Source organism: Anoxybacillus flavithermus (genome assembly GCF_002742685.1).
In the GTDB taxonomy this organism is placed as follows: Bacteria; Bacillota; Bacilli; order Bacillales; family Anoxybacillaceae; genus Anoxybacillus; species Anoxybacillus flavithermus_E.
On record NZ_PEDM01000025.1, the window covers coordinates 1 to 42,632 of the forward strand.

Genomic DNA, 42,632 nt, shown 5'->3' on the forward strand with positions numbered 1-42,632 from the left:
CAGGCGAAACGACGTTTGGAGGCTTGGATTCACCGATATGTATGTTGTCCTTGTTCGGCTGTACGTGCCATCGCAAAATCGCTTGTCAGACGAACAGATGAAATCATATCGTGCATATTGTCACCTTATTCGAATGGAAAAATAGAGGGAACGAATAACAAGATCAAGCTAATCAAACGTCGGGGGTACGGATACAGAAATATCCAGCGTTTTGCCTTGCGGGTTCGTCTAGAAACAGCTAACATACTTTAATGGTAGGTTCAAGTACATCTTTTGGTGATGAACCATAAAGGAGGGAATTCATATGCTTGATATTCAACAAATTCAACAAATTATTCCACATCGCTATCCGTTTTTACTCGTTGATCGCATTGTGGAAGTGGAAGAAGGAAAGCGCGCCGTCGGCATAAAAAACGTGAGCGCAAACGAACAATTTTTCGCCGGTCATTTTCCTGAATATCCGGTCATGCCAGGCGTATTAATTGTCGAAGCACTTGCGCAAGTTGGAGCTGTCGCCATGTTAATGAAAGAAGAAAACCGCGGTCGCCTCGCCTTTTTTACAGGGATTGACAACTGCCGATTTAAAAAACAAGTGAAACCAGGCGATCAACTTCGTTTAGAAGTCGAAATGATTCGCTTTAAAGGAGCAATTGGCAAAGGAAGAGGAGTCGCTACCGTCGATGGTGAGCTTGTATGCGAAACAGAAATCATGTTTGCGCTCGGTGAAAAATAATGCATAACCGTCTCCTTTCTGGGCATGTTATAGGTGATTACATATAAGACAGAAAGGAGACAAACGATGAAAACGAAATGGCTACTCAAACTACTTAGCGCGCTCATCGCCATTATGGTCGTAACGGGCTGCAATAACGATGATACAGACAACGAGGTAAATAACCAAGAAGAAATGCAGCCAGGTGAAGATACAAATGAAGGTGTCGGCGACGATGAAAACGACGCTGTGCCAGATGAAGAAGATGCAGTCGAAGATGCAGAAGATATGAATGATGCTGACAATACGGACGAATAAACGTAAGAGGTTTCCTCTTGCGTTTTTTTATTGCTATACTTCCTATAACACCTAGCAAAGTTATAAAAAAACTTTGTCAATCCGCGTTTCTTTATGATACATTAACGGTTGACGATTATCATATGGAGGGTTTTATATATGTTAAAGCAGCTTTCTCATCGTATGAAGATGAATATGACTTTATCAATTAAGAAAGTGTTTGAACGATATATGGCAAGCATCGGCTGGGACGAGACAAAATATGATGCCGCAACATTGATGGAACAATGGCGCCATTATTTGTACAATGAAGCGACATGGTTTGCAGAATTAGACGATGCGATAAAAACAAACCCGCAATTTCATGAACAGCTTGCCGCACGCATTAACGAAATTATTGATCAACTCGTCAACGAACCTCCAACAGACGACCAAATCGCAGAAATTAACCGTCTCGTTGAACGGCTTGGCATCGACGATTTCCCTTACGGCTGTCGATTAGAAGCAAAATATCATATTGAACGTTTGCAACACGATTTAAAAAAAAAGAAAAGCTAACGAAACAAGCGAGTGAAAAGCAACGAAAACTGGCAGAAATCTTATATTACCAAGCATATGACCGCTCGCTACCAGATCGCGATTATACCGTTGCGGAAATAAACAATATTATTGCACAGGCAAAACAAATGATTGCACAAGAAGAAACAGAAGAAGGGACTGTTCACTAACCGGCAGTAAATAGAACTGCTGGTTTTCTTTTTTGTGGGAGAAAATTGACAAAAAGGGTAGAGAAACGAAGGAATTTGCCGATATAATGAATGTAGTGAATGTTTTTGTCGAAAATATGTGTATGATATTTTACCGGTATCAATGAAGGTCATTGGTCGTGCTGTGAATGGGGAGGATGACGATCTGATCGCCTCTCAGACGCTTGTCGTCGATGATGCGAATGGGTTAGATACCCAATGCTAACCTTGTTTTTGTTTATGTCTCTTTTTGGCCGTGTTATAATGAAAGAAACGGACAAAGGGGGGGATACAAATGAACCAAGAGCTAAAAGATGTGTTTCGCTCTGTGTTAAAGGAAGAATTGCAGCCGATTCATGGGCAATTGGAGCGTGTTGAACAAATACAACAAGAGTTACAACGTGGCCAAAAAGTATTAGAAGAGAGTGTCGCTCAAATTCAGCAAGATGTAGCACAACTACAAGCAGGCCAGCAGGCGTTGCAGCAAGATGTAGCACAACTACAAGCAGGCCAGCAGGCGTTGCAGCAAGATGTAGCGCAACTGCAAGCGGGTCAACAGACGTTGCAGCAAGATGTAGCGCAACTGCAAGCGGGTCAACAGGCGTTGCAGCAAGATGTAGCGCAACTGCAAGCGGGTCAACAGGCGTTGCAGCAAGATGTAGCGCAATTACACGTAGGTCAACAAAAATTAGAACATGAGATGGGCGAAATGAAACTGTCACTTGGAAATATGGAACAGACGCAAGAACAGATTCTCGAAGAGTTACGCATATCAAAAAACAACCAAGCATTAGTGCTAAATGATTTGACAAGCATAAAAAAATCAATGGATGTGACGGTTGCTTATTTGCAACGTAGATCCGACGTAATGTTTGATAAAATGATTGAACATGAAAAAGAAATTTTAAATTTAAAAACACGTCTACCAAATTAACTCCCAATGGGAGCTATTTTTTTATACATCGACGTATGTATTATGCATAACATGTACGTGGGTGTATAGTTTAGAAAGCGAGGGATATGTGTGAAAAAGGTGCGAAAAGCGATTATTCCAGCTGCAGGGCTTGGAACAAGATTTTTACCTGCGACAAAAGCGATGCCGAAGGAAATGCTTCCGATCGTCGACAAACCGACGATTCAATACATCGTTGAAGAAGCGATTGAATCAGGCATTGAAGATATTATTATCGTCACAGGAAAAGGAAAACGCGCCATCGAGGATCATTTTGATCATGCATTTGAACTAGAACAAGCGTTATTAAAAAGCAATAAACACGATCTACTAGAGAAAGTAAAAGAACCGTCCAAAGTGGATATTCATTACATTCGCCAAAAAGAGCCAAAAGGATTAGGTCATGCGGTCTGGTGCGCACGCAAATTTATAGGTGATGAGCCGTTTGCTGTGTTGCTTGGTGATGACATTGTCCAAGCAGAAACCCCTTGTTTAAAACAACTGATGAACGAATTCGAACAAACAAGAAGCTCTGTTATCGGAGTGAAAAAAGTCGCTGATGACGAAACGCATCGTTACGGCATTATCGACCCACTCGATAAAAAGGGACGAAGATACCAAGTGAAACAATTCGTCGAAAAACCAGCACCAGGCACCGCACCGTCGAACTTGGCAATTATGGGACGGTATATTTTAACACCAGAAATTTTTATGTTTCTCGACAAGCAAGGAGCAGGGGCAGGTGGAGAAATTCAGCTGACGGATGCGATTCAACAGTTAAATGAAATTCAGCGTGTTTTCGCATATGAGTTTGAAGGTAAGCGGTATGACGTTGGAGAGAAGTTAGGGTTTATCCAGACGACGGTGGAATTTGGACTGCAGAACGAAGAAATTAAAGATGATTTGTTGAAATTTATGAAAAAAATAATTGAACAATATGAGCGGCCATAAGCCTTATGCTTATGACTTTTTGTCTCTTATTTTAACCCAGGAAGGGAGTATACAACATTGGCTTATCGAACACGATTATGGACTCTTCTATTGTCTTATCATTTATATTACTGTAGGTGAGTATTTTTTACAATAATTTCCATTTATTAAGAGACAAACAGGGTACCCCTTAGGATAGAGAATCCGATTCGTCTTCAGCATCGTAATGACGTGGAACCCTTTTTTCAAGCAGGCTCCCACGAGGACTTTCGATGAATACCAAGAGTCCATGAGCACATAAACGAGTTGGCGTGTATCTAAAGAAGAAAGCGTCTCCATCGCGAGTTCTCCTTTGCTTTTCCCCACCTTCTTGTCATAGAGGCGAAAGGCAAAAGGAAACGCTTGCGTCATCGTGTGAACCATGAGCCAGACGAGTGAATGCCCTCAAATCGTTTTTTTCTCCGCATGGGAATAATGCCAATCACACCCTTGAATGGCGTGTGTTGCCCGTGACGAGGGCTTCGTCTTTTGGCAAATCGTATCATCGATCGAAACAAAAAGAGGTGGATTCTTCTGTTTAGCCATGCGTTCGACACGATGAAGCATCCATTGCTGGAGTTTGCGAAGCAACGTCTCTTCCTCCCAAGGGCTTTTCGTGAAAAAATGGCTGAGTGTCGTGCGATGGTTCGGATGAAAGCTCCCATGATGAAGATCAATCAATGTTCCCGAAAAGCCTTTCTTAATCATGGCGTCGACGACATGAACGAAATGTTTCATGACCGATTTCGAGAAATAAAGTGCTAACCCCAACATCGTCAAAAACTTGTGAATTCCTTGATGATGTGCTAGTCTATTCATGAGACATGAACCTCCTTGTGGGTAGTTGGTAGCACATCTATTCTAATCAAGGAATCGGGTTCATGTCTTCTTTTTTGTTTGGTTGTAAATTTATGTTAGTGGATTTGCTCATCTACAGTTTAAAATAAAATGAGGATGCAAACGTTTGCATTAAAACATAAACGCGTTTGAAGTTATTATAATGATGAATGTTAACGCTTACAATACTATTTTTTATTTTTATACATTTCACCAAATTTGAAAGCTGTGCAGTTATTTTATGTGGAGGAATGTATAAAGGACCGCCTTTCTTCGGCAGTCCTCTCGCATTTTCGCGCTACTTGAAGCGAATGGTCGCAAGTCGTCGGTTTACTTCTTCGATATCAAAGCGCTCTGGATCAAAGTCGTCTCCGTACCATTCGTCATACCATTCTAAAAACTCTTGACGCTCTTGTTTTCGCGTATCGTCCTTCATCATGTCGATTGCATCTTGGTAGCCCCAAACGCCACCGACATCTTCTGGTGGGCATGCTCGTGATCCTTTGATGCAAACAGGATGTGTTAACGGTTCGATTCGTTTTTCGATTTTCTCCAATGTAATGATATGATCCCAGTTGTCCCCGAAGTCATACGTATACAGCACTTTTTGTTTCTCTTTACTTAAATATTTTTTAATCGGTGTTTTTTGTGAATCGAGCTTGTCCTTCCAAAGAGTCATAAAACGATCATCTGGATGCGGGACGTCAATGATCGCATCACTTGTTTCAAACTGATACAAATGGTAATTTCCCCAGCCCATCGCCTCTTGAATGATGAGATGGAGCTGATCGAATGTTATGTCGCTTGGGACGAGCACACGTCGCCAAATCGGTGGACGAATACCGCGCAACTGAATTTTTAATTGATAAATTGTTTCAGCTTTCTTGACTTGTTCTAAAGTTTGTTCAATCTCGTGGCGGAGCGAAGCGGGTAATGTCTCGTAATCTGATAACTTTGTAATCTTTTTTAATGTTTCCCATGCAGTTGGCATATGCTATTCCTCCTCTGTCCTTTTACTATAATCATAGACAAATGTTCACTTTCTTATAAGTGAAATGGTTTATTTTTTGAAAAATATTTTTCAGAATAGCTGTACCGTGCAAAAGTGTTCGTATTTGTGTAAACTGAAAAAAAACGTGCACGGAGGTTGGTTATGAACATTGTCGTTGTCGGAACAGGATATGTTGGTTTAGTGACTGGTGTAACGCTTGCGCATATTGGTCACCGAGTCGTATGCGTGGATGTCGATGAACAAAAAGTCGAACAGATGAGACAAGGCATTGCACCGATTTATGAGCCGGGCATTGAGCTATTAATGAAAGAAAATATGGAAGCAAATCGGTTGTTTTTTACAACAGATGGGGCGCGTGCATATCGAGAAGCGGATGTCATTTACATCGCGGTCGGCACGCCTGAAAATGAAGATGGTTCGGCGAATTTGACGTATTTGAAACAAGCGGTAAAAGACATTGCTTCAGCGGTGACGAAAGACGTGATCGTCGTCACGAAAAGTACGGTGCCGGTTGGTACGAATCATGAAATAAAACGTATGTTTGAGTATTTGGCTCCGCATGTGCGCATCGATGTCGTGTCGAATCCGGAATTTTTACGTGAAGGTTCAGCGATTTATGATACGTTTCATGGTGATCGCATTGTGATCGGGGCGGATGATGAACGAGCGGCAGCTGTGGTCGCACACATTCATCGTCCATTTGGCATTCCGATTTTTCAAACGGATATTCGGAGCGCAGAAATGATTAAATACGCCTCAAATGCCTTTTTAGCAACGAAAATTAGTTTTATTAACGAAATTGCGAACATATGTGAAAAAGTTGGCGCAGACATTGAACAAGTGGCAGCGGGAATGGGAATGGATGAACGTATCGGCTCATCGTTTTTACGTGCCGGTATCGGTTACGGTGGCTCTTGTTTTCCGAAAGATACGAAAGCGTTAGCGAAAATTGCAGCAAATATAGATCATGATTTCGAGTTGTTGAAGGCAGTCATTGAAGTAAACAATAAACAACAACGAAAGCTCGTTGAAAAAGCAAAAAAACGTTTTGGACATATTCAAGGCAAAAAAATTGCCCTTCTCGGTTTGTCGTTTAAGCCAAATACAGACGATATGCGAGAAGCGGCATCGCTTGTTATCGCACGTGAACTCGTTGCTGAACAGGCGATCGTTGTTGCTTACGATCCGATTGCGATGAATAAAGCAAAAGCGGTATTGCCGAAAGAAGTGATATATGCAAGCCATGTCGAAGAAGCGCTCAAAGATGCGGATGCGGCGATGATTTTAACAGAGTGGGATGAGTTTCGACAACTCGACTTATCTGTATACGTCAAGCAAATGAAAACGCCGATTATTTTTGATGGGCGTAATTGTTATGCCCTTGAAGATGTCAAAAAGTATGCCATCGAATATTATTCAATTGGAAGAAGAGCGATCAAATAAGGAAGAAATGATGCTCGATTTTTCCATATCTGTATAGTAATATGGTCATATATCGGGTTGAAAGGAGTTTCTGTATGATTTTAGTCGTTGGTGGAGCGGGATACATCGGCAGCCACGTCGTCAAACATTTAGTGGAAACAAACTCGGTCGTTGTGCTTGATAATTTATCGACAGGGCATCGGTATTTAGTCGATAAACGAGCGGTGTTTGTGCATGGCGATTTAGGGGATCGGGCAACGCTTGTACGCATTTTTGAAAAATATCCGATTGATGCGGTCATGCACTTTGCGGCAAATAGTTTAGTAGGCGAGTCGGTTGCAGAACCGATGAAATATTATAAAAACAACGTCGCTGCGACATTAACGTTATTAGAAACGATGATGGCATATGGAGTGAAGCGGTTCATCTTTTCATCGACAGCGGCTGTGTACGGTATTCCAAACGTTGATATTATTACGGAACAATGTCCGACGCTTCCAATTAATCCGTACGGCCGTTCGAAACTGATGATTGAGCATATGCTTTCTGATTTTGCATCAGCGTATGATTTACGCTACGTCGTCTTGCGCTATTTTAATGCGGCAGGTGCGCATGAAAGCGGTGAAATCGGGGAAGATCATCACCCAGAAACGCACTTAATTCCGCTCATTTTGCAACATTTGCTTGAATTGCGCGATAAAATTTCAGTGTTTGGCACAGATTACGATACACCAGATGGCACATGTATTCGCGATTACATTCATGTGATGGATTTAGCAGAGGCGCACATTCTCGCTTTGCATGCCCTTCTTGCTGATCAGAAAAAGACGGCTGTATACAACCTTGGCAACGGTCTCGGCTATTCGGTGAAAGAAGTGATCGACATGTGCGAGCGCGTGACAGGGAAAAAAGCAACGATTGAATATACAGCGCGTCGTCCGGGAGATCCGGCTCGCCTTGTTGCTTCATCCGAAAAAATTGCCCGCGAACTCGGCTGGCAAGCGACACGTTCGTTAGAGGACATCATTAAAACCGCTTGGAATTGGCATAGTAAGCAAAGAGGTTGAATACGTTTCAGCCTCTTTTTTCGTTTGTTCCCAAATTTGACAATGGATTTATGTGTTCGTTACTCTATCATTAGAACAAACATGGGGGGAGATATAATGGGCATTAGCCATTTTTCGATTCGGCGTCCTGTGCTGACATTTGTGTCGATGATTATCGTCATTCTTTTAGGGGCGGTATCGTTATTAAATATTCCGATGAAGTTAATTCCCGATATTCAGCCACCTGTTGGGGTTGTTGTGGCGACGTATCCGGGGGCAGGGCCAACGGAAGTGCTTGAAAAAGTGACGAAGCCGTTAGAAAGCAGTTTAGCGACGTTGCCGGGGTTAAAGTCGATGACGTCAACATCCCAAGAAGGCTCGACGCTCATTTTATTGCAATTTTCATGGGCGACCGTCATTGATGACATGCAAAATGATGTCATGCAGCGCATTGATCAAGCGCCACTTCCAGATGATGTGCAAAAGCCGCGATTTTTGAAGTTTGATCCGTCGCAGTTTCCAGTCATTCAATTGACGCTAACGAGCCAAAAAGGAACTGAGGAGTTAAAAACGTTAGCGCAACAGTTAAAAGCAGAGCTTGCGAAAACAGAAGGTGTAGCGAGCGTGAACGTATCCGGCACGTTAACAAAGCGCGTACGCGTGCTCGTGGATCAAAATAAACTGCGCACGTATCGGCTTTCCCAACAAGACATTGCGAACTTTATTTCAGCCAATAACGTGTCGCTGCCGGGTGAAACGGTTGTCATCGATGAGCGGCAATTATCGACGCGCATTTTAAGTACTGTACAATCTGTTGATGAATTAAAAAAACTTGTTGTGACAATCGATCCGCTGACAAAAAAGCGTATTCGTCTACAAGATGTAGCGAAAGTCGAACTCGTTTCAGACGAACAACAAACCATAACAAGAACGAATGAACAGCTGTCTGTGTTGATGAGCGTACTGCAAAAAGCGGATGCGAATACGGCGGAAGTGTCAAAAGCGTTTCAAAAGCAGCTAGACAAGCTATTGAAAAAAGAGCAATTTCAACACGTCCGTGCTGATATATTATTTGACCAAGGGGAGTTTATTGAACGGACGATTCGAAATATCGCCCAGTCGCTCGTGTTAGGTGGGGCGTTTGCGATGGCGGTGTTGTTTATCTTTTTACGGAACATCAAAAGTCCAATCATTATTGGCATCGCCATTCCGTATTCGGTCGTTGTGACGTTTGTGTTAATGTATTTTTCCGATTTTACGTTAAACATTATGACGCTTGGCGGATTAGCACTCGGAATCGGTATGCTTGTCGACAACTCGATCGTCGTCATCGAAAATATTTCGCGCCATTTAGCGATGGGGAAAGAGCCGAAAGAAGCGGCAAAAGACGGGGTAAGCGAAGTCGGAAGTGCCATCGTCGCTTCCACGTTAACGAGCGTTGCCGTATTTATCCCTGTGCTATTTATTACCGGATTAATCGGTGATTTATTTACCGAATTTGCGCTGACGATTGCGTTTAGTTTGCTTGCTTCGTTGTTTGTCGCGTTAACGGTTGTGCCGATGCTTGCGAGCCGTTGGTTGCGCCCGCGCAGACGTTATCGCGAAGAAGCGCGGTTATCTTCTGCCCCGATGCGCGTGCTCGAACGAAGCTTACGTTGGTCATTGCGCCACCGTTTCGTTGTGTTGTTGCTGGTGGTTAGTTTGCTTGGTGTTGGTGTTGTCGGGTTAACAAACGTCGGAATGCAGTTTTTGCCGAATACAGATGAAGGGTTTTTCTCGATTCGTGTGCAAACGGAGGACGGTTATTCTTTACAAGCGACAGAGCGTGTCGTTCAAGCGATTGAACATGAGTTAAAGCAGGTCGATGAGATTGAAACGTACGTCAGTCTCATCGGTTCAACGCAAGAACAGTCGTTTCGTGGAACGACACAAAGCAACGTAGCGGAAATATATGTGAAAATGAAGCCGAAAGATAAGCGTGAGCGCTCGGTGTTCGTCATCGTTGACGAGTTAAAATCACCTGTGCAACAAGCGGTGAAAAAAGTGAACAAAACCGCGGAAGTGTCGTTTAACTTGCAAGCATCGACAGGAAGTGCGCCAAATACGTTAACATTTAGTGTAAAAGATACGGATGAGAAGCGGTTGAAACAAGTCGTCAGTAAAATTGAAAAACGAGTGAAGGCGTTAAAAGAAGTAAAAGAAGTGACAACAGATGTATCAGAAACAGTTGATGAAATTCAAGTTAAAATCGATCGGGAAAAAGCGTTGCAACATGGGCTCACCCCAGCGCAAGTCGCCATCGTTGCCGAACAAATGACGCGCGGAACGACAGCGACGCGCATCATTGACGCATCTGCGAACGTGTACGATGTGACGGTCGAATACGATGAAAACGTGAAAAATTCTGTATCCGACTTAAAGCAGTTGCTTGTGAAAAAGCCGGACGGTTCGTTTGTGAAACTTGGCGACATTGCATCCGTTTCGATCGGCAAAAGCCGCGTCCAAATTCAGCGCGTAAATGAGCAAAGCGCTGTTCAGTTTACGGTGAAATATAAAAATTCCGTGACACTTGGCGACATATCGGCGCTTGTCGATCGCGAAATCGAAAAGCTCGATCTTCCGTCAGAAACAGATATCGTCTTTAGTGGCGATCGGGAGTTGCTTGAGTCGTCCATTGACGATTTAGCATTAGCGTTTGCGTTGGCGGTGACGTTCGTCTATCTTGTTATGGCAGCGCAGTTTGAATCGTTTAAACATCCGTTTATTATTATGTTTACGATTCCGCTTATGATCATCGGCATTACAGCTGGCTTATGGTTTACGCAAACACCGATGAGCGTCATGGTCATTATCGGTGGCATCGTCCTTGCGGGCATTGTTGTAAACAATGCGATTGTGCTTGTGGACTACATGAACCAGATGCGTGCGCGCGGAGAGCGGGATATTATTGTCACAACGGTGAAACTTCGCCTTCGTCCGATTTTAATGACGGCGTTAACGACGATTTTAGGTTTGTTGCCGCTCGCCTTTGGCATTGGTGATGGGGCAGAGCTCAATCAGCCGATGGCGATTACCGTTATCGGCGGACTAATTAGCAGTACCTTTTTAACGTTATTTGTCATTCCGATTGTGTATAGCTTTACGTTACCAAGAAAGTTTTACATTCAAAAATAAACAGCCGATCGTGCCGGCTGTTTATTTTTTTCGCTTTTCTAGCTTTTTTGTCATTTGTTCAAGCAGTTTTTCCCATAACGTTTGTTGCTTCGTTCCTTTTTTCTTTGCCATGTTTCACCTCATGAAAGCGTAAATAGTTCACGCAATTGTTCGTTCGACAGTTCGGTAATCCACGTTTCGCTTTGGATAAGCTGTTCATTGAGCGCTTGCTTTTTCTCGAGCATATCATCAATTTTTTCTTCAATCGTACCCGTTGTAATGAGTTTATGCACGTGGACGAATTTCGTTTGCCCGATGCGATACGCTCGGTCTGTCGCTTGGTTTTCAACAGCAGGATTCCACCAACGGTCAAAATGAATGACGTGGTTGGCAGCTGTTAAGTTAAGACCTGTGCCGCCTGCTTTGAGCGATAAAATGAATATATGAAACTGTCCGTTTTGAAATTGTTCGATCATCTCATCGCGCGTTTGTTTCGGTGTGCTTCCGTTTAAAAAGACGACCGTTTCTTTCAAATGCGTAGAAAGAAGATGTTGGATCATCTCGCCCATTTGAATGTATTGCGTAAAAATTAAACAGCTTTCTTTGTTGTCGCGAATTTGCTCGACAAGCTCAAGCAACTTTTCTACTTTATGCGACCGTTCAACAATTTGTTTCGGATGTTTTTCTTTTAAATAAAGGGCAGGATGGTTACATAGTTGTTTTAAGTTATTTAGCATTTGTAAAATGATGCCGCGCCGTGCAAAGCCGTCCGCTTGTTCGAGTTTTTCAAGCGACTGTTGCACAATTTGTTCATATAATGACGCTTGTTCGATGGTGAGCGGACAATATTCTTTTTGTTCGAGTTTGTCTGGCAAGTCGAGCGCAATTCGTTCATCTGTTTTTGTTCGGCGCAGTAAAAATGGACGAATCAATTTTTGCAGTTTTTCCGTTGCTTGTGCGTCTCCATTTTTCTCAATCGGCGTCGCAAAGCGGCGTTGAAACTCCGTCTGTGAGCCTAAGTAGCCTGGGTTTAAAAAGTGGAAGATGCTCCAAAGTTCGTTTAGTCGATTTTCAATCGGTGTACCGGTAAGCGCAATTTTATGGCGTCCTTTTAGTTTACGAATGGCACGCGCTTGTTTCGTTTGGGCATTTTTAATGTTTTGCGCTTCGTCTAAACAAATGACGTCCCAATCGATGCTTGCGAGGTCATCGAAATCTAAATGTGCCAAGCTGTATGATGTAATGACAAGGTCACAGCTTTTTGCTTTTTCGACAAATGTGTCACTGTGTTCACGATTTGACCCGTGATGAACGTAGACGGTTAAAGACGGTGCGAACTGCTGACATTCTTTTTGCCAGTTGCCGATGACGCTCGTTGGGCAAATGAGCAAGGCAGGTCCGTTTCGCTTTTCGTTTTCTTTTACGTATGTAAGATATGCAAGCATTTGTACGGTTTTTCCAAGCCCCATATCGTCTGCTAAACAGCCGCCAAAGCCGAGCTGGCGTAAAAAGACGAGCCAATCAACGCCACGTTGTTGATACGGGCGTAGCGTCCCTTGAAATGTTTTCGGAACGGCGATAGTCGGAATATGGTCGATATTTTTCATTTTTTTCACAAGCGACGTGAATGAACGGTTTAGTTCAATATCAATTGGTTCATCGTCTTCATGTTGTTCGTTTGTTTTCTCAGCGAGTGTTTGTATGAGTACGTCGCGAATCGATAAACCTTCTTGCTTTGCTTGTTTCATCAGTTTTTGTACGTGTTGAATGACGGCAGGGTCAAGCTGCACCCATTGGTCGCGAATGCGTACGAGGCGACGCTTTTGTTCAACGAGTTGGGCGAATTGTTGTTCTGTCAGTTCGATGCCGTTTGTAGCGATGCGCCAATCGAAATCGACGAGTGCATCTAGTCCGAATACAGATGTTGCCGATGATTTCACGCGTGCTTTTACCCGAAGGCGCGTTTGTTTCACGACTTCCCACCATTCTGGCACAATGACGCGAACACCTGCTTCAGTTAGTTCCATTGTCGCTTCCACTAAAAAGCGCCACGCCTCTTCTTCGGTTAGTTGCGTGCGCAAAGCGCCATTGTCGCTCAGCCATGGAACGATCGTTTGCCATCGTTGTTTTGCTCGTTCAATATGGTTAGCGTATGCTTGCCAAGCTTTCGGCATATTCGGATAAACGGTGATGTCGTTTGTTGCTGTGTCGATGAGCACCGTTTCAAGCGACCATGCACCACCATCTTCCTCAGGTTCGTTTAAACGAATGGCGACGATAAACGGCAGACGGTTTTTATCCCAGCCGATTTCAGTGAGCCAGTCATGCTCGTCCATGAATGAAGCGCTGTCGCTTGTGAGAAGTGGATACGTTTTCACGATTTGTTCCCACGTTTCTTTTAGTTCTATGTCAGATTGAATCCAGTCGTTTATCGCTTCTGAGCGCCACATAGCAACGAACGGATGGTCTTCTTCTATTCCTTTCCAACCGAAACGTCCTTGTTTCCATGCTGCAAAGTCAGGCATGAATTGTTTTTGTTCGATGCCTGCTACGATTTGTTTTGCCCATGTTTGAAATTGCTTGCTTTGTTCGTCCCATATGATATGAATCAATCGATTGGACGATGGATAAGCAAAAAACGTAAGCGCCTCCCAAGGCGAAAGAAGGACGCCGATATGTGTTCCAATCGTTTCGACAGGGGCAAATGTGCCATAAAACGTTTCTTCATGCCAACAAAAGACGAGCTCTTTCCATTGATCGGGGTGCGCATCATCACTATAAATGAAAAACTGTTTTTGTTCATCAAGCCAGCGGCTTTTTAGTTCAAGTTGCATCATATGAATTTCCCTTTCCGTAATAAATCTTGAAAGGCACGTAATCGTTTTGTTTGTTCAACTAATTTTGCGATATACGCTTCCCAGCGGGGCATTTGTTTTAATGCTCGGTAATGTGCCCGCAGTTTTCGTAAATGTTTTATTGCTTGTTCATATGCGCTGCGATTTTTTTGTTCGATGTAATGCATAATCGTTTGGTGATACAAAGGAAGAACGAGCAAACGATCTGCTTGTTCGACTGCTTTTAAATGGAGCGGGTGAATCATATCGACAGTTGCTTTTTCAAGCATATATAATTCAATGAGCTCTTTCCATTTTTGTTCATCAAATAAGTAGTCGATGTACGTATAGAAACTGTACGGAAGCAGTTTTTGAAGAAGCTGTTCATATCGTTCGGTTTGTTCGTTTTTTGTAGCGATACTATATTGGACATAGGCAGATAATACATGTTGAACAAACCACTCACGGTCGCCTATATGAAGCGAATACAAGTATGTCTCCACATTTTGTTCGAGGCGATGAAACCACTCTGCTCCACGTTGAATTTGTTTTTTTGCAAATGACATATGCATGAAACGGACGATATGTTCCGTTGCTAAGTATGGAAACGGTTCAATGAGCTGATAGGCACGATGATCGTCTTCAAGCAAAAACGATACGTACGAAGCTGCGCCGATAAATGGAATTTTTTCTTCTACGGTTTGTTTTTTGTTTAACTGTTCAATCGCCCACTTACATTCTTCTTGACGATATGTTTCGTCGGTCAATACAGTTGTCCATATGATTTCGTATACATCTAATATTTGGCTAAAGTACGTTAATTCGCCTGACAATACGTTTCTTACGTACGGGATGGTAGCGTATAAAAGTTGTTCATGTGCTTTTGTGCGCGGTTTTTTCACTAAATTTGTGAGCGCTTGTTGTACGGTTGAAGAAAATTGTTCTACATGTCGCTCTTGCATGATCGCGAAGTAGCCCCATGATTGTTGCGGAATATGAATGAGTTTAATAAATGTAAATAAGGCAGCATGAACATAATATAAATGATCTAAAAACGGCGCTTTTGACTTCGGTGGCTCGAAAGTTGGGAAAAACGATTGAACGAGCCTACGCATATGTTCTTCTTCCGTTACATTGTATAGCGGAATGCGACGATATTTCTCCTCAAACGATTGCCACCACGCGTCAATGATATTTGCGCTGTTTGGCGCGTTGCTTTCATCTTTCTCGTTTGGTTTCTGTTGCTGAACGGTTTGTTGTTTTACTTGTATGTCTTTTCGCTTTTCATCGTTTACTGCTTTTTTTTGTTTTGTCACTGGCTCTTTCCATGTTCGAATTAAATTCCCAACGGCATCAATTTGGTTGTACGCATATAAAAATAACGCAATATTGTGTGGACATAGACCTACGGCTGTGCAAGTGCATGATGAGCCCGCCGCCTGCTTTAATCGAAAAGACGGCTCATATGTATGTCCTCGGTCTGACACTTTCCCTTTCAGCACATCGTCCTCAATCGTCACGTTATATACATGCCCGGTGCGATACAACTGCCACGCACGTTTAATCAAATCGCTATGTTTTTTGTACGGCAGCAGCTTCATGACACGTTGAGCCGCTTTCGTCATCAACTCTTGCGGCAACATCGTCTGTAACATTACAGCATCTCCTTCTCTTAAATTTGTCCTCATTTTAGCATGATCGCCGTTTGTTTACAAATGGAATAAATCAGTCGTACAACAGGGATAAAAGTGGTAAAATGATTTGTAGATTTCTATTAGGTAGAAAGGACTTAAATAATGATACAAACTAATCGCTTTATGTGGTGGGGGCTTGTCGTTGCATGGTGTGCGTTGATTTACTATTTTACCGAGTCCCCGCTATTTACTGGAGAGCAAACCGCGCAATGGATACGCCAGTGGTTAAATTATTTTGGAATTGAAACGAATCGTCCTGTAAGCGACGGATTATTTTCATGGAATTTTATCGTTCGGAAATGTGCGCATATGACGGTATTTGGAACGTTTTCGTTTTTTGCGTGGAAAGCGACGGGTTCATACCGTGTTGCTTGGTTATTGACGCTTTTTTGCGCTATGTTCGATGAATGGCATCAATCGTTTCAACCGAATCGAACAGCGTTGTTTTCTGACGTCATCATCGATATGATCGGGGCGACGATTGTGTTATGGATTGTTTGGAAGGCGAATAAGCGAGCATAGGCGCTCGCTTATTTATCAGCAGGAAATACAATGCCGGTTTGTTTTCTTGCTTTGTCCATAATTTTCATTGTCGCAAGTGAACGAGTGTGTGAATTGATTGTTGATTCCTTTTCTCCTCGTTCGATGAGCGTCATAAATTCAAGCGCTTCATAGTACATCGGTTCGTACGGTTGTGGAACGGTAATGTCTTCGATGCGCCCGTCGCGGTAATGAATATGAACGCGTGTTGGGGTATGAATCGCATCGATGACGATCGTTCCTTCTTCCCCTTGAATTTCGGCAGGAGTATACGAGTTTGCGATTTTTGAATACATAACAACCGCATCCATCTCACCGTAATCGAGTATAATGCTCCCTTCGCCATCCACTCCAGACGACAAGCGAACGCTATGAGCTTGAATGGCTTTCGGCTCGCCAAATAAAACAACGAGCGGATATAAACAATACACGCCAAGATCCATTAACGCTCCGCTTGAAAAGGCAGGGTGAAAGGCGTTGGCGATCGTTCCTTGTTTAAACGCATCGTAGCGCGAAGAATATTGGCAATAACTTGCGACGTAACGACGAATGCGTCCGATTTTCGGCAAATGATGTTGAATGGTTTGAAAGTTTGGTAAACACGTTGTTTTCATCGCTTCCATCAACACGACATCGTTTTTCCTTGCTGTTTCGATCATCGCTTCTATTTCTTTGACGTTAGATGCAAGCGGCTTTTCACAAATGACATGTTTGCCGTGATTCATGAGCATCATCGCTTGTTCGGCATGAAAAGCGTTTGGACTTGCGATATATACAGCATCAATATCATCGCATGCGGCAAGCTCGTGTAAATTGGTGAACGTTTGTGTGGCGCCTGTTTTTTCGGCGAAAGTATGTGCCGTTTCTTTTTGGCGAGAATAGACTGCTTGTAAATGAAATGACGGGACTTGTTTGGCGGCGCGAATAAACGCCTCTGTAATCCAGTTTGTTCCGATTGTTGCAAAACGAATCATTCGTTTTCTCTCCCTTTGATATATGTCCAACCGTCTTGTTGGTACACTTTTTCTTCTTTCATTAATCGTCCGAGCGCGCGTTTAAATGCGGCTTTGCTCATATGAAAACGAGTCTGAATGTCTTCTGGATCGCTTTTGTCGCTATACGGCATCGCACCGCCACGGCTTTCAAGATAGTTGTAAATCGTTTCAGCATCTGTTTGTAAACTTTCTTGTTTTCGCGGAAGTAGTGATACGTTGATCGTTCCGTCTTCTTTTACAGCGATGACGCGTCCTTCGACGAGTTCGCCAAGGCGTGGTTCTCGTCTTCTTTGTGATTCGTGAATAAACCCGACATAGCCAACGTCTGTAATGAGAAACGATCCCGCTTTAATCAAACGATAAATGCGACCGCGCACGTTTGTGTTAAACGCAGAAGGTGGCGCAGGAACGCTTATTTGTTTCATCGTTTCTTCATCCGCAAGTTTAGCGAGCAGTCTCCCCCGTTTGTCCACTTGGAGTGAACAGTACAATTCATCTCCTTTTTCCGGCCAAAGCGTCGGAAGCGAAGGTAAGTCGTCAATCGATAATAACATATCTTTTTCAATCCCAATATGAACGAAAACGCCTAATTGCGGCACAACGTCGACCACTTCTACCCAACCGTATGATGATGTTGTAATGAGCGGTTTTTTCATCGTCGCGCGCATGCGTCCGTCGTGATCATGATATAAAAATACATGTACATCTTCCCCAATGTGTAATTCGCCTTCATATTGACTGTCATGAAGCAAGGCGCTTTCTTTTCCGTTTGTGACGATATAGCCGAACGGTTTTTGTTCTTTTACTTTCCATGTAACCATTTGTCCAATCATGTATCTCTTCCTTTTTTGTAAGTAGTTTATCCATTATTGTACATGATTAAAATGAAAGAGACAAAGGATGTATCTTGTTTCAGTTTGGCGTGATACAATGAAGAAAAAGAGATTGAGGTGAGAACGATGAATAAAGTAGCACGAAATGCGTTATGTCCGTGCGGAAGCGGGAAAAAGTATAAACATTGTTGTGGGAACAATGTCGTTTCTATTCATAAACTTATCGATCAAGAAGTGGAACAGCATATGCACGATTTCATTCGCTATGCCGCTTTCGAACACGAGTCTTTTTTATATCAACATACAAAATTATACATAGATCAAAAAGAACGAGATGAAGATGTGCTCATGATTTTTCGGTTTTTCATTAGCACATGGGTCATGTTTTTTAAAAAAGATATACGCGGTATGACGATTCTCGATTACTACTTAAGCACGATTCGGAAACATCACGTCCGCCCATCCGTGCTGTCTATTTTGACATCTTGGAAAGAAGCGTTCCCGTCATTTGTACAAATCGATCATATGGACGGTTCGTTTGCGTTCGGAACAGATCTCGTCACAGGGGAAACGAAACAAATCAAATTTTTAGATGAAAATATTGATTACGATCTCGAATTGGGACACGTGATAACAGGCATTTTCGTTCCACATGGGCAATATACAACTTGTTTTTCAACATTTTTCCCCATGCCGATCGTGTTATCGAACGCTGTAAGACATTTTGTACAAGAGCATTGGGAGCAATGTAACAAAGACCGTCAACAATGGATCGAGCAATATCCATATATTTTTCAACAGTCGCTATCGATTTCATTAATTGACACGGACGAGTTGTCGCCGAAGCAGCAAGAAGTGTTAAACGTTCTTGAACAAAAAGCAAATATGGACGACGTGAGTGCGATGGATACGGCACGTATCGTCTGGCGCCAATATTGTCGCATGAAAAATCCGAGCATTCGCAAGCCAGAAGTGTATGCGGCTGCTTTGCATTACCTTCTTATAGAAACCGTTTTGCAAGAAGAATGGATGTCGCAAAAACAGCTGGCGGAAATGTACGGCATATCAGCAAGTACGCTTTCCAAACGAATTGATGATTTATATATGGCGCTTGGAGATTTGGCATTAGATTTGGGAGATCATCTGGATGAACTAGCCGAAGCGCTCGGAATAGATGAAGGATGGGACGACTATGATGATGTTTGGGACGACTGGGACGATGACGATTGGGACGATGAAGACATCTTTGAAGTATGTGAAGATTGCGATGAAGAGGAGTAAAGGGAGCGTGTGGCTCCCTTTTTTAAAAGATAAGAAAGTATAAAATTTCGAATTGATGTCTAGCTCCAAGCGCCTATCGGCTCGAGTCGCTCCGCCCCACACTGCGGCGGCGACAGCCTCCTCGGTGGGGCTTGTGCGCTCTTCGCCGATAGGCGGGCGCTTTGCGCTTTTCTTATATGAGTTCAATGTCTTCTAAAATCATGCTTGCAAAAAAGCCACTAATATGATGCAACGCTTCAAGCACCGCTTTTGGATCGGCGTCAAAAAAGTCTTTCATCATCGGTTGATTTTGTTCGTGAATGAAGGCGAAAATAAAATCCGTTTTGATGCGATTGCTTAATAAGACAGGGCAATAGCTTAGCTCAAGCTTCCGTTTTATATTTTCTTCATCGCTAAAATGCTTTCGATACACATCACGCAACGTTGGCAGTTGTTCTTGAATTTTTTCATGCGCATCTGTTAGCCAAGCTTGCACAGCTTCGGCAGGTGGGAATTGTTTATTTAATAAAATAAGCTCAAATATTTTGTTTAATGCAAAGCTTGATTCTGTCGCAAAAGCGACGTTCGTTAAAAGCAACGAAACATACTCGTCCTCCGTTTTCGTTTCTAAGCGCATATTCATGAAAATTTCTAATATTTCCGAGTGTACCTTCGTTTTCGTCCAGTCTTTTGTCAGTTGTTGTACGAGTGCCATCACTGTTCGATTCACCGTGTCTTTTGTCCATTCCATCGTGTATGCAGCCCTTTCTTTTACGTATATGTATACCATTAGTTTACCAATGTTATCACGAAGAAGAAATAGTCAATGTCATATTCATGTGATATCATTAATAATGTTGTCGAACAATTGAATTGAAGGAGCGTTTTGTATGTCGTTTCAAACGGTTCATATACTTGGAGTCCCGTTTGTGCGCGCAACGATGGATGACATGGTTGCCGTCGTTCATGAGCGCGTCAAACAACAAAAGCCTTGCTTTATCGTCACGGCCAATCCTGAAATTGTGATGAAAGCAAAAGAAGAAGCGTCATATATGGCAACGATTCGACAAGCAGATTATGTCGTTGCGGATGGGATTGGAGTTGTCAAAGCGGCTGAACTGCTTGGCACACCTTTACCTGAGCGTGTCGCTGGCTACGATTTATTATGCCGATGCTTGCAGCTTGCAAATGAACACGAATATCGCGTATACATGATTGGCGCAAAAGAAGAAGTTGTACAAGCCGCCGCACAGCATATTCGAAATCACTATCCAAATGTTCATGTAGTCGGGGTACGCAACGGTTACTTTGATTGGAATGACAAAACAATTGTTGAAGAAGTGAAACGAGCACAGCCAGATTTCGTTTTTGTTGCATTAGGAATGGGAAAACAAGAGCAATGGATTGCGGAACATATAGAGACGGTAGGACGAGGTGTATGGATGGGGGTTGGCGGAAGCTTTGACGTGCTTGCTGGGGTGGTTAAGCGAGCACCTGAACTATGGATTCGTCTAAATCTCGAATGGTTGTATCGCTTAGTAAAGCAGCCGACGCGAGCAAAACGTATGTTGGCATTGCCGCGCTTTGCGTGGACGATTTTAAAGCAAAAGGTTGTCGGAAAATGAGCCGATCATTTGTTAAAGGAACGATCATTTTAACGATCGGAACGATCATTTCAAAAGTGCTTGGCAGCATTTTTCGCATTCCATTACAAAACATTGCAGGAGACAAAGTACTTGGTATTTTTAGTCTCGTTTATCCGCTTTATATGGTTGCGTTAATTTTATCGGTTGCTGGAATTCCGATTGCTGTATCAAAATTAATTTCGGAAGCGCGTGCCCAGCAAAAAGAAGATGAAGTCGCACGTCTTGTGCAAACCGCAAGCATATTGGCATTTAGTTTCGGGATGCTCAGTTTTTCACTTCTTGCAGGCGGTTCGTCATCGATTGCGAAAGCGCTAGGTGGTACGGAAGCGAAATTTGCGATCATTGTCGTAGCGACGACGCTACTTATCTCACCATATATGGCCGTATATCGTGGATTTTTTCAAGGGCTTGAGGACATGAAGCCGACTGCCACGTCACAAGTGCTCGAGCAATTTGTGCGCGTCGCTTTTATTTTACTTGTTGCTTTTTATATGGTTAAAGCCGCATATCCCGATGATGTCATCGCTGGAGGAATTATGATCGGATCACCGCTTGGTGCGCTTGCTAGTCTCGTATACTTGCGGGTGTTGTATGCCCGCTCTCCTTATCGTCCGATACGCGTGAAGCTTTCGCGCGCGCAATGGATACAAACGAGCAAAACGATTTTAGCGTTATCGATCCCGATTGCACTCGGTGCGCTTGCGATGCCATTTTTAAATTTAGTCGATTCGCTTTCCGTCCCGCTTGCTCTTCGTTGGCATGGGACAGAAGCGAGCGAAACGAGTTATTTATTCGGATTATATAGCCGCGGAACAGCCCTTGTGCAAATAGCGACGGTGTTTTCATCTTCGCTCGTGCTTCCGCTTATTCCTCTATTAAGTAAACAAATGGCCAAAGGGGAAACAATACAAGCACAACAAACGATTCAAAAATCGTTTGAGCTATCGCACTTTTTATCGTGGCCGATTGCGGCAGGATTAGCGGCTGTAACCGTTCCGTTAAATATCGCTTTATTTACAAATAACGAAGGAAGCTTGACGATGGCTGTCGTTTTAGCAAGCTCCGTATTCACATCGTTTGCCTTGCTTGGAACAGGGATTTTACAAGGGATTGGACAGTCAAAACGTGCCGCAGGAATTATTTTAATCGGCTGTTTCGTGAAATGGGGAACAAATATGTTGTTCATTTCTTGGTATGGCTTAGTCGGTGCTGGCATGTCAACGCTTGTCACATATGCTTTTATTACATGGGCGAACCATGTTGCGATTCGCCAACGCATGACGCTTTCGTTTTGGAATCGGAAGGCCATCATTTATTTATTTGCCTCGCTCGTAATGGGAGTAAGTGTATTTTTCATCTCCCCGACGTGGGGAAGAATGGCTTCGCTTGGTTACGTAGTCATAGCGACAATCGGAGGCGGTTTGTTTTATGTTGGAATCGTCATCGCACTCGGCGGGGTGACAATTCAAGAGTTTCGTCAATGGTTCAATCAAACGAAGAAGGGATGAAGCGTGTGAAAAAATGGTTGTTGTTCGTCATTGCCATTTCGCTTATGCTCATTGCCCCAGCACTCGTGAACCGGCATGGAGCAGAGTGGAACAATCGAACGTACGAAATGATTATGCCATACGATGAAATTGAAGTATGGTTGCAAGAAGAAAATGAAGAAGATGTATGGAAGCAACTGAAAGAGGCAGGTTTAACAACAGTTAGCGTGGAAGCAGAAACGCTCGATTCGCTTGAAAAATCAGGACATGTCCTGCTGTTAAAGATGGATGAATTGAAACATACACTCGTTTTATTGAATGAAACGGTCGATCATCTTCCATCGCGCGGGCTTGTCGTTTATCCACTTGATGATACGCCGATCGTTTCATTGCTACAAGAAACATTTGGTGATGATGTCAGAGCCGTACAAGTAAATGGAAAAACGTATTATATAATTGAAGGAAGTGCGAAAAAAATTGAACGCGTTCCACTCGGATACGACAAAACGAAAATTGCTCGTCTCATTGAACAAGGTTTCATGGTCGTGCTTCGTATTCCAGATGCACGCGAGATGAACGAAGCGAGTGTACGCGTACTTCAACAAGTAGAAACGTTAAAAAATGAACATATATTTAAACTGCTTCCGACAGGAGAAGAAGTGGCTGGGTATCCAGCGGATGTCGAAAAATGGGGGGAAAGATGGAAGGAAGCAGGATATGTTTTGTTGTCAACTGAGTTTTATGAAGCAAAAGGATTGACAACATTGGCGAAAGCGATGGCTGTGCGTGTTGTTCGCTTGCATAGCCTAAATTTAGAACAACGGAAGCCGGATGAAGCGGTCGATGTCGCTATTCGTGCCATTAAAGAGCGAAATATACGCGCGTTATTTATTCGTCCATATACATCTGCAGAGACAGTACAAAATATTGAGAAAACCGTAACAGTGATGAAGCAAATCGTTCAACATATGCCAAGCCATTACGCGCTCGGACAAGGTGAACCGTTCGCGCCAATTGAACGCTCGAATATGGCAACGATCGGATTTATTGTTGGGGCGACAGCTTTCGTTTTTCTCGCTGTTCGTTCGCTCGTATCACCGCTATTTGCATTTGTTGCCGCAGGAGGCGCATTCGTTCTTGGGCTCGCTGGCACGGTGTTAGCAATCGATTTAGCGTTGAAAGCACTAGCCTTGCTTGTAGCGATTGTCACGCCCGTTTATGCCGCTAAACCTTCTTCCGTTCGGGAAGGATGGCGCGGTACCTTTATGGGATATGGTCGTGCCATTGCGATTTCGTTTGTCGGAATAAGTTGGATTGTGACGATGTTGTACGGAAATGAGTATATGGCTTATGTCGGTGAAGGGTTTCGTGGTGTCAAACTCGTTTACGTCGTTCCGCTTGTAGCGATGGTTATGCTCGTTTTACCTTCGATTATTCAAGAGCCGCTTCTTCCGTTTATAAAGCGGCTATGGAAACACCCGATTACGATCGGACATGTTGTCCTAAGTTTCTTTGTTCTAGCCTTACTAGCGTACTACGTGTTACGTTCTGGCAATGCAGGAACGGCAAGTGCGTTTGAGTTAGCTGCGAGACAAAAGTTAGAAGAATGGTTGTACGTACGTCCGCGCACGAAAGAGTTTTTGCTCGGTTTTCCAGCGTACTTGCTTGCGTTATTTGTCATAAATAAGCAAAAAAAGCTGGGGGCTATTCTCCTTATCGTTGGAACGATCGGATGGCTATCTATGATCAATACATTTACACATTTGCACATCCCACTTTTTATTTCGTTCATTCGCACGATGTATAGTCTTGGCCTTGGGTTATTGATCGGTACCGCGCTTATTTACGTATATGAGTGGGTATGGAAAAAGGTGATACGATGAACGTTGTACTATCTGGATATTACGGTTTTCATAACGTTGGCGATGAAGCAATTTTATATGCGATTATTCAAGCTCTCCGTGCGCACGATCCAAATGTGCAAGTGACGGTGCTTTCCAACGATCCTGCCTTTACAGAAAAAACATATGGCGTTCATGCGGTGAACCGTTGGCGAATCGGCGACATCGTTCAAGCTCTTCGTCATAGTGACGGTTTAATTAGTGGCGGTGGGAGTTTGCTTCAAGATCAAACCGGATGGCGCAGCATTCCGTACTATACAGGAATTATGCAAGTCGCGAAATGGTTAGGCAAGCCAGTCATCGTTTATGCGCAAGGGATGGGACCTGTCAATAAAAAGCAAAACCAATGGCTCATGAAATGGACGTTAAATCGAGTTGATCGCCTAACGGTGCGCGATGAGCCATCTGCCGAGTTATTGAAAATGTTAGGTGTAAAAAAACCGATGACAGTCGTGCCTGATCCAGTGATGGGACTCGAGCCACCGACATCACCGACAGCTTGGTGGGAAGCACAATCGTTTACACGTCCTGTCATCGCTGTTTCAGTACGTGATTGGGCGCGCGGTCGAGATTTTGAAAGAAAAATAGCCGTTGCGCTTGATCGCTCTGTTCAAGCAGGTTTTGATGTCGTATTCATCCCTATGCACGGACATCACGATGATCAAACGTCCCGCCGCGTGTTGACCATGATGAAAGAACATGCTTTCGTTGCGCCTTACGATGCAAGCATACAAGAAAAGATGGCGATGATTGCAAGTTCGCATTTACTTGTCGGGATGCGGTTGCACGCTTTAATTTTCGCAGCGGTCGGCCATACGCCGTTTATTGCGCTATCATACGATCCGAAAATTGACGCGTTTTCTAGTCAAGCGAATCAACCTGTATTTGCACATGTCGAAGATGATCGCTGGGACGGTGAAGCACTATTTTCATATATCCAACAATGCATGGCAGGGAGAGAAGAGCAAAAAGAAGCGATGATTCGTGCTGTAGCATCACTAAAACGAACCGCCCAACAAACCGCTAAAGAAGCACTAGCGTTGTTTCGAAATAAAAATTAGGTCTAATGGCCTAATTTTTATTTTTTTTATATAATTTTTACGAATCGTCTGATAAAATAGAAAACAATACACACATCTTGTTTTCGTAAGGAGCGTGGATGAGGCAGTGTTTACGTTAGGAAAAAAATTACTGAATCGCTTGCCTTTTAGTAAAAAGTTCGTGTTGTTAGCAACGATTTTTATGTTTACATTGTTTGCAGTCAGCGTCTTATACGTTCGACTGTTGATACATAAAGAAACGTTTATTGAGAAAGAACAACAAGGCATCGCATACATCGCTCCGATGATTGATGCGATGTATGGCATACAAAAACATCGCGAATATACGACGACCGTTCTTCTTGGCCATGGGGATGAAGCGAACGTTGCCGAAGCACAAAAAATGATAAAAAAATCGATGGCGATGATGCAAACGGCTCATAAACAACAACAAGCGTCGTTTATTGAGGAAGAGCAATGGAAACAACTTTTGCAACAAATGAATGACATACAAGAAAATTGGAAAACGTTCACTGTATCTGAAGCGACGAAACGTCATAATGCGCTCATTTACGACTTGCAAAAAATGTTGCTCCACATTGCAGATCGTTCCAACGTATCGCTTGATAACGATATGAACAATCATTATTTAGCGCGTCTTGTAGTTGAACAAGTTCCGTTGCTTACGGAAATGATCGGAGGAGCACAATCGTTTGCGGCAGAGCTAACGTTAAAAAGCGAATTGTACGAAATCGAACGTTCGAAAATGACGTATTGGACGAACGTATTAGAAACAGCGATGCAAACCGTTAGCCGTTCGACCGCGCCGCTTTTTGTCGATGATGAACCGATGCGTAAAAAAGTGCAACAATACAACGACGTCATCTCGACAGATTTATTAAGCATGGTGAGCTTGTTTCAACGTGAATTTTTACAAACAAATCATATTTCGTTAACGTCCGTTCAGCTATATGAGAAAACGAACGATGCGTTTGAAAAATTACATGAGCTTTCTCGCTTTTCACTAGTTGCGTTCCAAAACCATTTACAACATGAATATGAGGCAGTCATGTTTGAAAAATGGGTAACAATTGGTGCGGGTTCACTTGCGGTGGCGGTTGTCATTTACTTATTTATCGCTTTTTATATGGCGGTGCGCGAACAAATTGCAACAATTGAACAAGCGAGCATGCAAGCGGCAAGCGGCGATTTAACGGTGCAATTGTCCGTTGCATCGAACGACGAATTTGCACACATTGCCCGCTCATTTCAATCGCTTATTGCTTCATTCCGTTCGATGATTGGCGCTAACCAACAATTGACGCAAGATGTGTCTGCATCAGCCCAAGAATTGACGGCAATTACAGAAGAAGCGGCACACGCAATGGAACAAGTCGGTGCAACGATGGAAGAAGTGGCTGCCGGATCGAGCAAGCAGCGCATGTGGGCGCAACAAAACGTCGAGGCTGTTCATACGCTTGTTGAGGATACAAATTACATTTTATCTCGCTCACAACAAGCAGCAGAAGCGGCGCGGGCGATGACGAGCGAAGCGGAAAAAGGAACGGCAGCGATGGATAAAATGATCGAACAAATGAAAACGATGAATGATTTCATTACGCAATCAAGCGAATGGATTCAAGCGTTGCATCAACGTTCCGCTGACATTGCCCAAATGGCGACGATGATTACAAATATTGCGGATCAAACGAATTTGCTCGCGTTAAATGCAGCGATCGAAGCGGCGCGCGCAGGTGAGCACGGACGCGGATTTGCCGTCGTGGCGGATGAAGTACGGAAGCTGGCGGAACAATCAGCGTTATCCGCTAAACAAATACGCGAATTGTTACAAGAAGTACAAACAGATACAGCACAATCGGTCGAGGCGATGCAACATGTGCGACATGAATCAGAAAAAAGTATGACATTAGCGCGTGAAGCAGATAAGACGTTCGACCGCATTCAACAAACGACAAGTGACGTCATGGTACAAATGGACGATGTCGCTCAAAAAATAGCAGTAATGACGGGCGCATTTGACGAGCTTGCCTTGACGATGAAAGAGACAGAAACGATCGCACAAGAAGCAGAACGACAAACACAAACGGCGGCAGCAGCCCACGAACAACTACTTTCTGCCGTTCAAGAAATTGCTGCAAATGTGCAAACATTAAGCGATAAAGCGCAACATTTAGCGGAAAAAGGGAAGCAATTTACTGTATAATCTCGGGGATTCTCCGAGATTTTTTGTTGTTAAAATTATGAAAATTCATTATAATAAAGGCGAACGTATATTTGTGAGGGGGAGTTTGGATGGAACGGATGGAAGAGTACATTATCATGGAAGAAACAGCTGCGCTTGTTCCACAATACGATTCATACGGTCGGCTTGGGACGATTGTTTATGAATTGTACAACACGTACAAGGTAGAGCAACCGCCGAAAGAAATTATGCAACAAAGCTGCCGCTACTACGGAAGTACATATGAAGGGAAAGTACATGCAGCAAAACATATTCTCGGCATTCGGCAAATGGTTCCAATCTCCGTTTGTGAAGCGCTTCGGCTCTACTTCTTTCCAACATGTTCTCCTGACAGCGACCGATGCATATGGATTGCACCATCCCACATCAAGACGATACAACCGTATGAAAAAAAGAAAACGAAAGTCATTTTAAAAAATAAACAAGAACTTATTGTCGATATACAAAAAGGAACGTTGGAAGGGAAAATGTATAAAACAGCGATGCTTATTTTTACTTTACAACAAAGAATGATGCATAACTATGAAAAGTAGTGTATAATATTTCGAGGACAGAAAGAAAAGAGGACGATCATGCGAACGTTGCGAGGACATCATTTATTATGCGTACACGGCTTTCAAGGTATGGGATATAGCGAATCATTCGTAGAAAAGATGACGGAAATCGTTGCGTTTATGCGTAATGATTATATAGATGGTCCGATTCGCGTCATCGCAGCTCTTGATGAAGCGTGTTATACGTGTCCCCATCATGGGGTAGATCGCTGTGAAGCAGATGAACAATCGAACGCTCATGTGTTGGCGATGGACCGACGTGTGCTCAAACATTTACAGCTCGAAGAAAACCGAGTATATATGAAATCTGAGTTAATTGAACGAACGAAGCAAGCGGTTGAACCGAGTGACTTAGATGTGCTTTGTGCAGGATGTTCGTGGCTATCGTACGGCGTTTGCAAAGAAGGAATACGGGAATTGAAAAATTTTTCTGACAAAAAAGATTAAAGATGTGCTATGATAATGAAATAAAATGAGAAAGAAAGGGTTATGGCATATGAAAGTAGCAAAATTCGGGGGAAGTTCTGTTGCCAATGCACAGCAATTTCAAAAAGTAGCAAACATCGTCACATCGGACGAAGCGCGCAAATTTGTCGTCGTCTCTGCGCCGGGAAAACGTTTTAAAAACGACACAAAAATGACGGATTTGTTAATTACATTAGCGAAAAAAGTCATTGAAGACGACTTGTATGAAGGGGTGCTTGCTCAAGTTGTCGCGCGCTATGACGAAATCGTGACCGATTTACATTTGTCGCGCGACATTTTAGACGTCATTTCGGCAAGTTTGCAACAAATTATTGATACGTATGACGATCAGCCCGAGCGTTTACTTGATGCGTTAAAAGCAAGCGGAGAAGATAACAACGCCAAATTAATGGCGCACTATCTTCGCCAGCTCGGTTATGAAGCGCATTATGTCAGTCCGAAAGATGCTGGCATTTTCGTGACGGATGAACCAGGCAATGCACAAATTTTGCCTGAATCATATGAACAACTGGCAAAATTAAAAGAAAGAAGCGGTATTTTAGTCATTCCGGGCTTTTTCGGCTATTCGCGTTCAGGACATATCGTTACATTCCCACGCGGCGGTTCGGATATTACCGGTTCGATCGTTGCCGCAGGTGTTGATGCTGAGCTGTATGAAAACTTTACGGATGTCGATTCTATTTACTGTGTCAACCCATCAATCGTCGAGCATCCGTGCCAGCTAAAAGAATTAACATATCGTGAAATGCGCGAATTGTCGTATGCTGGGTTTTCCGTCTTCCACGATGAAGCGCTTGAACCTGTATACCGCCGTGGCATTCCGGTATGCGTCAAAAACACGAACAACCCTGAAGCGAAAGGGACGATGATCGTTGCAACGAGAGATCATCGCGAGCGTCCTGTCGCAGGTATTGCCAGCGATACAGGCTTTTGTAGCATTAACGTCAGCAAATATTTAATGAACCGTGAAATCGGATTTGGGCGTCGCCTACTACAAATTTTAGAAGATGAAGGCATTTCATATGAACATACACCATCAGGCATCGATAACATGTCTGTCATTTTACGTGAAGAACAATTAGCTGGCGATGTGGAGCGCCGCGTATTAGACCGCATTGTAAAAGAATTGCGCGTCGATGAAGTGTCGATCGAACGGGATTTAGCGCTTATTATGGTTGTCGGGGAAGGAATGGAACGCAGCGTCGGTATTGCCGCTAAAGCAACAGCCGCTTTCGCTCGCGCAAACGTCAACATCGAAATGATTAACCAAGGCTCTTCGGAAGTAAGCATGATGTTTGGCGTCAAAGCTGATGCGGTTGAAAAAGCGGTGCGCGCCTTATACGAAGTATATTTCTAATCGTATAAAAATGGAATAATCGAACAAAATAACCATAGCACACATAAGGGAGGAAAATACATGCGCGTGCTATGGTTATTTATTTATTTGTTATGCGCAACACCTGTGCAAGCGGTCATTTCTGAAGAAGCATTGCGACAATACGTGCAAGACATCGGTTGGACGATGGACGATTTAACGCGCTATTTAGCGAAATGGAATATGACGATTAACGACTTTTCTTCGTTGGAAGCACTGAAAAAACAATTAGGCACTCCTATCACGCCTGATCGGCTTGATGCGTTGTTGCTGCAGTATGATATGACGCAAGAAGAAGCGGAAGCGCTTCTCGGGCAATTTGGCGAACAACTGCAACAGTATACGTTTATTGAAGATTTAGCGTATGCCTTATCGTTTTACCGCGACCGTTACGATGCGATGCAAGCGATGACCGACATTTTAGCGACAATTGGACTAACTGAAGATGAAATTCGTCGTTTAGTGGAACGGACGCCTCCGTCTGCGAAACAAACGCTTGAACGTCTCGATGAACAAATGCAAACGCTCGTATTGCGTGACCCATCCAAACCGTTAACAACGCAAGAACAAAAAACGATGATTAGCCTTTGGAACGAATGGCTGTCGCTTTATCGTCTGCAAGCGAAAGTGTATGAAGTGAACGAGCATGGACGAAAACCGATTTCATTTGAACAATTTCAAACCGCCACTGCGTCTGTTGTGATGGAATGGTATGATGATGACGGAACATTGGTGGCTGATTTATATATTCCGTATGAGCGAATTCATTCGAGTACGCTTATTGATGCAAGTGAACAGCTCGCGCATATCGGTAAGATGGCAATTGATTTAGAAAGCGGCTTGCTTGTTGCGCGCATGCCAAAAACCGCTTCTTCATACGGAATAAACATATTGATTGGTGTCGCATTACTTTTTATAAGCTTCGTGTTATGGAAGAAGGGAAAACGATGCGAGCCGTTGCGATAGTGCTCTTTCTTTTTAGTGCATCGTTCATTTGGGCGAATGTCTTCGGCTGGCATAAGGCGTATGAGGCGGTACAACGAAGCGACAAACCCACTGCCCAACAAGGCGATGCCATCGGTACGCTGTTTATGCCAAAACTAAACATAGCAATGCCTATTTATGAAGGGCTGCAACAGTTAAATAAAGGTGTAGCGTACGATGAACGAAGCGACCTTCCTGGTGAAGGAAACCATACGATTTTAGCAGGGCATCGTGATACAGTATTTCGCAAGCTCGTTGACATTCAATTAGGAGATGAGTTAGTCATTCGCATGAACGATCAAACATGGACGTATGTCGTTCAGCATATTCGTATCGTGAAGCCAGATGACAAAACGGTGTTCGTCCCGAAAGCACATCCGACGCTAACGTTAATTACATGTTATCCGTTTCGCTGGATAGGGGATGCGCCGAACCGATACGTTATTATTGCCAAACAAAAAAGAGGCTGAAACAATTAGCCTCTTTTCGTATGCATTTGTTCTTTAAATTGTTGCAGGAGCGTTTCACCGTGAAGCCCGCGTTGAACTAGGTCTTCTAACACGACTTCAGCTAAATTCGAACGTTTGATGATCACTGCGTCCATTAAGATGCTCATTCGTTCACCCATCATTGTTACGGAGCGAACGGTCGCACGCACATGAGCAGGATCATTCGTTTTGCGCGAAATGGTTACAAGCGCATCAAACGTCGTTCCGCTTTCTTTTAACGATGTAAATAGCTCGCGATACGTTTGCTCGACATACGCTTCGATCAGCCACCGTTTATTTTCATCTTCCTTATTAATCATTAACCCATCAATGAGCGGAATGTCTTGTTTTTGGTCATGCAATAGTGTGAGGGCAACGAGCTTAAATGTTTTCACCGCATCCACCTCGCAAAAGTAGTTGTCTCTATTATACCATACGAACAACAGGCAACAAAAAAAGAAAAGAAAAAGTGAAAATTGAATTTTTAGGCGCTTTTTTTGTCAAAAACGGCCGAAAAACGGCAAAAAAACAAAAAAATTGGCTTGAAAATTGAAAAATCGGAATTTTACATCATTTTTATATTTTTGTATGATATGAACCGAGGAGGTGATAAAAAGCAATTCCTCTCAACTTCCTTCCAAAATGTGTCCTCTTACTGCTCCCTCACAATTTGGCTAGCATCCTCTCCGCTAGCCTCTTTTTTCAATTGACCACCTACTGTAGGAGTGGTATGCTAGGGGTAAAATGAGTAGAAAGGGGTGAATGAAAAATGGAAAGCCAAGTTTTACAAGCGGTGAAAGAATTGCTTTATGAAGTACGTGAAATGCGTGGGGAAATAGAAAGCTTAAAACAAGAGATGAAAAGCTTCAAACAAGAAATGCGTGCAGAGATGGAAAGCTTCAAGCAAGAGATGCGTGCAGAGATGGAAAGCTTCAAGCAAGAGATGCGCGCAGAGATGGAAAGCTTCAAGCAAGAGATGCGTGCAGAAATGGAAAGTTTCAAGCAAGAAATACGTGAGGAAGTAAAAGAACTGCATGTGCGTATCGGAAAATTAGAAACAAAAGTGGACAAGCTGCATGATAAATTTGAACTGCACGCACAAAAGCAATGGCAGACAGAAGCAGATGTGTATCGGTTAAAAAAATTAATTGGAATTGAATAAAGGGCAAAAAACGCCCCTTTTTTTATTTCAATGCTTTAATCATTTCATCGATCATCTTTATGATCACTTCTTCTACCCGTTTCCGCTTATGTAAAGGTAACGACTGCAATGCATATAGCCGTTTCGCAAGCTCGCGCTGTTCATTCATGTAACGAATCACAGATAGCTGCTCATCGCTCATTTCATTCGTGCCATATGCTAATCGCACTTCTTGTAATAGCTGTTCATCTGTCGGATGTTTACCGAGCAAAAAATCAACACTCACACGAAATATATTACTCATATCGATAACCGATTGCAAATCAGGGAGCACCTCACCGTTTTCCCATTTGCTCACTTTAGAACGAGATACGTTTAATCGTTGTGCGAATTGCTCTTGCGTCCAATCGTGAGCGTTTCGCAAACGTCGAATTTGTTCACCAATATGTTGTAACATCATCTTCCACCAAATTCCCTTTTTCTTTTTACAATAGAAGAAGAAAGGGGATTTTTTCGTTCTTTTTTACGTATATCAAACAAAATGTTCGAAAATGGAACAAAAACTGATGATATATTTGTCGAAAAAAGTTGATTGAATATTCATAAAATGTAAAAATATACATTGGAAAAACTTGAAGGAGGGGATGAATAGTGAATATTTATTTTTCGAATTTCATTGTTCATCAAGCGAAGGGAGGGGGAAAAACGTGTGAAGTGCTTATTAAAGAGAAACCGTATCCTCCTTTTCACGAGTCCCGAACAATTGAACCGATTCACTTTTCTGATTCACTTCAGTTTATCTCACCGATCGAAAAGTTGCCGCTGGAACCAATTCGCTATCGCATGATTACATGTACAACAAAAGATGATGTATTTTTATTTTTTAAAACGATAGATGATCAACTAATGATTGTCGTGACGCTTTTGTTTGGAAAAGGGAAATTACAAGTATGTGTCAAACGTTGGAATGACCTCGAGAAGCGCTACATCCCCGCACCGATGAACGACCTCACAGCTGCTGAAGAACGAGCCATCCTATGTACAGTCCGCTCAGTTTCCATTCGTTCTGGGCAGAAAATTCGTTATTGTTTATTTTAGTTTCATGTAAGAGATGAAAGAGGAGGAAAAAAATCATACCAAAAAACAAAAAATATGTTTGTTAAACATAAAAAATGATGCTAAAATATAACTGTAGTACTATTTCCTTCTGTTTACGATAGAGAGCGGTTGGTGGCCAGAGGCAAAGAAAAAGAGCTGATGACAACATCAGCTCTTTTTCTTTTACTGTGGAATGTAGGCGCGCCATGTGGAAAAGTCAAATTCGTCTTTTTGTAAAAGTGATTTAGGAAAAATAAATGTCCACGGCTTACTTGTGTTTGCTTTTACTTCTAATTGTAACGTAAATGCTCCGCGTGCGATCACATCCCCCGATGCATCTTCGACGATTAACGGCATTTTCTCAAACGTAATGTTTTTATCACTACCGTTACGAATGAGTAGGGTGACGACTAAATTCCCTTCGTTGTTGATGAGTGCTTGTAATCCCATGACGTTTACCTCACCTTGATTCGGTGGAGTAAGGGAGCGTACGAGTTGCTCAAGTTTTTGCTTGTCTTCTTCTTTTAAATGCTGCTGCCAACTTTCTTCTAAATCTAGTCGATGTGGCTTTTTTAATTCAAACGCTAGCCTCCATCCCGTTTCTGGAACGTCTTCTGTATATAGGTCGTTCGTGGTGAATACAAACTGCCATGGACGGCTACTTTTTGGCGGAATGTCGCCAAGTTCATTCATCGGGAATATTTTTCTTCCGATGACTTTCCTGTCTGGTCCAATGAACAATAACGGCATATGGTCAAAACGAATAGGCTGATCCAAACTGTTGCGGATAAACGCTGTCACAATGTAACGATCTCCATCCTTTTTCCATTCTATCCCCGATAGTGATACTTGATTTTTTTTCAACGGTGGCAATTCGTTATTGATGTATTGAAAATAATATTTTTGTTCCGTCGTTAGTGACATGAGTGGGTGAATCGATAATGTTGTATGCACGTCTTCATCTTGTTGTTCAGCTGCTCCGTCAAATAATTGTTCGGCTTGTACCGTACTATCTTCCCCTTGTTTTTTCTTTTTGAAAAATGGAAACATTGTTCCATCTCCTTTCTTATTGTGAGATAAGCTGAGCAAGTTGTTGGGAAACATCTTTTTCTAATCGGTGATACATAGCTGTAAAGAGCTCCAACCCTTCTTTTGCATATTGGCGCATCGGATCTTCTTGCCCGTAATAGCGCAACCCAATTCCTTCTTTTAATAACTCCATCGCTTCTAAATGCTTTGTCCAGTGAAAATCGATAAGTGAAAGCATAGCACGTTTTAATGCCCATTGTTGTTCTTCAGTATATGCAAAGTCATGAACACGCTCTTTCCATGAAGTGATCGCTTGTTGGACGATCGCTTCTACTTCGTTTCGCTCGACAATACCAGTTACATCAATGTGTTCGTTTGTGACTGCTTGAACGGTTTCTACTAAACGTGCAATGTCCCATTCTTCTGGAATGACATCTTCTGGACATGTGTAAGCCACTTCCCATTCTAGAAACGATGGCACCATATGAACGACAATTGGAATCACATTGTCAGCTTCAAGAACCCGATTACGGAGCGTATAAATCGTTTGACGCTGTTCGTTTAGTACATCGTCCAACTTTAAGTTATATTCTCGCACAGAGAAATTGCTTCCTTCACAAATGCGTTGAACACGGTTCACAAATTCATGAACGTCTTTGTTTAATGCTTCGCCTTCATCGTTCACTTGTAGTGATTTTTTCATTTTTTCTAGTTCCTCTTTTGCGAAGCGACGGAACATGTCGTCTTCAAGCGAAATGAAAAATTGCGAGCGTCCCGGATCGCCTTGACGGCCAGCTCGTCCTTTTAATTGGTTGTCGATGCGGCGACTTTCATGTCGTTCTGTCCCTAACACGTACAAGCCGCCAAGCTCTGCCACTCCTTCACCGAGCATAATGTCTGTTCCGCGTCCTGCCATATTTGTCGCGATCGTAATTTGTCCTTTTTGACCAGCACGTGAAATGAGTTCAACTTCTTGTTCGACGCTTTTGGCGTTTAACAATTGAAACGGCAACCCTTCTTCTGCTAAATATTTCGCCACTTTTTCCGACTGTAAAATAGATGTTGTGCCGATGAGCATCGGTTGTCCAGTCGCATGAACACGTTTCGCTTCTTTGGCGACGGCTTTATATTTTGCATCGATTGTCGCAAAGACACGATCGGGCAAGTCTTGACGAATGACAGGGCGATTTGTTGGGATTTGGACGACATCCATGCCATACAACGTTTGAAATTCTTTTTCTTCTGTTTTCGCTGTTCCTGTCATTCCCGATAAAATCGGATAAAGGCGGAAATAGTTTTGAATCGTAATCGATGCTTGAATTTTATTTTCTTCCGTCAACTCTAATCCTTCTTTTGCTTCGATTGCTTGATGAAGCCCGTTGCTTAAACTGCGCCCTTCCATTGGACGACCGGTGAACATGTCGATTAACAACACTTTCCCGTCTTTCACGATATAGTCGACATCGCGCGTAAACATCACATATGCGCGCAACGCTTGAATGACGTAATGGTACAACACTTGATGTTCAAGGTCATATAAGTTATCAATGCCAAATCCTTTTTCAATTTTTTCAATGCCTTGTTCGGTTAAGTTCACTGTTTTCGTTTCTTCGTCGTATTCGTAATCTTCGTTGCGAACGAAATGTTTTACAATACGAGCACATAAGTAACTTAGCTCTGAGCTTACGCCTGTCTTACCAGCGATAATAAGAGGGGTTTTCGCTTCGTCAATTAATACGCTATCGACTTCATCAATAATCGCATAATGAAACGGGCGTTGGACACGATCAGCAACGCTGTAAGCCATATGATCGCGCAAATAGTCAAAGCCAAACTCGTTGCCGACGCCGTACGTAATATCGGCTTGATATGCCACTTTTTTCTCCTCTAGTGACATTTGCGGCAAATTTAAGCCGACGGTTAGCCCTAAAAATTCATGAATTTTTCCAATTAAATCACGGTCGCGTTTTGCTAAATAATCGTTAACGGTAATGACGTGCACCCCTTTTCCTTCAAGGGCACGCAAATAACTTGGGGCGGAAGCGACGAGCGTTTTTCCTTCGCCTGTCGCCATCTCTGCAATATTTCCTTCCGCAAGCACAAGTCCACCGATGAGCTGAACGTCAAAATGACGCATGCCGAGCACACGTTTTGACGCTTCTCGAACGGTCGCAAAAGCTTCAATTTGCACATCGAATACCGTTTCGCCTTGCGCGAGTCGTTGTTTAAACTCATTTGTTTTCGCACGCAATTCGTCATCTGTCAACGCTTCAAATGTCGGCTCAAGCTCATTAATGCGTGCAATGGTTTTATAATAGTTTTTTAATTTCCGTTCATCGCTGTTTACGAGTTTTTTTATGTAAGATAACATCGGGAACCTTCTCCTTCGTTGTAAATCAAATCGTTTCAACGTACAGTATACCATTGTTCCCAAAATGTTTCACGACCTCGGAAAATATTTCTTTACTTTTTTGTGCTTGGGTGATATTGTAAGATTGTTAGAAAAAATTATCAAAATATGAAACTTTTTTGTCTTTTTTTCGTTATAGTAGGTGTATTTGTCTTCTATGGCGAATACATATGTTACATTCTTTTTAAGGAGGATTTTTATGAAAAAATGGAAGAAGACCGCATTATCCGTTAGTTTAGCTTCCGCGCTCATCGTGCCGACGGTCGCCCAAGCGTCGACGGAACCGCCGATTGCCCAATGGAAAAAACAAGTGACAAAAGGGCAAGCCTCTCTTGCTTACAAACGGTTTGAAGAGGCGCAAAATCAAGTGAGCACCGATACATTGATCGTGAAGTACAATGAGGTCATTCCAGCTGCCGTGCATCGCAGTTTAGGAGCGACATTGAAGCAATCATTTCCGCAATTGGGCTATGACGTCGTCACTGTGCAAAAAGGAAAAGATATGCAGCAAGTGATAAAAAATTACGCAAAATTAAAAGCTGTCAAACGTGTAACACCAAGTTTTACATACAAACGGCTCGGTTTCGCTGATCCGAAAGCAGATCATATGTATTTATTATCGCTTTTAAATATGGATAAGGCGTTAAAACTTGCTGGGAAGTCTAGTGTCACTGTTGCTGTTATCGACACAGGAATGGATACAAAACACCCTGAGTTAAAAGGGCGCGTTCTCCCTGCTTACAATGCGATTAACCCAGCAGGTGCACCAATTAAAGACGTGCACGGCACGCACGTTGCTGGCATTATCGGAGCAAATGCAAACAACGGCATTGGTGCACATGGCGTCAATCCGAACGTTAAAATTTTACCAATTGACGTATTCGGTGGCGGTTGGGGGGCAAGCGACTATACGATCGCCCAAGGTATTTTATATGCGATTGAAAAAGGGGCAAAAGTCATTAATATGAGCCTCGGTGGCTATTTTAGCTCGCCAATTTTAGAAGAAGCCGTTCAAAAAGCGATTGACGCAGGGATTACTGTTGTTGCGGCGGCAGGAAACGAAGCGACCGATATGTATTCCATCCCAGCTTCATACGAAGGGGTTATTAGCGTTGGGGCGACCGACAGCAAAAATAAACTTGCGGAGTTTTCAAACTACGGTCCGTCTGTGGACATTGTGGCACCGGGGGTTGATGTATACAGCCCAATTTATGACTATACGAAAGGGTCTTCGTTTGCGGAGTTAAGTGGAACGTCGATGGCATCACCAGTTGTCGCTGGAATCGCGTCGCTTCTTTTATCGAAATATCCGAATTTGAAACCGTATCAAGTGGAATGGATTTTAGAACGTACGGCAACGGATTTAGGGGAAAAAGGGTACGATTTAACGTACGGCAACGGTTTAGTCAATCCAGTTGCGGCGCTACAATATAATATCAAAAACGTGCCGCAAAAAGAAAAATGGAACGATGAAACGATTTTAGCGAAAGCGCCAGTCATTGATGCGAAAGAACCGTACGTGAAAATAGGTTCGTTAACAAAACCAGAAGAAGTGCATTGGGTGAAAGTAAACGTTCAACAAGGTGAAAGCGTGCAAGCGCTACTTGAAGGAGCACAATCATACGACTATAAGCTCGTCTTCCGTTTCTACCCAGAAGGAAAAACGACGTCTGAAAAACCGATTCAAGTCAATGACGGTCGTGCAGGGGAGATGGAAGCAAAACTATTTACCGCCAAGCAATCTGGCGTGCTTGCGATCGGCGTTACAGATGCAAATGGCAACTACAACTTGCAAGGAAAGTCAACATATACATTAGCTGTACAGTCGTTTACAGAGCTTGCCGACGATGGCTTGACGAAAGAAAATCCAGCAACGATTGAACAATTGCCGTTTGTTGCAGAAAACTTAACGTTTGTGCCAGAAAAAGATGCGAAAGAAGGCGACCGCGACTATTTCTTGTTTACTGTCGCTGAGCCAACGATCGTGAAGTTTCAATTGTCGCCGGTTCCGGGCATTGATTCGTCATTAAACGTTTATTTAGCAGAAGAACTATATCGTCCAGTCGATCCAAACGCAAAATATAAGGAAATTCCGTTTCCAATCGCGTCAGGCAACAACAACGGCGTCGGTAAAGGAGAGACGGTGACGTTTGAAGCGCAGCCGAACGTACAATACGCGCTTGAAGTTTCAAGTGAACCAATGGGAGCATTTTATCCAATGTTGCTTGATTATGGAATGACAAACAATCAAGTGAAAGAAGTCGCTGGCTCGGCAATTCCATATCAGCTGAGCGCTGAAGCGATTACATTGCCGCAAGATGAAGATAACTTCCCGGCGCGTGAACCGATGCCATCGAGCGGTGGCGCTGTTGAACAAACAGAAAAAATAAAAGAACAAATGCGCAAGCCAAACGATATGATCATTATCGGTGATGATGGAAGTTGGAGCTATTTTGAAAAAGAGCAAATCGCACAAATTAAAGAAAATGCGCGCGTCTACAACATTGGCGACCGCATCGAAGCGTTTATCCAATTTAGTGGCGATCAAGACTTTTATCGTTTCACTGTTCCGCACACCGCTATATATCAGTTTTCATTTGCGACACCGGACGATATGACGCCGTCAGCGCTGTTGTTTGAATACGATGAGAAAAAAGACGATTTTGTGCCAGTCAACTCGTTCTACCCGTTCGATTGGATGACAGGGAAAAAACAATCTGACTGGACGTTAATTCTTGAAGAAGGAAAAACGTACTACATGTCGGTGCAAAACGATTATTATCAACCAGTCAGCAATCCGTATGTCATCACATCGAAAAAGCTCGTCGATGCACCGAAAGATGTTAACGAAAAAAATAACGAACCGCTTCAAGCGACAGTTGTGAATGTGAATGAAACGAAAACAGGAAACTTTGTCCTTCCGAACGATGTCGATTATTACTACTATAAACATCGGAAAGCGAACGAACTGTTGACGCTTTTTGCACAGCCAAGCAAACCGAACGAATCGCTGCCAAAACAATTGCGCGGCTCATTAATTCCAATCGTATCCGTTGTTGAAGATACGAACGGCAATATGGCGATCGATGAAGACGAATACAACAAAGCTGTCATGTTTTTCCCGAATGGCTGGAGCCCTTTATATGAGGTAAACGGTTCGTTCCAAGCGAAGAAAAATGTCGGATACTTCTTCGTCGTCAACTCGCTTATGTGGAATGGGCTATCGCTTCAGTCGTATAAATTTGGCATTCAATCGCTCAATAAAAAAGACGAAGATGCGTCATCTGTTGTGAAAAACAATGTGCCATCAAAACCGCTTTCTTTCAATAAAAAAGGAAATGTGTATGAAGCACGTGGCTACATGAACGTCGTTGACTACGGCGATAAAGATTATTACAAATTTGTCGTTGAAAAAGACGGCACATTTACATTCAAGCTCGATGTATCGGGCACGATGGATGGGGTCATGTCCATTTTCGATGCGCAAGGACGCCTCATTCAAACGTACGACCATTACGGCGACGGCGATGCGGAAATCGGCACGCTTTCGTTGAAAAAAGGAACGTACTATGTCGTCGTTGAAGAATCGCTTGCTCGGCCAAATGCTAACCTATATACGCTCTCTATAACGAAGAAATAAATATAAATACAAAGGCTGCCTATGCGTACAGGCAGCCTTCCTTATTTTTCTTTTCCATCGTCGCGTTTGACGTGTTAACATAAATGTAGATTGATAGATAACGAGGTGATTGACGTGCAACGCATGCGCTTCATTTGGCTTTCATTCATTTTTTTATTCTTTTTTCACGCGCCTGTCCACGCCCATGTCGTTGATTTAACGAAAAAAGCGCAGGCGCAAGCGTACGAAGATTATTATCCGCTCATTGCCCGCTATAAAGGAACGAGCGGGGTGACGTTTGAAAGTTATAGCGTATATTGGAATACAGCGAAGCTTGCTCAGCTTGAACAAGAACTATTAAAAAATAAACATGGTGCGGAGCTTTCTTTATTAGGAAGCGTAAAAATTTTCCCGGATTACCCGGCAGGACAAAACGTGCTCGGGCAATATTTTGCGCAATACCAACTGAGCCCAAAGCTTGCTTTATTGCCAAATCGGTATATTTATTTGTACGGCGGCAATGAATGGACGACGGTTGAAGAGATGGCGACGACGCTCGCACATGAGTATGGGCATCATTTCACATTTTATTACTTGTTAAATAAAGAACAGCGCCTTCCGAACGAATGGCTGCAGTCGCAGTATGCGGCGGCGCGCGAATTGTTTCGCTATCCGTCTGTTCACGCGGACGGGAGTGGGGCATACGAATGGCATATGCCTGAAATACTCGCCGAAGATTACGTGCAATTATTCGGTTCGCCAAGCGCATTAAAAGGACATATGCAAATGAACGTTCATTTGCCGACACCGTTTGAACTTCCGACTGTACAAACGTATTGGAAAAATCAGCTTGGGGCTCCGTACGAACCGACGTCTACGCTTCCACTACTGCTGACAAATTATACGGTGAAAAATAACGTGTATGCGCTAAAGCTTTACACATATGCCGATGCAACCGCATACGTAAACGCACAAGATGGAGAAGGGCGCTACGCCTCCATTTATATCGGAAGTGTGCCAAAAGGAGTCAATGAGACGGTATACGATGGGATGAAACTAAGTAGTCAAGTATCATGGCTGTTTCGAGCAACGTTTGTCGATACGGCATTATTCCGTGTCGTTCAGCCGACAACAAAAGGATTTAACCGCGGTTCAGCGACGTTGCGTGTATCTTATGGGGCGATCGATACGCATCTTTCTACTCCCCCGATTTTTCCAGATGTCGTCGGGGAGGAGTTACAAGAAGCAGCAAAATTATTATCGGAACGAGCGATTATTTCGGGATTTCCAGATGGAACATTTCGTCCAAACGAACGGCTCCTTCGCCGTCATGCTGCCCTTATGCTTATTCGTGAATTAAAGTTGACGTTGCCTGAAGGATATGTCATCAAGGCGAAAGATGTAAAACCGACGGATCCGTGGTATAAAGAGATGGCGATTGCGGAGGCGTATGGACTGCTGACGGGATATAACGGAAAGCTACATCCAAATGACTACATGACCCGCGCCCAAATGGCAGCAATTTTGACGAGAGTGTATGCTGATGTGTACGAACAACCGACAACGAATCAATTGTTTTTTGATGTGCCTTCTTCCCATTGGGCGTATGGACCGATCAATACGTTGTTTTATAATCAAATTACGATCAACAACCCATATCGTCCGAACGACGTTGTGACGCGTGGACAGTTTGCCCTCTTTTTAAAACGAACAATCGATAAAAAATAGCGAGGAAAGCTTGTCCTTCCTCGCTACAGCTTGTCGACAAAGTCGACAAGCTGTTTTAATATATAGGTACAAGGGTATTTT

At 43.1% G+C, this 42,632-nt stretch carries 35 protein-coding genes and 1 pseudogene; 25 read left to right on the forward strand and 11 right to left on the reverse strand.

Annotated elements, in window-relative coordinates:
- From CS060_RS10320 to galU, 6 genes are all read left to right on the forward strand, one after another.
- Positions 1-252: transposase (locus CS060_RS10320; protein WP_143269814.1), on the forward strand; the 252-nt coding region annotated here is incomplete at its 5' end.
- 52 nt (positions 253-304) lie between these two features.
- Positions 305-733: a 3-hydroxyacyl-ACP dehydratase FabZ gene (fabZ, locus tag CS060_RS10325; RefSeq protein WP_035049467.1), complete on the forward strand. Its 429-nt coding sequence runs from the start codon at positions 305-307 to the stop codon at positions 731-733.
- Between the two features lie 66 nt (positions 734-799).
- A complete protein-coding gene (locus tag CS060_RS10330; RefSeq protein WP_035049463.1) occupies positions 800-1,030 on the forward strand; it encodes a hypothetical protein in 231 nt (76 codons plus the stop codon).
- Between the two features lie 138 nt (positions 1,031-1,168).
- Complete coding sequence (locus CS060_RS10335) at positions 1,169-1,567, forward strand: hypothetical protein (protein WP_035049460.1); 399 nt, start codon at positions 1,169-1,171, stop codon at positions 1,565-1,567.
- Between the two features lie 483 nt (positions 1,568-2,050).
- On the forward strand, positions 2,051-2,689 hold the full coding sequence (locus CS060_RS10340) for a hypothetical protein (RefSeq protein ID WP_099668931.1): 639 nt from the start codon (positions 2,051-2,053) through the stop codon (positions 2,687-2,689).
- A 90-nt stretch (positions 2,690-2,779) separates the two neighbouring features.
- Entirely contained in the window at positions 2,780-3,658 is an 879-nt protein-coding gene (gene galU, locus CS060_RS10345) for a UTP--glucose-1-phosphate uridylyltransferase GalU (RefSeq protein WP_035049454.1), read from the forward strand.
- 156 nt (positions 3,659-3,814) lie between these two features.
- On the opposite strand, the pseudogene CS060_RS10350 reads toward galU, so the two are convergent.
- Together CS060_RS10350 and CS060_RS10355 are read right to left on the reverse strand one after the other, a co-directional pair.
- A pseudogene (locus CS060_RS10350) lies at positions 3,815-4,495 on the reverse strand (transposase); the annotation flags it as partial.
- A 316-nt stretch (positions 4,496-4,811) separates the two neighbouring features.
- Complete coding sequence (locus CS060_RS10355) at positions 4,812-5,504, reverse strand: plasmid pRiA4b ORF-3 family protein (RefSeq protein WP_231563677.1); 693 nt, start codon at positions 5,502-5,504, stop codon at positions 4,812-4,814.
- Between the two features lie 162 nt (positions 5,505-5,666).
- Here CS060_RS10355 and CS060_RS10360 point away from each other — a divergent pair, with 162 nt between their 5' ends.
- From CS060_RS10360 to CS060_RS10370, 3 genes are all read left to right on the forward strand, one after another.
- Positions 5,667-6,968, forward strand: coding sequence for a UDP-glucose dehydrogenase family protein (locus CS060_RS10360; RefSeq protein WP_035049453.1), 1,302 nt, complete (start codon positions 5,667-5,669; stop codon positions 6,966-6,968).
- Positions 6,969-7,042: 74 nt separating this feature from the next.
- Complete coding sequence (gene galE, locus CS060_RS10365; RefSeq protein ID WP_035049451.1) at positions 7,043-8,014, forward strand: UDP-glucose 4-epimerase GalE; 972 nt, start codon at positions 7,043-7,045, stop codon at positions 8,012-8,014.
- 96 nt (positions 8,015-8,110) lie between these two features.
- Entirely contained in the window at positions 8,111-11,167 is a 3,057-nt protein-coding gene (locus tag CS060_RS10370; RefSeq protein WP_035049449.1) for an efflux RND transporter permease subunit, read from the forward strand.
- A 119-nt stretch (positions 11,168-11,286) separates the two neighbouring features.
- Here CS060_RS10370 and CS060_RS10375 read toward each other — a convergent pair whose 3' ends face one another.
- Both CS060_RS10375 and CS060_RS10380 read right to left on the reverse strand, forming a co-directional pair.
- Positions 11,287-13,980 carry a DEAD/DEAH box helicase gene (locus tag CS060_RS10375; RefSeq protein ID WP_099668940.1) on the reverse strand — a complete coding sequence of 898 codons (2,694 nt, stop codon included), beginning with the start codon at positions 13,978-13,980 and terminating at the stop codon, positions 11,287-11,289.
- Positions 13,980-15,635: an SWIM zinc finger family protein gene (locus CS060_RS10380; protein ID WP_035049447.1), complete on the reverse strand. Its 1,656-nt coding sequence runs from the start codon at positions 15,633-15,635 to the stop codon at positions 13,980-13,982. Before CS060_RS10380 ends, CS060_RS10375 begins: the two co-directional genes overlap by 1 nt.
- 141 nt (positions 15,636-15,776) lie before the next feature.
- On the opposite strand from CS060_RS10380, the gene CS060_RS10385 reads away from it, so the two are divergent.
- Entirely contained in the window at positions 15,777-16,196 is a 420-nt protein-coding gene (locus CS060_RS10385; protein ID WP_035049443.1) for a VanZ family protein, read from the forward strand.
- Between the two features lie 8 nt (positions 16,197-16,204).
- Here the strand turns inward: CS060_RS10385 and CS060_RS10390 are convergent, their stop codons facing one another.
- Together CS060_RS10390 and CS060_RS10395 are read right to left on the reverse strand one after the other, a co-directional pair.
- The gene (locus CS060_RS10390; RefSeq protein WP_035049441.1) at positions 16,205-17,188 is read right to left on the reverse strand and encodes a Gfo/Idh/MocA family protein; all 984 of its coding nucleotides are present in this window, start codon (positions 17,186-17,188) and stop codon (positions 16,205-16,207) included.
- Positions 17,185-18,042 (reverse strand): CvfB family protein, encoded by an 858-nt coding sequence (locus CS060_RS10395; RefSeq protein WP_035049439.1) that lies wholly within the window; start codon positions 18,040-18,042, stop codon positions 17,185-17,187. The genes CS060_RS10390 and CS060_RS10395 overlap by 4 nt, the downstream gene beginning before the upstream one ends.
- Before the next feature lie 126 nt (positions 18,043-18,168).
- Between CS060_RS10395 and CS060_RS10400 the strand changes: the two genes are divergently transcribed.
- Entirely contained in the window at positions 18,169-19,323 is a 1,155-nt protein-coding gene (locus CS060_RS10400; protein ID WP_099668932.1) for an SEC-C metal-binding domain-containing protein, read from the forward strand.
- Between the two features lie 172 nt (positions 19,324-19,495).
- Here the strand turns inward: CS060_RS10400 and CS060_RS10405 are convergent, their stop codons facing one another.
- Positions 19,496-20,092, reverse strand: a complete 597-nt coding sequence (locus tag CS060_RS10405; RefSeq protein WP_052025619.1) for a hypothetical protein — start codon at positions 20,090-20,092, stop codon at positions 19,496-19,498.
- 100 nt (positions 20,093-20,192) lie between these two features.
- Between CS060_RS10405 and CS060_RS10410 the strand changes: the two genes are divergently transcribed.
- The 10 genes from CS060_RS10410 to srtD all read left to right on the forward strand — a co-directional run bounded on the left by CS060_RS10410 (position 20,193) and on the right by srtD (position 31,508).
- On the forward strand, positions 20,193-20,927 hold the full coding sequence (locus CS060_RS10410) for a WecB/TagA/CpsF family glycosyltransferase (RefSeq protein WP_035049434.1): 735 nt from the start codon (positions 20,193-20,195) through the stop codon (positions 20,925-20,927).
- On the forward strand, positions 20,924-22,456 hold the full coding sequence (locus CS060_RS10415) for a putative polysaccharide biosynthesis protein (protein WP_035049432.1): 1,533 nt from the start codon (positions 20,924-20,926) through the stop codon (positions 22,454-22,456). The genes CS060_RS10410 and CS060_RS10415 overlap by 4 nt, the downstream gene beginning before the upstream one ends.
- On the forward strand, positions 22,429-24,318 hold the full coding sequence (locus tag CS060_RS10420; RefSeq protein WP_099668933.1) for a DUF5693 family protein: 1,890 nt from the start codon (positions 22,429-22,431) through the stop codon (positions 24,316-24,318). Before CS060_RS10415 ends, CS060_RS10420 begins: the two co-directional genes overlap by 28 nt.
- Positions 24,315-25,397, forward strand: coding sequence for a polysaccharide pyruvyl transferase CsaB (gene csaB, locus CS060_RS10425; protein WP_035049426.1), 1,083 nt, complete (start codon positions 24,315-24,317; stop codon positions 25,395-25,397). Before CS060_RS10420 ends, csaB begins: the two co-directional genes overlap by 4 nt.
- Positions 25,398-25,503: 106 nt before the next feature.
- Positions 25,504-27,600, forward strand: a complete 2,097-nt coding sequence (locus tag CS060_RS10430) for a methyl-accepting chemotaxis protein (RefSeq protein ID WP_257211132.1) — start codon at positions 25,504-25,506, stop codon at positions 27,598-27,600.
- An 89-nt stretch (positions 27,601-27,689) separates the two neighbouring features.
- The gene (locus CS060_RS10435; RefSeq protein ID WP_035049424.1) at positions 27,690-28,172 is read left to right on the forward strand and encodes a competence protein ComK; all 483 of its coding nucleotides are present in this window, start codon (positions 27,690-27,692) and stop codon (positions 28,170-28,172) included.
- A 39-nt stretch (positions 28,173-28,211) separates the two neighbouring features.
- Entirely contained in the window at positions 28,212-28,640 is a 429-nt protein-coding gene (locus CS060_RS10440) for a DUF1284 domain-containing protein (protein WP_099668936.1), read from the forward strand.
- Between the two features lie 49 nt (positions 28,641-28,689).
- On the forward strand, positions 28,690-30,036 hold the full coding sequence (locus CS060_RS10445; protein WP_035050765.1) for an aspartate kinase: 1,347 nt from the start codon (positions 28,690-28,692) through the stop codon (positions 30,034-30,036).
- 60 nt (positions 30,037-30,096) lie between these two features.
- Positions 30,097-31,020, forward strand: a complete 924-nt coding sequence (locus tag CS060_RS10450; protein ID WP_035050764.1) for a processed acidic surface protein — start codon at positions 30,097-30,099, stop codon at positions 31,018-31,020.
- The gene (gene srtD, locus CS060_RS10455) at positions 31,002-31,508 is read left to right on the forward strand and encodes a class D sortase, LPxTATN-specific (protein ID WP_035050763.1); all 507 of its coding nucleotides are present in this window, start codon (positions 31,002-31,004) and stop codon (positions 31,506-31,508) included. The genes CS060_RS10450 and srtD overlap by 19 nt, the downstream gene beginning before the upstream one ends.
- 5 nt (positions 31,509-31,513) lie before the next feature.
- Here srtD and CS060_RS10460 read toward each other — a convergent pair whose 3' ends face one another.
- Positions 31,514-31,921, reverse strand: coding sequence for a YwpF-like family protein (locus CS060_RS10460; RefSeq protein ID WP_035050762.1), 408 nt, complete (start codon positions 31,919-31,921; stop codon positions 31,514-31,516).
- A 374-nt stretch (positions 31,922-32,295) separates the two neighbouring features.
- Here CS060_RS10460 and CS060_RS10465 point away from each other — a divergent pair, with 374 nt between their 5' ends.
- Complete coding sequence (locus CS060_RS10465) at positions 32,296-32,688, forward strand: coiled-coil domain-containing protein (RefSeq protein ID WP_099668937.1); 393 nt, start codon at positions 32,296-32,298, stop codon at positions 32,686-32,688.
- A 22-nt stretch (positions 32,689-32,710) separates the two neighbouring features.
- Here the strand turns inward: CS060_RS10465 and CS060_RS10470 are convergent, their stop codons facing one another.
- Positions 32,711-33,124, reverse strand: a complete 414-nt coding sequence (locus CS060_RS10470; protein ID WP_035050767.1) for a helix-turn-helix transcriptional regulator — start codon at positions 33,122-33,124, stop codon at positions 32,711-32,713.
- 191 nt (positions 33,125-33,315) lie between these two features.
- Here CS060_RS10470 and CS060_RS10475 point away from each other — a divergent pair, with 191 nt between their 5' ends.
- The gene (locus CS060_RS10475; RefSeq protein WP_035050761.1) at positions 33,316-33,765 is read left to right on the forward strand and encodes a hypothetical protein; all 450 of its coding nucleotides are present in this window, start codon (positions 33,316-33,318) and stop codon (positions 33,763-33,765) included.
- Positions 33,766-33,948: 183 nt separating this feature from the next.
- On the opposite strand, the gene CS060_RS10480 is transcribed toward CS060_RS10475, so the two are convergent.
- Both CS060_RS10480 and secA2 read right to left on the reverse strand, forming a co-directional pair.
- Complete coding sequence (locus tag CS060_RS10480) at positions 33,949-34,815, reverse strand: accessory Sec system S-layer assembly protein (protein WP_099668938.1); 867 nt, start codon at positions 34,813-34,815, stop codon at positions 33,949-33,951.
- Positions 34,816-34,831: 16 nt separating this feature from the next.
- The gene (gene secA2 / locus CS060_RS10485) at positions 34,832-37,165 is read right to left on the reverse strand and encodes an accessory Sec system translocase SecA2 (protein WP_035050760.1); all 2,334 of its coding nucleotides are present in this window, start codon (positions 37,163-37,165) and stop codon (positions 34,832-34,834) included.
- A gap of 238 nt (positions 37,166-37,403) precedes the next feature.
- Between secA2 and CS060_RS10490 the strand changes: the two genes are divergently transcribed.
- On the forward strand, positions 37,404-40,844 hold the full coding sequence (locus tag CS060_RS10490) for a S8 family serine peptidase (protein WP_099668939.1): 3,441 nt from the start codon (positions 37,404-37,406) through the stop codon (positions 40,842-40,844).
- A 114-nt stretch (positions 40,845-40,958) separates the two neighbouring features.
- A complete protein-coding gene (locus CS060_RS10495; protein WP_369795745.1) occupies positions 40,959-42,551 on the forward strand; it encodes an S-layer homology domain-containing protein in 1,593 nt (530 codons plus the stop codon).
- The last annotated feature ends 81 nt before the right edge of the window (positions 42,552-42,632 follow it).

Bases quoted from the DNA above. Each gene is read 5' to 3' on its own strand.
- CS060_RS10385 (WP_035049443.1), top strand. From the start codon at position 15,777: ATGATACAAACTAATCGCTTTATGTGGTGGGGGCTTGTCGTTGCATGG.
- fabZ (WP_035049467.1), top strand. From the start codon at position 305: ATGCTTGATATTCAACAAATTCAACAAATTATTCCACATCGCTATCCG.
- CS060_RS10360 (WP_035049453.1), top strand. From the start codon at position 5,667: ATGAACATTGTCGTTGTCGGAACAGGATATGTTGGTTTAGTGACTGGT.
- CS060_RS10340 (WP_099668931.1), top strand. From the start codon at position 2,051: ATGAACCAAGAGCTAAAAGATGTGTTTCGCTCTGTGTTAAAGGAAGAA.
- CS060_RS10415 (WP_035049432.1), top strand. From the start codon at position 20,924: ATGAGCCGATCATTTGTTAAAGGAACGATCATTTTAACGATCGGAACG.
- galE (WP_035049451.1), top strand. From the start codon at position 7,043: ATGATTTTAGTCGTTGGTGGAGCGGGATACATCGGCAGCCACGTCGTC.
- CS060_RS10375 (WP_099668940.1), bottom strand. From the start codon at position 13,980: ATGCAACTTGAACTAAAAAGCCGCTGGCTTGATGAACAAAAACAGTTT.
- csaB (WP_035049426.1), top strand. From the start codon at position 24,315: ATGAACGTTGTACTATCTGGATATTACGGTTTTCATAACGTTGGCGAT.
- CS060_RS10435 (WP_035049424.1), top strand. From the start codon at position 27,690: ATGGAACGGATGGAAGAGTACATTATCATGGAAGAAACAGCTGCGCTT.
- secA2 (WP_035050760.1), bottom strand. From the start codon at position 37,165: ATGTTATCTTACATAAAAAAACTCGTAAACAGCGATGAACGGAAATTA.
- CS060_RS10470 (WP_035050767.1), bottom strand. From the start codon at position 33,124: ATGTTACAACATATTGGTGAACAAATTCGACGTTTGCGAAACGCTCAC.
- CS060_RS10410 (WP_035049434.1), top strand. From the start codon at position 20,193: ATGTCGTTTCAAACGGTTCATATACTTGGAGTCCCGTTTGTGCGCGCA.
- CS060_RS10420 (WP_099668933.1), top strand. From the start codon at position 22,429: ATGGTTCAATCAAACGAAGAAGGGATGAAGCGTGTGAAAAAATGGTTG.
- CS060_RS10380 (WP_035049447.1), bottom strand. From the start codon at position 15,635: ATGTTACAGACGATGTTGCCGCAAGAGTTGATGACGAAAGCGGCTCAA.
- CS060_RS10395 (WP_035049439.1), bottom strand. From the start codon at position 18,042: ATGATTGGACAAATGGTTACATGGAAAGTAAAAGAACAAAAACCGTTC.
- CS060_RS10445 (WP_035050765.1), top strand. From the start codon at position 28,690: ATGAAAGTAGCAAAATTCGGGGGAAGTTCTGTTGCCAATGCACAGCAA.
- CS060_RS10480 (WP_099668938.1), bottom strand. From the start codon at position 34,815: ATGTTTCCATTTTTCAAAAAGAAAAAACAAGGGGAAGATAGTACGGTA.
- srtD (WP_035050763.1), top strand. From the start codon at position 31,002: ATGCGAGCCGTTGCGATAGTGCTCTTTCTTTTTAGTGCATCGTTCATT.
- CS060_RS10450 (WP_035050764.1), top strand. From the start codon at position 30,097: ATGCGCGTGCTATGGTTATTTATTTATTTGTTATGCGCAACACCTGTG.
- CS060_RS10440 (WP_099668936.1), top strand. From the start codon at position 28,212: ATGCGAACGTTGCGAGGACATCATTTATTATGCGTACACGGCTTTCAA.
- CS060_RS10335 (WP_035049460.1), top strand. From the start codon at position 1,169: ATGTTAAAGCAGCTTTCTCATCGTATGAAGATGAATATGACTTTATCA.
- CS060_RS10400 (WP_099668932.1), top strand. From the start codon at position 18,169: ATGAATAAAGTAGCACGAAATGCGTTATGTCCGTGCGGAAGCGGGAAA.
- CS060_RS10355 (WP_231563677.1), bottom strand. From the start codon at position 5,504: ATGCCAACTGCATGGGAAACATTAAAAAAGATTACAAAGTTATCAGAT.
- CS060_RS10390 (WP_035049441.1), bottom strand. From the start codon at position 17,188: ATGATTCGTTTTGCAACAATCGGAACAAACTGGATTACAGAGGCGTTT.
- CS060_RS10370 (WP_035049449.1), top strand. From the start codon at position 8,111: ATGGGCATTAGCCATTTTTCGATTCGGCGTCCTGTGCTGACATTTGTG.
- CS060_RS10330 (WP_035049463.1), top strand. From the start codon at position 800: ATGAAAACGAAATGGCTACTCAAACTACTTAGCGCGCTCATCGCCATT.
- CS060_RS10465 (WP_099668937.1), top strand. From the start codon at position 32,296: ATGGAAAGCCAAGTTTTACAAGCGGTGAAAGAATTGCTTTATGAAGTA.
- CS060_RS10405 (WP_052025619.1), bottom strand. From the start codon at position 20,092: ATGGTATACATATACGTAAAAGAAAGGGCTGCATACACGATGGAATGG.
- CS060_RS10490 (WP_099668939.1), top strand. From the start codon at position 37,404: ATGAAAAAATGGAAGAAGACCGCATTATCCGTTAGTTTAGCTTCCGCG.